The 44,633-nt window shown below is 45.0% G+C and carries 36 protein-coding genes and 1 tRNA gene; 21 read left to right on the top strand and 16 right to left on the bottom strand.

What is annotated here, in order from left to right:
- The first annotated feature begins 85 nt into the window (after positions 1 to 85).
- Complete coding sequence (locus QUA74_RS14255; protein ID WP_333329802.1) at positions 86 to 217, top strand: hypothetical protein; 132 nt, start codon at positions 86 to 88, stop codon at positions 215 to 217.
- 459 nt (positions 218 to 676) lie between these two features.
- A complete protein-coding gene (locus QUA74_RS14250; protein ID WP_333329800.1) occupies positions 677 to 1,123 on the top strand; it encodes a hypothetical protein in 447 nt (148 codons plus the stop codon).
- A gap of 225 nt (positions 1,124 to 1,348) precedes the next feature.
- On the opposite strand, the gene QUA74_RS14245 is transcribed toward QUA74_RS14250, so the two are convergent.
- Positions 1,349 to 1,903, bottom strand: a complete 555-nt coding sequence (locus QUA74_RS14245) for a cyclic nucleotide-binding domain-containing protein (protein WP_333329796.1) — start codon at positions 1,901 to 1,903, stop codon at positions 1,349 to 1,351.
- Between the two features lie 330 nt (positions 1,904 to 2,233).
- On the bottom strand, positions 2,234 to 3,217 hold the full coding sequence (locus QUA74_RS14240; protein WP_333329793.1) for a DUF1517 domain-containing protein: 984 nt from the start codon (positions 3,215 to 3,217) through the stop codon (positions 2,234 to 2,236).
- Between the two features lie 303 nt (positions 3,218 to 3,520).
- Between QUA74_RS14240 and hemB the strand changes: the two genes are divergently transcribed.
- Both hemB and QUA74_RS14230 read left to right on the top strand, forming a co-directional pair.
- Positions 3,521 to 4,504 (top strand): porphobilinogen synthase, encoded by a 984-nt coding sequence (gene hemB / locus QUA74_RS14235; protein ID WP_333324442.1) that lies wholly within the window; start codon positions 3,521 to 3,523, stop codon positions 4,502 to 4,504.
- 504 nt (positions 4,505 to 5,008) lie between these two features.
- Positions 5,009 to 5,497 (top strand): GNAT family N-acetyltransferase, encoded by a 489-nt coding sequence (locus QUA74_RS14230; RefSeq protein WP_333329790.1) that lies wholly within the window; start codon positions 5,009 to 5,011, stop codon positions 5,495 to 5,497.
- Positions 5,498 to 5,673: 176 nt separating this feature from the next.
- Here QUA74_RS14230 and QUA74_RS14225 read toward each other — a convergent pair whose 3' ends face one another.
- From QUA74_RS14225 to QUA74_RS14195, 7 genes are all read right to left on the bottom strand, one after another.
- On the bottom strand, positions 5,674 to 6,609 hold the full coding sequence (locus tag QUA74_RS14225; protein WP_333329787.1) for a HAMP domain-containing sensor histidine kinase: 936 nt from the start codon (positions 6,607 to 6,609) through the stop codon (positions 5,674 to 5,676).
- Between the two features lie 25 nt (positions 6,610 to 6,634).
- Positions 6,635 to 7,228, bottom strand: a complete 594-nt coding sequence (locus QUA74_RS14220; RefSeq protein ID WP_333329784.1) for an L-threonylcarbamoyladenylate synthase — start codon at positions 7,226 to 7,228, stop codon at positions 6,635 to 6,637.
- Positions 7,229 to 7,274: 46 nt separating this feature from the next.
- Complete coding sequence (gene prmC / locus QUA74_RS14215; protein ID WP_333329781.1) at positions 7,275 to 8,162, bottom strand: peptide chain release factor N(5)-glutamine methyltransferase; 888 nt, start codon at positions 8,160 to 8,162, stop codon at positions 7,275 to 7,277.
- A 140-nt stretch (positions 8,163 to 8,302) separates the two neighbouring features.
- Complete coding sequence (locus QUA74_RS14210) at positions 8,303 to 9,178, bottom strand: Tic22 family protein (RefSeq protein WP_333329778.1); 876 nt, start codon at positions 9,176 to 9,178, stop codon at positions 8,303 to 8,305.
- A gap of 152 nt (positions 9,179 to 9,330) precedes the next feature.
- Positions 9,331 to 9,404, bottom strand: a tRNA-Pro gene (locus QUA74_RS14205).
- A gap of 183 nt (positions 9,405 to 9,587) precedes the next feature.
- Entirely contained in the window at positions 9,588 to 9,773 is a 186-nt protein-coding gene (locus tag QUA74_RS14200; RefSeq protein ID WP_333329775.1) for a hypothetical protein, read from the bottom strand.
- Between the two features lie 125 nt (positions 9,774 to 9,898).
- Positions 9,899 to 10,450: a GNAT family N-acetyltransferase gene (locus QUA74_RS14195; protein WP_242725747.1), complete on the bottom strand. Its 552-nt coding sequence runs from the start codon at positions 10,448 to 10,450 to the stop codon at positions 9,899 to 9,901.
- A 254-nt stretch (positions 10,451 to 10,704) separates the two neighbouring features.
- Here QUA74_RS14195 and QUA74_RS14190 point away from each other — a divergent pair, with 254 nt between their 5' ends.
- The 9 genes from QUA74_RS14190 to QUA74_RS14150 all read left to right on the top strand — a co-directional run bounded on the left by QUA74_RS14190 (position 10,705) and on the right by QUA74_RS14150 (position 20,401).
- A complete protein-coding gene (locus QUA74_RS14190; protein WP_333329772.1) occupies positions 10,705 to 10,881 on the top strand; it encodes a hypothetical protein in 177 nt (58 codons plus the stop codon).
- 85 nt (positions 10,882 to 10,966) lie between these two features.
- The gene (locus tag QUA74_RS14185) at positions 10,967 to 11,692 is read left to right on the top strand and encodes a hypothetical protein (protein WP_006631881.1); all 726 of its coding nucleotides are present in this window, start codon (positions 10,967 to 10,969) and stop codon (positions 11,690 to 11,692) included.
- A 1,186-nt stretch (positions 11,693 to 12,878) separates the two neighbouring features.
- Entirely contained in the window at positions 12,879 to 13,745 is an 867-nt protein-coding gene (locus tag QUA74_RS14180; RefSeq protein WP_333329769.1) for an alpha/beta hydrolase, read from the top strand.
- A gap of 298 nt (positions 13,746 to 14,043) precedes the next feature.
- The gene (gene hrcA / locus QUA74_RS14175) at positions 14,044 to 15,186 is read left to right on the top strand and encodes a heat-inducible transcriptional repressor HrcA (protein ID WP_445251670.1); all 1,143 of its coding nucleotides are present in this window, start codon (positions 14,044 to 14,046) and stop codon (positions 15,184 to 15,186) included.
- A 370-nt stretch (positions 15,187 to 15,556) separates the two neighbouring features.
- Positions 15,557 to 15,682: a hypothetical protein gene (locus QUA74_RS14170; protein WP_333329762.1), complete on the top strand. Its 126-nt coding sequence runs from the start codon at positions 15,557 to 15,559 to the stop codon at positions 15,680 to 15,682.
- Positions 15,683 to 16,022: 340 nt separating this feature from the next.
- Positions 16,023 to 17,630 carry a methionine--tRNA ligase gene (metG, locus tag QUA74_RS14165; RefSeq protein ID WP_333329759.1) on the top strand — a complete coding sequence of 536 codons (1,608 nt, stop codon included), beginning with the start codon at positions 16,023 to 16,025 and terminating at the stop codon, positions 17,628 to 17,630.
- Positions 17,631 to 17,724: 94 nt separating this feature from the next.
- Positions 17,725 to 18,330, top strand: a complete 606-nt coding sequence (locus QUA74_RS14160) for a LabA-like NYN domain-containing protein (RefSeq protein WP_006631885.1) — start codon at positions 17,725 to 17,727, stop codon at positions 18,328 to 18,330.
- Positions 18,331 to 18,534: 204 nt separating this feature from the next.
- Positions 18,535 to 19,731, top strand: a complete 1,197-nt coding sequence (lptC, locus tag QUA74_RS14155; protein ID WP_333329756.1) for an LPS export ABC transporter periplasmic protein LptC — start codon at positions 18,535 to 18,537, stop codon at positions 19,729 to 19,731.
- Between the two features lie 85 nt (positions 19,732 to 19,816).
- Positions 19,817 to 20,401: a Uma2 family endonuclease gene (locus tag QUA74_RS14150; protein ID WP_333329753.1), complete on the top strand. Its 585-nt coding sequence runs from the start codon at positions 19,817 to 19,819 to the stop codon at positions 20,399 to 20,401.
- Between the two features lie 359 nt (positions 20,402 to 20,760).
- Here the strand turns inward: QUA74_RS14150 and QUA74_RS14145 are convergent, their stop codons facing one another.
- Positions 20,761 to 20,907: a hypothetical protein gene (locus QUA74_RS14145; RefSeq protein WP_333329751.1), complete on the bottom strand. Its 147-nt coding sequence runs from the start codon at positions 20,905 to 20,907 to the stop codon at positions 20,761 to 20,763.
- Positions 20,908 to 21,468: 561 nt separating this feature from the next.
- On the opposite strand from QUA74_RS14145, the gene QUA74_RS14140 reads away from it, so the two are divergent.
- Both QUA74_RS14140 and QUA74_RS14135 read left to right on the top strand, forming a co-directional pair.
- Positions 21,469 to 24,267 carry an ATP-binding protein gene (locus QUA74_RS14140; RefSeq protein WP_333329748.1) on the top strand — a complete coding sequence of 933 codons (2,799 nt, stop codon included), beginning with the start codon at positions 21,469 to 21,471 and terminating at the stop codon, positions 24,265 to 24,267.
- 1 nt (position 24,268) lies between these two features.
- The gene (locus tag QUA74_RS14135; RefSeq protein ID WP_333329746.1) at positions 24,269 to 26,173 is read left to right on the top strand and encodes an EAL domain-containing protein; all 1,905 of its coding nucleotides are present in this window, start codon (positions 24,269 to 24,271) and stop codon (positions 26,171 to 26,173) included.
- A 57-nt stretch (positions 26,174 to 26,230) separates the two neighbouring features.
- On the opposite strand, the gene QUA74_RS14130 is transcribed toward QUA74_RS14135, so the two are convergent.
- Positions 26,231 to 26,365 (bottom strand): hypothetical protein, encoded by a 135-nt coding sequence (locus QUA74_RS14130; RefSeq protein ID WP_333329743.1) that lies wholly within the window; start codon positions 26,363 to 26,365, stop codon positions 26,231 to 26,233.
- A 173-nt stretch (positions 26,366 to 26,538) separates the two neighbouring features.
- On the bottom strand, positions 26,539 to 27,987 hold the full coding sequence (gene ffh, locus QUA74_RS14125) for a signal recognition particle protein (protein ID WP_333329740.1): 1,449 nt from the start codon (positions 27,985 to 27,987) through the stop codon (positions 26,539 to 26,541).
- A gap of 447 nt (positions 27,988 to 28,434) precedes the next feature.
- Between ffh and QUA74_RS14115 the strand changes: the two genes are divergently transcribed.
- A complete protein-coding gene (locus tag QUA74_RS14115) occupies positions 28,435 to 28,662 on the top strand; it encodes a type II toxin-antitoxin system HicB family antitoxin (protein WP_333329738.1) in 228 nt (75 codons plus the stop codon).
- 93 nt (positions 28,663 to 28,755) lie between these two features.
- Here QUA74_RS14115 and QUA74_RS14110 read toward each other — a convergent pair whose 3' ends face one another.
- Complete coding sequence (locus QUA74_RS14110) at positions 28,756 to 30,144, bottom strand: NB-ARC domain-containing protein (protein WP_333329735.1); 1,389 nt, start codon at positions 30,142 to 30,144, stop codon at positions 28,756 to 28,758.
- Positions 30,145 to 30,298: 154 nt separating this feature from the next.
- Here QUA74_RS14110 and QUA74_RS14105 point away from each other — a divergent pair, with 154 nt between their 5' ends.
- Both QUA74_RS14105 and QUA74_RS14100 read left to right on the top strand, forming a co-directional pair.
- Positions 30,299 to 30,814 carry a hypothetical protein gene (locus tag QUA74_RS14105; protein WP_333329732.1) on the top strand — a complete coding sequence of 172 codons (516 nt, stop codon included), beginning with the start codon at positions 30,299 to 30,301 and terminating at the stop codon, positions 30,812 to 30,814.
- Between the two features lie 3 nt (positions 30,815 to 30,817).
- Positions 30,818 to 31,606: a Tat pathway signal protein gene (locus tag QUA74_RS14100; RefSeq protein ID WP_333329730.1), complete on the top strand. Its 789-nt coding sequence runs from the start codon at positions 30,818 to 30,820 to the stop codon at positions 31,604 to 31,606.
- 388 nt (positions 31,607 to 31,994) lie between these two features.
- On the opposite strand, the gene QUA74_RS14095 is transcribed toward QUA74_RS14100, so the two are convergent.
- The 3 genes from QUA74_RS14095 to QUA74_RS14085 form a co-directional block, all read right to left on the bottom strand.
- Positions 31,995 to 33,497 (bottom strand): tetratricopeptide repeat-containing serine protease family protein, encoded by a 1,503-nt coding sequence (locus QUA74_RS14095; RefSeq protein ID WP_333329727.1) that lies wholly within the window; start codon positions 33,495 to 33,497, stop codon positions 31,995 to 31,997.
- A 183-nt stretch (positions 33,498 to 33,680) separates the two neighbouring features.
- Positions 33,681 to 34,286, bottom strand: a complete 606-nt coding sequence (locus QUA74_RS14090) for a Uma2 family endonuclease (protein ID WP_333329723.1) — start codon at positions 34,284 to 34,286, stop codon at positions 33,681 to 33,683.
- A 158-nt stretch (positions 34,287 to 34,444) separates the two neighbouring features.
- Positions 34,445 to 35,227 carry a calcium-binding protein gene (locus QUA74_RS14085; protein ID WP_333329719.1) on the bottom strand — a complete coding sequence of 261 codons (783 nt, stop codon included), beginning with the start codon at positions 35,225 to 35,227 and terminating at the stop codon, positions 34,445 to 34,447.
- Positions 35,228 to 35,765: 538 nt separating this feature from the next.
- Here QUA74_RS14085 and QUA74_RS14080 point away from each other — a divergent pair.
- The 3 genes from QUA74_RS14080 to QUA74_RS14070 all read left to right on the top strand — a co-directional run bounded on the left by QUA74_RS14080 (position 35,766) and on the right by QUA74_RS14070 (position 44,549).
- On the top strand, positions 35,766 to 38,150 hold the full coding sequence (locus tag QUA74_RS14080) for a GAF domain-containing protein (protein WP_333329716.1): 2,385 nt from the start codon (positions 35,766 to 35,768) through the stop codon (positions 38,148 to 38,150).
- Between the two features lie 305 nt (positions 38,151 to 38,455).
- Entirely contained in the window at positions 38,456 to 43,909 is a 5,454-nt protein-coding gene (locus tag QUA74_RS14075; protein ID WP_333329712.1) for a protein kinase domain-containing protein, read from the top strand.
- 220 nt (positions 43,910 to 44,129) lie between these two features.
- Positions 44,130 to 44,549 carry a hypothetical protein gene (locus tag QUA74_RS14070; protein WP_333329710.1) on the top strand — a complete coding sequence of 140 codons (420 nt, stop codon included), beginning with the start codon at positions 44,130 to 44,132 and terminating at the stop codon, positions 44,547 to 44,549.
- The last annotated feature ends 84 nt before the right edge of the window (positions 44,550 to 44,633 follow it).

The raw sequence follows: 44,633 nt of genomic DNA, 5'->3' as shown, positions 1-44,633 counted from the left end.
GTGAATTATCTCAGTATACTCCAATTGTCTAACTTATGGCGGGAATGTCTAAGAAAATGTCGTCCTGGGAACTACTCTACAATCTTTGCAAGCGACAAATCAGGCAGAACACACTAAACTCAGAAGAGATGCAGAAAGTGCGATCGCCCAACTCACCGATGACGGACAATTTCTCAACCACGTCCGCGAAATCATCCGCTTCTATAAAGAAGCATAAAAGAAGTCATTAGTGATTAGTCATTAGTGATTAGCCATTAGTGATTAGCCATTAGTCATTAGTGATTAGTCATTAGTCCTTCTCCCCATTACCACTTCTCAACTTGCAATTTCCTATTATCTACCTTTAGATAGATGTCAAATCCTCGCCCCTCCTAAAATCCTTAAGGAAGAGGGAATTTTATCAGTCTTGAGGAAGACTCAATAAATGTATTTTTAATATAGTAAGCGCCCTGACGGTTAGGACGTTTTTAATGCTGAAACCCTTGCACAAGATTGCTTTTTCCTTCTCTCCTAGATAACTAAAACCTTATTCTTTCTTGCTTCTTCCTTCAATATCTGCTATAACCGCAACTTCTCGCAAACTATAACCAAAGATAGTTTGTTAATGAGTTAGCTTACACTTAATATTTAAACATAAGCCAAAGACCTTTTTGAAAAGATAACCCAGGAATAAATCATGACTAATCGCCAACCAATACCCCCCAAAGAAGAAGTTAGCAAATCAACACCGGCCGACGAACAAATCGAAGGCAATATGGAAGCCCCCCACTACGACAGGGGCATTACTCCTGCTGAGACAGCAGCGCGGCAAGACCGGGAAGGCGCTAATTTCATGCACACAACCACCGAAGGGAAGCAGAAAAGTGCAAAAACTGATGACCAAACCGATGACGAAAGCATTCACACTACAGATGGTTATACAGTAGACAAAGAAGGTCTGGTTAACAATTACGCGATCGAACCGGAAATGTACATCAACGAACCGGGCGATTTGAGAGCAAAAGAAGAAGCCGAAGCCCAAGAACGCGCTCGAATTCTCGCAGAAGTCAAAGATAAAAAAGGCGAGGAAGGAAAACTGACCACGGAAGCAGACACCCGTGGCAAAGGGCCGGGCATTATCTAGATTGTGTGGTTGGTAGTTGCGTTTCAGCGCGCGAAATTGCCACTGCGAAGCAAAGGGGCGGGTTTTTATAGTTCCGGCAGTTATCGATGGATATTTCCGGTAAAACTCGCCTCTATTTTTTTTTGCACCTCTGTTTTTTGAGTTGAGAGGTTACATTGTACATCTCTCAATTACCGTATCAATCGGCAAGTTTTCAGACCCAGCTCAAAAAAGCCTTAAAATTCCTCAAGCTTTAACATTTTCCCTCAGCCAATTAAACTTAGCCTCAGCTAGCGCCAAATTTTCCAGGACGTTAGGATTGATATCCTCTCGTTCAAATTCTGGTTGCTCTAATTCAATATTGCGACCGTATTCTATATGTCTGATCGTACCGCGCATCCTGTCTGCCAGACACAATGAAATTCCATAATAAAACCGCGAAGCAAAGCCCATATCTTGTTGAAGTTTGATTACTAACTGCCGCCTAGGAATTGCTAGCAAGTGAGTTTCTTCGATCGCCTTCACCGTTGCCAAAGGAGGACGAGCGTCAATGAAAGAGACTTCTCCCACCAATTCTCCAGTGGCTATTTTAGCGAGTTCTCTAGTCCGCTCAGCCTCGATCAAAACGCTCAAACTTCCATCTAAAACAATGTAGAGCGCATCTATCTGTCTCCCTTCATGGATCAAAATCCCGCCCGGATCTAGAACTTCCTTTTTGCCTTTTTGGACGATCCAGTTGATATCGTCATTATTTAACTGGCTCAAAATAAAAAGTGCTTTTTTTCTGCTGCTGTCGGCCATAAGTTTTAGCTCTTGATCGCTTCTTCTTTATATAAAATTCAGAGGGCGCGCGATCGCAACTTCTTCCGAAGCAGTCCTCGCTTAATACAGTTTTTTTTATCTTCCCTAACTTCTTGGCAAAACCCCTATCGGGCAGGCTTTGCCAATAGCAGATGAATCACGCTGAATCATGATCTCTCAATACTAGCATTTGTTAAACAATCTTTTTTAACTCGATCGACCTCAAAAAACTCGTGTAAAATTCGCGTCTCAAAAGCAATTGGGTTCACCCGCCCAGCTTTGCTGCGGGATGGGGCGCGGCAGACAATGCTCCGCGCCCAGTCTTGCTCACTAAATCGATCGTAAATCAGGATAGCCAGCCAACATATCGTCAGCAGTCAGAGTGTCCCCGTTCGCTTGAGGAGTCCACAGCACCTCAACCGCCAGCAACTGCTCGCTCGATACTCCCCCAATCTGACGCAAAGCTTGGCGCAAATCTTCAGAGTTTTTCACTGCTGGCAATTGCAATTTACCTTGAGTACCGACAATCACCGTCACCACAATAAATTCCCCGGGATCTGAATTCAAATCAGAAGCAACCAGCGCACCATCTTCCTGCAAACCTGGCAGGATATTGCTGCTGCCTGCTTGCCGGAGCTGATTGTTATAATTCGAGAGCGTTTCTTCAGTAAATTTACTGCGTTCTGCCAAAGAAAATTGGTTAAATTTAGCTTCGGCTGCTTCCAAGCGAGTTTGCACAGATTCAGCGCCCGCGTAAACCCAGTATTCAGGATGCCGCAGCAGCGCCAGAGTAGATTCTTGCACCACTTGAGCGCGACCGGCCGCTGTATCGGTATCCGCTTTGCGGGCTAGAGTGTCGAGTTCGGCTTGCAAACCGCGGGCCTCTGCTAGCAAACCAACTTGCAAGCGGCCGACAGATACGGTGGTAGTGGGGGCGCTGTTGCCGAGTTCGTCAGTTGATCCCCCGGCGCGGCGGAAGCTTTGGACAAGGAAATTAGCGATCGAAATAAAAATCAAAATCGAGAACAGGCCGCCAAACCCGCCCCCAAAGCCAAAAAACGGCAGCAAGAACGGGAAACCGAAGCCACCTCCGAAGCCACGGCCCGGATAGTAGCCCCCTCCCGACGGCGCGTAAGTGCGACTAGGAGACGAGTAACTGCGCGCCGGAGCTCTAAAAGAGCCGCCGCCGATGCGTCCTCCGCTGCGGGCCGCCAGAGCTCCGTCAGCGTTACCGAGGGCTAGCGTCAGTACCAGACCGATCGCAAATAGTGATTTCAAAAGCGGTTTCATCTTTGAAATTAGTTGCTTGTACATAAGACCGTTACTATTCGATACATTTATAATTTACAGTCTATCCTCGCTTCTGGGCAGCCTGGTTATAGGTATGAAGCCAGCGAGATATCCGTACCAACCGATCCCACAAGCAGCGTTAGGGCTGAGTCTGGGAACGGGAAAGGCTAGAAATGACTTGCATTCCTGACTACGAACCATGGACATCGCGGGTTTTACAGAAGTTTACTTAAGTCCAGGGCGATCGGCCAACAATAAGCTCTAGACTTTTAAAGAAGCGCCACGAGTCCTAGAAAACAGGGCTTTATCTACCGTAAAAAAAACATTATGTTTCCAACTCACCGCCCCCGCCGCCTCCGCAACCATCCCCAACTCCGCCGGATGGTACGCGAAAATATCTTGACAACCAGCGATTTAATTTACCCCCTATTTGCCGTACCGGGGGAAGCTTTTGCTAAAGAAGTCACATCGATGCCCGGAGTTTACCAGCTATCGGTAGACAAAATAGTAGAAGAAGCAAAAGAAGTCTACGACCTCGGCATTCCGGCTATTATTTTATTCGGCATTCCCGCAGATAAAGACACAGACGCTACAGGTGCTTGGCACGACTGCGGCATCGTCCAAAAAGCGACGGAAGCAGTTAAAAAAGCCGTACCAGATTTAATCGTCATGGTCGATACTTGTCTGTGCGAATATACCAGTCACGGTCACTGCGGCTATTTGGAAGTCGGAGATTTAAGCGGCCGCGTCTTGAACGATCCCACACTAGAATTGCTCAAGAAAACCGCCGTTGCTCAAGCTAAAGCAGGTGCAGATATTATCGCACCTTCGGGAATGATGGACGGTTTTGTCGGAGCAATTCGCGAAGGATTGGACAGTGCTGGATTTGAAGATATTCCCATCATGTCTTACGCGGCAAAATACGCCTCAGCTTATTATGGCCCGTTCCGAGATGCTGCAGATTCTGCTCCGCAATTTGGCGATCGGCGCACCTATCAAATGGACCCCGGAAACGGGCGCGAAGCTCTGAAAGAAATTGCTCTCGACATTGCCGAAGGCGCAGATATGCTCATGGTTAAACCCGCTTTAGCTTACATGGACATCATCTGGCGCGTGAAGGAAGCAACTAATCTGCCAGTCGCTGCTTACAACGTTTCTGGGGAATATGCGATGGTGAAAGCCGCCGCCCTCAACGGTTGGATAGACGAAGAAAGAGTAGTGATGGAAACTTTGACAGGATTCAAGCGTGCTGGTTGTGATTTGATTTTGACTTATCACGCCAAAGACGCCGCCCGCTGGCTGCAAAACTGATTCACTCGATTTGAGAGGTGAGATTTGACTCCACAGCAAAATCTTCGGGTGTTTTCGTGGAGTCAATACCTCTCTCGATAGGTGATTTTTGAGCAATTAGGCAAGACACTAGCTATAGCTTACGCTTACCGATAAACGACGCCTCGAAACCGGGTTTTTATAGTTTCGGTGGGCTGTAACGAAATAGACGTGAGAAAAAACCCGGTTTCTGTGTAGACAAACTCCAAACTCCAAAAAGATCAGTCATTCTCATCTAAAATCTCAAATCTCACATCTCAAATGGTATGAGTTATAAGTTGGTAATTTTGACTCAAAGACTTTTTTAAAAAAATTACCCCAAAAAGTATTAATAATCACCGAAATTAGTTAGAAAATATGTATAACTAAAAATAGTTTTGTAAATTGGGAATTAAATCATTGATTGTTCTCAAGCAAAATCAACTTTCACTCCTGTAAAACAGTAAAAGTAACACACTTTAGATACAACTTGAAGGCAGATTGAGCATGACATCAACGACTAGGGATTCCAGTCACATTCAATTTTGTATAGGTCGCGATCGCGCAGACATCGTACAGATCCAAGAACTATTTAAAGCCGCCGCCTTTTGGGCGAGGGCACGCAAGATAGAAGATTGGGAAATTGCGATCGCCAACAGCGAACCAGTTGTTACGGTTTGGGACGGCTCACGGGCGATCGGCTTTGCCAGAGCCACCTCAGATGGGATCTATCGAGCCACCATCTGGGATGTCGCCATTCACCCGGATTACCAAGGTGCAGGACTCGGCCGCAAATTAGTGCAAACCGTCTTGAGTCACCCTCGAATGTGCCGAGTAGAGCGAGTTTACCTGATGACAACTTACAAACAAAGCTTCTATGAGCGCATCGGTTTTCAGCAAAACGCTAGCACCACCATGGTACTTGAAAATCAGCTTCTCGAAGAGAATCTCGAATTAGAAATTAGCAACGGCGAATTGCTAACTGCTAATTGTTAAATAATCACCCGATTGGCATCAAAATCTATAATATGTAGGGTGCGGAAGGGCGCACCTTACTCCCTATAAATAATTTCCTTCTTTCATCTTCCATTTTCCCGACCTCCGTTAAATCCGTTGCCTTATTCCCGACCTGCGTTACATCCCGTAGATTGCTCGTGGCCGAACTTCCTTCATCACAAAGTTGCCAAAGGAATAGAACACTGAGTCCGGTTAAAATTGCACTCTTCGGACTCAGAAGGCACGGCCAGAACCTCCAACTTTCCGCTCATCAAACTTAAAAGAGTCTGATTCATCAATAACCTCATTCCAGAAGACACCTGAGAATTATCACTGTTCTTAGTAGCATCACACTCCAAATCGTGCTTCAGCAAATCCCAAGACTCGCTCCAAGCACTCACTGAACGCTGATCGTCCACCCAAATGTGAACGCATCCAGATTCCGGCGAAGCATGGGCAGAAACAGAAATACTTCCCTCTTCCATCTGAGCAACAGCAGTATCTACTAAATTGACTAAAACTTGCCTAAACCTCGGCAAATCGACCAATACATAAATTCCCGGATCTGGCGGCAATATCTCCAAACGAATGCCGCGATTAGCAGCTTGCAAGTAAGTTAAATCATCAACCTCGTCAAAAACCTTAGCTAACTGAATCGGCTCAATATCCATCCTGTCAGTGCCGTGTTCAGTTTTAGCAACCGAGATAATTTCATCTATTAATTTCACCAGCTTGAGTGCCGCGACGTGAGCTTGCTCGACAAACTCTCGTTCCTCAGCAGGATCGTCGCACAAATCCGAGAGAATTAATTGCAGCGTACCAATCATAGTGCTCAGGGGCGATCGCAACTCGTGAGAAGTTCGAGCCAAAAAACCCGCCTTAAATTGGCTCATCTCCGATGCCATCTGATAAGCCAATTGAGTTTGCTTAAGTTGGTCGGAAAGGGCATCAAACTTCTCTAAGTGAATTTCTTGAGGAGGAGGTGGCACTTTGGGTGCAGGTTCGGGCTGTTGCAAGCTTTTTTGCCGCCGACGCCAAATCAAACTGCTTCCCAAACCCAGCCCCAGTCCCATACCTAAATATATCAAGTCGCTCCAGCCGATCGGCGCCATATTGCTTTGCCTTGGAGTTTAGCTTTTAGCATTCTAACTCGATCGCGCCTTGTCGCAATATTTCCCAATCGCTGCCAGTCCATTTAGCCACAGTGGAAGGCAAACTCGAAGCTGTTGTCGCTGTTGCTAATTCAGAAGGCACTAATGTCAAGACTTCGGGAAACACAGCCTCAATTTCTGTCACAGACTCCAGAGGCGGCTGGCCGGATAAATTAGCACTGGTAGTAGCCAAAGGGCCTGTCTGCTCTAGAATCTTTAGGGCAAGGGGAAGGTTAGGCACTCGTACTCCGATTGTAGTTGGGTCGATGGGATTGAGAGCCGCCGGAACTTTTGGCGAAGCCGGCAGCACCAAAGTTAACGCCCCCGGCCAATAGGAGTCGGCTACTTGCTGCCACAATTTTAACTCTGCCGGACTTCCCTGCACGTAAGCCCACAAAGCCTGGGCCGATGCTGCCATCAAAATCAGCGGTTTGTCTTGACTGCGGCGTTTAGCTGCAAAAATCAGCTCGGAGCGATCGGGACGCGCAGCCAAAGCGGATACAGTATCTGTAGGAAAACTGACGATATGATTACCAGAAATGGCCCCTTGAACTAGGGCATCGATTGCAACTTGTGTCATGACATTTTAGATTTAAAATTTTAGAATTGCGGCATATTCTTGAAACCTAAAGACGGTAGGCTAAGGCAAAGCGATCGATTCCTGCTAAATCCGAAAATATCTGAACTTCACCGTAACTCCCGTGACTTTGCAGCATATCAGCTACCGCCGTTTCTTGTCCCGCCATCATCTCCACCAGCCAAACTCCCCCGGATTCTAAATAATCGGGAGCCGTTTCTACCAAATGCCGGATACACTCTAACCCGTCCCAACCGCCGTCTAAGGCCAGATGAGGTTCGTGCTTCAAAACTTCCGGTTCCAGAGTCAGCACCGTGCTGCTGGGAATGTAAGGGGGGTTAGACACCATGCCGCTGACTTGACCTTTGAGAAATTCTAGCGGTTCCAACCACGAACCTTGATAAAAATTAATTCGCGATTCAAAGCCCAAATTCTCAGCATTCATTCGAGCCACTGCCAAAGCTTCCGAACTGCAATCTACTGCATAAACCGTAGCATTTGTCAACGCAGAAGCCAAGCCGATCGCGATCACCCCGCTGCCCGTCCCCAAATCCACCCAATGCGATTGGGGATTAACTGAATAGCTTTTAACAGCTTCCACAGCCAAATCGATCAGCAATTCCGTTTCAGGACGCGGAATTAGCACCGCCGGCGTTACTTTGAGCGAAAATTGCCGCCAATGTGCAACTCCCGTTAAATACTGGACCGGCACCCGTTCTTGCAAGCGCCGCTGCCACAATTGAGCAAGTTCAGATAAAGACAACTTTAATTCTATTTTTGGCAAATCTTTAAACGACTCCAAACGCAGAGCCAACCTATCCAAACCAGCCAGCTCTTTCAGCAGCCAGTCGATTTCTGCTAGGGGAATGTCAGAGGATCTCGCCTCGGTTTTAGCTTGATTCGCCCATTCCCAAAGCTCTAAACCAGAAACAAACATAAGACTTTGTAATAATTGCTAATTGCTAATTGCTAATTGTTAATTGCTAATTGCTAATTCGTAAATAGTAGGTTGAGTCGAGAAACCCAACCTACTAATTAATGACTGATAACTGATGACTGATGACTGCTGGCTAACTATTAGCGAGCGGGTCGAGCTGGAGCCGGAGCTGGAGCCGGCCGAGCTGGAGCCGGAGCTGGAGCCGGAGAGGCAGGAGCCGGCCGAGTTTGATTCGGAGCAACCTGTGGATTTTGGCCCGCACCGGCAGGTTGGAGCGATCGCACAAATTCCAGCGACTCCCGCGACGGAATCAAAATCATTTGGGTCAAAAACGGGTCGTTCTCAGTACGCAAAGCTTCCAAAACGCTCTCCAAGTTCACCACCTCAATCTTAATTGTGGCAGTCACGTTCGGCTGCTGCTGCTTAAAACGATCGACCATTCCCTGCAAATCCTCCTTGTTAAAAAACAAGGGAATCACCTCTTGCTGACCCCGCTGAATCGTCAAATAACCATTTTCTGCGCCCCCTCTGGCCAAAAATAGAGGTACACCGTTGAACTCGTTAACTTGTTGACCAGTCTGCTGAAGTACAGTTTTAGCCGACTGCACCTGCTGCGGAGCCGGAACGAAAGCAAATTGCACTTCCTCCGGCTTGCCTTTATTTGCTTGAGTGAGCTGATAAATTTCGCCCAGGGATACTGGCATCACGCGCACCGAGGCTCCCAACTGAGGATTTCTGGTTTTCAGTTGATCGACAAAAGCTTGAGCATCTTTCTGGCTGATGAAAATTCCCGCCACGGAAGCATTACCAGTTTGACCCTCACCCTGCTTGGGAACAGAAGCGATCAGGGGCGCACCCTGAGCGTCTGTAATCGTAAATACTGGCACCGATCGCAATTTTTCCAAAATTTGCGGCTCCGGCAGTGCCAGTGCAGACATCTTGCCAATTGGGGAGGGGCCCAGCAGAGTGCTGCCGACAATTCCCAATATTGCGCCCAAACGAACTAATGATTTCATGTTTTTTCCATCAGGAGCGATCCTGAAACACATTAACGCAAAGACTGGCGACTTAACACGATCAGCAAAAACTGCCTCAATTTGTTTTCATTTTGACGAAATGTAAACATCAGAGACAGTTCTGCTTCAATCTATTATTTAACATTGTGCGATCGGGATGACAGGATTTGAACCTGCGACATCCTGCTCCCAAAGCAGGCGCGCTACCAAGCTGCGCTACATCCCGGTGTTATAGTTAGCTAACCTCTAACTATTAACGCACAAAACCGCTTGCTTGTCAAGCTTTATTAAATATTTAGCTCTCGATGCAGCTAAGGCGAAGTTTTTTTTCAGGTTGTGCGGTTTGACCCCACCCAAAAACGGATACAAGCCCTAGACTCCTGTCGTGATCGGCTTACAATTTTAGACCCTAGTTCAAGCTCCCAGATTCATCTGTGGAATAAATCTCAAATATCAAATAGTTCTTTCGACTGAGGGCGACTCGACTGAGGGCGACTTGACGGCTCGACTGAGTGCCGATCGTCTGAGCGATCGCCGAAGTCTCACGCCGCAGTCTCAAATCTCCAATTGACTGACAATACTTGCACGACTTCATAACGGCGCTGGTGCCGAGATACATCAAAGCCTAACTGACCACAGCGCACAGGTGCAGTTGGTGTTGTCAGCGTCAATATTGTATTGTATATCCTCAACAAATCAACGCCGACCTGCACCTCTGGGCTAATCTGGATACCAAAACATACCTTTAATCCCCTCTGGATCGGACATAAAGCCCAAATTGCGGTAAAAATCCACCACTTGAGGGTCAGCAAATAAGGTAATGTTGCTGATATCTTCACTGCGGAGTTTTTTAATGATGTATTTCATCAGCGCCTTGCCCATGCCTTTGCCCTGGTAGTCGGGATGAACTACCACATCCCAAAGCGTGGCATTAAAAGCATGGTCTGAAGTCGCTCTGGCGAAACCCACCAGCCGTCGCTGGCTGCCCCGCATCTCCCACATAGAGACGACTAGGAAGCTGTGCACAATAGCTTTTTTGACTTTACGCAGGGGACGGCGGGACCAACCCACTGCATTACAAAGTTCTTCGAGTTCGTAGAGGTCAATGTCCCGATCGCAACTGAAAAAGATGCGAGCGTTGCCGCTGGCGGGTTTGCGAAACGTTGGGGAAAGCGGATCGCCTAACCCAACAGCCACATCTTCCTCAAAATCCGCTGTTTGGGGTACAGAGGCAGACTCAGAACTACTAAATAAGTTTTTCCAAAAACCCATGCAGGCGCGGTTAAGGTAGTAGAAGTTGGACGACGAGAAAGAGAACCCGAAAGATAAATCCACTCCGATCGGCGTGGGATGAATTGCGGGTAGCCTCTTGAGGAACAGTTTACGGTACACTCATCTTACGCCGAAAACAGGGATTTGTCGTCCAACATTGAGTCTGCGCTTTTTTGATTCTTGATTCTCGTCAAGTTTCGTAGAACTGTTCTGCTAGCCAGTGCGCGGACAACCCGCTTTTAAGGTAAAATTTGTTGCCGAACCAGGACAGAGGCATTTTGGGAATTGCTTCTTTTGAGTGCCGCCGATCGCGCCGGAACTTATACCCTTGGTGGGAAATACCACTGGAATGGCGCAACGGTGACATTCTCGTGATAAGTTCTCAGACAGATTTGACTTTTGCTTTTAGTGAGAAGACGGGGACAATTTAAGTCGAATCGTCAAATCGAAAATCCCATTGCCATAAGGCATGGAAGAGTCAATACCTCGTATATCTCCCGCACCTTCTCCTCAATTATGGCTTCGGGTTTAAAACCATCTACACTAGAACTTCTCAAGCGCTTTAACCGAGCGTTTCCGCAGTTTTATGAGCAATTTGTCAGCAGCGAAATTCAGTTGCAAAACCTCAAATTAGCTTACCAGCTTTACAAAACTCGGCAAGCAGTCATCGAAATCAGAGCCGAAGGTAACAAAAGTGCCCTGCATTTTGCTTACCGGAACCAGTCTTTTCTATTGAGCGATATTTTTGGAGTCCTCGCAGCCTACGGACTGACGATTCACAGTCTGAGTCTGTACGGTCAAATTTACCCGCCGATGCTGGTATTTATCAAATTGGTCGTATCTCGCGGTGGCAAGGTATTGGCAGATAAAACAGCAGAAAACGTCTGTAGAGCCGTTCGAGAGGCATTGGCGGGACATTTTGAGGTTGAAGAGATGTTGGCGGTGGAATTTAATTTAGACGCGGGTTTGGAGGATGTGGCCACTGAATTCTACGTCGATCCAGTTTTCCACTTGCCAGCTTTGTTGATTGAAGCAGATAATCAACCTGGACTTTTTTACAAAGTTATGTATGCCATCTGGCAAGAGGATTTGTTGGTGGTAAATGCTAATTTGCTGGTTTGGCGGGGACGAACTCGCCTGATTCTCTACTTGTTGGGCCCCAATGAAAGTTTAATTCCCGAGTATCTGGGGCAGAAAATCGCTGAGGGGGTACGCCAAAGATTGCTGGGCGAGCGATTTTAGGGCAAGCGGCCGATCCCTAAATAACTAGATTTCTATAAGTAGACATTAGTTTGCAGAAGTTTTCCAGTGAGATAGGGTAAAAAAATCGGCAACATTAGACCTCTTGCAAAAATAGCTGGCACGGGCAAGATGCCCGTCCCACAAAAAGTTTTTTCTCTTGTGGGATGAGCATCTTGCCCGTCGGAAAATTTGATTAAAAGGACTTTTGCAAGAAGTCTATTGTTCGTACAAACGAGTCTAGATAGCGGTTCTCATAAATATTGGAGACGCAGAAACGATGTTGTCAAGCTTTTTAAGTTTGATGGCGTACTTTATCTACAAAATAACCGTCCTAAGAGAAAAGATGTGCCAGATAAATAGGGGAGTTTAACAAGCAATTTAGCAATCCTTGCAGGAGTCGTAAATTTTTTACCCCACCCCAACCCTCCCCGAACCCGCTCGATCGGGAGTAAGAAATTCACAAATGATGCGAGGATTGCTATATTTGTGACTATTTTTAGTTCGTAAAATAAGCTCGCGGAACTACACGCAAAAGTCGCAAATATTCGCAAAAACTTCCTCCATAAAGTACGTATTACCTCGCTTAAAGCGAGGTATAGCTAAGGCTAGCTAGCCCTAAAACTGAGAAATTAAAGCATTGTTTAATCCTTACAATTGTGCTGGTTCAATAGTTGAATGTGGAAGGTACAAATTTAATTTTTGACTCGACTACCAAAATATTTTTGATATAAATTGACACTAATATACCGAGGGTTTACGATTTATAAATCGGCTAAAACTGGGAAAATTCTTGCCGCAAGATGCTCTTAAAAAATCGCGCTGATGTATGTCCCCATTGCGCTCATACAGCAGACAGAAATTTGAATGCTGCAAAAAACATAGAACGTTGGTTTGAAGGAATATTTATTCTAGGGCGATCGGATAAAAGGGCACGCTATGCCAATATTGCCGGTGCAGTGGACAAAAATCTTGTAACGTCCGCTTAAGACCGCGCGTTGCAGCAGAAAGTAAGCGGTAAATCGATAAAGTTGAGTCTTTTTGACTTACTTATAGCGCTTCTTGGGTAGATGAGGTAAACAATTCAACTGAAAAAGCTTGAGAACACAGGGTTTCGGCTTACTGCATCTTTCTGAGAAAGGCTATACATAGGTTTACATAGGTCTTATGGAGCGGGTAGGATAAAAATATGGCAACAATCGACATCCTAGGGGTTCGGCACGCTTACGATTTGACGGCTCCGACTACAACTTCCCCGGTTCTGGTATTTGTCCACGGCTGGCTGTTAAGCCGCCACTACTGGCAACCTTTGACAGATCGCTTGACATCAAACTATCAGTGCCTTACCTACGATTTGCGGGGGTTTGGCGATTCTCAATCGGACGGCGGCTATACCGGTCGTTCCGAACCGCTAAATTCCTGCTACACTCCCGCAGCTTACGCTCGCGATTTGGAACTTTTACTCGAAAAACTCGATATATCTTCTGCTTGGCTGGTGGGACACTCTCTGGGCGGCACGATCGCTCTATGGGGAGCCAGCCAATTGTCCGATCGCATTAAAGGTGTCGTCTGTATCAATGCAGGCGGCGGCATCTATCTAAAGGAAGAATTCGAGCGGTTTCGAGCAGTCGGCAAGCAGCTAGTCAAAATGCGCCCCCGCTGGCTGTCTAACTTGCCGTTAGCAGATTTCGTGTTTGCCCGCGATTCTGTGGCCGGCTCGATCGGCCGCTCCTGGGGACGGCAGCGCTTGAGAGATTTCGTGGGAGCTCATCCAGAGGCAGCTTTGGGGGCTTTGTTGGACTCGACCACCGAAGCGGAGATTCACCTCTTGCCGCAAATAGTATCCCGACTCAAGCAGCCTGTTTATTTTATTGCCGGCACTAAAGACAAAATTATGGAACCCAAATACGTGCTGCATTTGGCTAGCTTTCACTGGATGTTCCAAGGTAGCGGCGAGAATGTCCTTCAGCTTCCAGATTGTGGCCATTTGGCAATGGTGGAACAGCCGGATGCAGTGGCTAATTACCTGCAAAATATTCTGAAAGAACACACTTAAAGGGAATTGGGCAAAGCAAAGCCGAGGAATGGGCCATTGGGCAGAGATACGATTGGGGGAAGCGAAGCTCCCAAATTGAAAGTTAAAAGTTAAAAGTTAAAACATTTTTCCTGTTCATTCCCTCAAAATCCATCCGTTAAATCACTTACACAATCCGTTAAATCCCTTGCACAATCAGTTCCCGAACTCACCGAAGCCTAAATCTGTTATGTTAAATAGATAACTCTGTCCGATCGCCCTTAGGGACAGAGCTTCTGACTCGATAGTGGCAAATTGTCTGAATACTAATTCTGCTTAAATATCTGTGCGCGTTAACCTCACCGATCGGCAACAATACATCCTTTGGGCAACGGTTCGCCACTATATAGCTACAGCGGAACCCGTTGGCTCAAAAGCTTTGGCTGACGAATTCAACCTCAGCGTCAGCCCAGCTACAATTCGCAATGCGATGGGGACTCTTGAAAAAGCTGGACTGCTTTATCAGCCCCACACTTCTGCCGGACGAGTCCCCTCTGACTCCGGCTACCGGATTTATGTAGACCAGTTGATTCAGCCGTCTGATACGCTGGCCCGCAAGGTGGAACAGGTACTAGACCAGCTCAATTGGTCGGACGGTCGCATGGACGCCGCACTCCGTGGCGCTGCTCAAATCCTGGCAACGATCAGCGGTTACATAGCCATGATCACCATACCGCAAACCAATATGGCTTGCTTGCGCCACTTGCAACTGGTGCAGCTAGAGGCGGGAAAGGTGATGCTGATCGTGGTGACGGATGCGTACGAAACTCAGTCGGTTTTGGTGCAGTTGCCAAGGGACGCAGAAGGTAACAGTCCTGATGTTGAAATCGTCGATCGCGAATTGCAGATTTTGTCAAATTTTTTGAACACCAAGTTGCGGGGACGATCGCTCTTGGAACTCTCGGCTGTAGACTGGAGCGAGTTAGATCGGGACTTTGAGCTGTACGCTGAGTGGATGGGAACCATGCTGACTGCTTTGAGCAGCCGCCAAAGAAATCCAACCTACACGCGGATTTTGATCGGCGGTTTGGCAGAAGCACTGCGCTTACCTGAGTTTTCGCAGTTGCAGCAAGTTCAAACTCTGGTGCAACTGCTCGAACAAGAGCAAGAACTGCTTTGGCCTTTGATTTTTGAATCGCCTGAGTTGGACACGCCAGGCAAGCGGGTAACGGTGCGTATTGGCTCGGAAAATTCCTTAGAACCAATTCGCGGCTGTACTCTGATTTCTTCGACTTACCGCCGGGGATCAGTTCCCGTGGGTAGTGTTGGGGTTTTGGGGCCGACGCGGATGGTTTACGAAAATGCGATCGCGGTAGTGGAAGCTGCGGCCGATTATTTGTCAGAAGCTATTGGCGGAAATCGAGTGAGTTTTCCTGATGGCGATCGAGGGCGATCGGATCATCCCTTGTTAGATGCGCCCTAATGTGATATCCCCAAGCTTAACGGGCTTGGGGTTTTATTGTTTGTGGACGTACTCGCAACCTTTATAAACCGGGTTTTGTGACAAAAAACCTAGGCTTTTATCCCACATTCCGCACCCTGGGGTGTCACACAGCATAATTACGCAGAAAACTATATCTTTAAAGTAATAAATTATGCCTTTAAAAAGTTTTTTATCCGTTAATCTACGGTATAATAGTAGAACTTATAGTTTTATTGCTGGATCAAAATAAGTAAAAACCGATAGTGACAGTTGAAGGTGCGGAATGTGGGTTTTATACTCTTTTTGGGGTAAGAAACTAAAGCTTCGCGCTGGACCAGAGAGTTTCGTAAACAACCCGCTTTCTGCGTCCATGAGCGGCTCGGAAAGTGGCAGGAGTTATGGGGAGCGACTTTCCAGCGAGTGGAAGAAAAAGATTGCGATGGCGAGCGATCGCGCATTTACAGAAAGTGGTCGCGGAGTGTTAGTCGAATGGTAGGTTTAGCAGCCCAACCGATGAGTTTTGTTGCAAATCGGGTAGGGCAATCGCCCGCTCTAGGGATAGCGGCTGCGACAAATAAATTGAGGAGGCGCGAACCCCGCGATCGTCGCTTCCCAAGGCAGCAGAAGGTCAAAATATTAAGACATTTTAGAGAGTTCGTCAAAAAGAACTAAAAAAGATTAGTGTTGATATGAAAGCAATATTTATTTTGGGAATAGCCCGGGTTAGACAATGGCAAATAACTTGCAGTGAATTTGGCTTGATAGCCACTACATAAAAAATTTAACCGCTGAGTTAAGATCGAAACGAAATTTAGGGAATTTTCTTTTAGCATTCAATGAAATCGACAGATAAAACTAAAAATACCTTTGCGATCACAACGCCTCTGTATTATGTGAACGATTTACCTCACGTGGGCAGCGCTTACACGACTATGGCTGCGGATGCCCTAGCCAGGTTTGAGCGGCTGCGGGGCAAATCAGTTTTGCTGGTGACGGGGACGGACGAACACGGGCAGAAAATTCAGCGGACAGCCGAGACTTTAGGACGATCGCCCCAAGCTCACTGCGATTCAGTGGTTCCGGCGTTTGAGGCGCTTTGGGAGCAACTCGACATCCAGTACGATCGCTTCATCCGCACAACTTCGCGGCGCCACGAGTACATTGTCAAAGAATTTTTCCAGCGCGTCTGGAACTCCGGCGACATCTACTTGAACCAGCAACAAGGCTGGTACTGCGTCTCCTGTGAAGAATTCAAGGATGAACGGGAATTGTTGCCGGGAAATCGGTGCTCCGTTCACACCAGCAAGGAAGTTGAGTGGCGCGACGAGGAAAATTACTTTTTCCGCCTGTCGCGGTATCAAGACCAACTGCTGGCTTTGTACGCAGAACGCCCCGACTTCATCGCGCCGGAAACCCGACGCAACGAAGTGCTCAGTTTCGTCAACTCTGGACTACAAGACTTTTCGATTTCTAGAGTGAATCTCGAATGGGGTCTGCCGATGCCAGTTGACCCCAGTCACAGCATCTACGTCTGGTTTGACGCTTTGCTGGGATACGTCACCGCCTTGCTAGATCCGGACAGCGACCCGATGTTGGAGAATGCTTTATCTAAATGGTGGCCGATTGACTTGCACTTGATCGGCAAAGATATTCTTCGCTTCCACGCAGTTTACTGGCCGGCAATGTTGATGTCAGCGAATCTGCCGGTGCCGGGTCGCGTCTTCGCACACGGGTTTTTGACCAAAGACGGCAAAAAAATGGGGAAAACGGAGGGTAATACTTTAAACCCTGTCGAATTGGTCAACAAATACGGCGCTGATGCAGTACGTTACTATTTCCTCAAAGAAATTGAGTTCGGAGAGGACGGCGATTTTAACGAAACTCGGTTTATCAATATATTGAATGCTGAGCTAGCAAACGATTTGGGAAATTTGCTTAATCGTACCCTAAACATGGCTCGCAAATATTGTGGTGGCTGCGTACCAAATGTGTTGGGAGAAAACATTGACGGTGACAACATTCTCAAGGCTATGAGCCGGGATTTGGGCGATCAAGTAGCGGGTTTTTACGAAGAGTTGGCTTTTAGCAAGGCTTGCGAAGTCGTGCTTGCATTAGTTCGAGCTGGGAACAAGTTTATTGATGTGCAAGCACCTTGGAGTTTGTACAAGCAGGGACAGCTCGAAAGTGTCGAACAAGTGCTATATTCTGTTCTGGAATCTGTTAGACTAGCATCTTACCTTTTATCGCCGATAATTCCCAATATCAGCAACGCTATCTATCAGCAGCTAGGTTTTTCAATTGACTTTAACGATCGAGTTACAGTTAACAGTTTAGCGAATTTTGCAGCTCATGCTGCCTGGGGCGCTTTACCGGCTAACCAAACTCTGGGGGAACCCCAACCTGTTTTTAAGCGGCTCGAACTGCTGGAAACAGTACCTTCATAGTTGGCAGCCAGCGCTCTGGGTGTTATGACAGACTACGAATTAGCAGTTATTTCCTTACCAATCAATCTTTCATAAAAATTGAGGCATAACAATCATGTTGAATAGAATAGAAAGCAACGACCTTTTTACGCCGGAACAGGTTCTAGAAAATCGGGGTAGAGTGGCAATTTTTATTGACGGGTCTAACCTTTTTTACGCGGCTTTGCAGTTAGGAATTGAGATTGATTACACTAAGCTGCTGTGCCGTTTAACTGCGGGTTCGCGGCTGCTGCGCTCTTTCTTCTACACGGGTGTCGATCGCACTAATGAGAAACAGCAGGGGTTTTTGCTGTGGATGCGCCGCAACGGCTACCGCGTGATTTCTAAGGATTTGGTACAGTTGCCTGACGGTTCTAAAAAGGCGAATTTAGATGTAGAAATCGCTGTGGATATGATGGCCTTAGTGGGGTCTTATGACACGGCGGTTCTGGTCAGCGGTGACGGCGACTTGGCTTATGCTGTAGACGCTGTGAGCTATCGCGGTGTGCGGGTTGAGGTGGTGAGTTTGCGATCGATGACGAGCGACAGTTTGATTAATGTAGCCGATCGCTATATCGATTTGGAAATGATTAAGGACGACATCCAAAAAACATCGCGCCCTAATTATGCTTACCGCCCTTTGTCGGGTCTGAGCTTGATGGAGGAACACGACGACAGATAGGGATTTGGTAATGGGTAATTGGTAAAGGGTAATGGGTGATGGTTAATGGGTTGAATCATTGAGAATTAGAAGTTAAAAATTTAGACAAAACCTGACACATTTTTAATTTTTGATTAAGTGTTTTTCAATACCCAATTATCAATTACCAATTCCCCATTCCCCATTCCTTATCCCCCATTACCGATTACACATTCCCAATTGCCAATGATTAATCTCAAATCCCAAATTCCCAATCTCAAATCCCCAAAATTGATGCTGCTATTTTTACCAGCACTGATTTTGGGGATTGCTGCTTGTGCGGCTCCCCAAGAGACTCAAAAGAACAAATTAGCTGAGGATATCAAAACTGCTCAACAGTCAAACAGCACTTTAACTTTGAACAAAGTAACTCTAGAACAAGCAAACGAAAAGGGCGAGACGTTCTGGAAAGTAAACTCCACAAATGCCGTTTACAGCAAAGACAAAAAGATAGTTAACGTTCAGAAACCTGTGGGCAAATTGTTTCAGGACGGCAAAGAAATTTACGATATTCAGGGAGAAACCGGGCAGGTATTTCAGGAAGGAAATCAGGTTTTTCTCAAAGGTAACATAGTCGCTAAAGACCTGAAAAATGGAGTGGTATTGCGGGGAAATGAGTTGGAGTGGCGGCCGAAGGAAGATGTTTTAGTTGTTCGCAATAATTTGACGGGAGAGAACAAACAGGTAACTGCTTCAGCGAAGGAAGCGCGGGTTTTCAGTAGGGCTAAGAGGATGGAGTTATTCGGATCTGTAGTGGCGAATGTTAAAGATCCGGTTTTACAATTGCGAACCGAGCACTTAGTGTGGTTTGTGGAGCAACAAAAGGTAAACAGCGACAAACCGACTCAAATTGACCGATACAAAGATAAAAAATTAACAGACAGCGGTTTTGCCGACAAGGTAGATGTAGACTTAAAAACCAAGATAGCAACGCTGACGCAAAACGCTCAGTTAATGCCATCAGACCCGCCGCTGCAAATAGAAAGCAGTTTGATGAGTTGGAATTTTCCAGCGCAATCTGTGGTATCGCCTGGGCCTGTGAAGGTCTTGCACCGCGTGGAAAAGGTGACGATGACTGGGGATACGGGGCGGGGAGATTTAGAGAAAAAAGTTTTTTATTTGACGGGAAATGTGGTAGGAATTGGTGAAAAACGTCAATCTCAATTAAATACCGATCGCGTAACGTGGTATTTAACTAACCAGACGTTTGACGCCGAAGGAAATGTGGTTTACAAGCAACTAAATCCGGTGTTTAATTTGACGGGTCCGAGGGCGGCGGGAGAGTTAAAAAATCAAACTGTGATTGTTAAAGGCGACGGTGGTGGCGGTCAAGTGGTTACGGAATTTGTACCGGACGAGTACAAGGAAAATTTGGGACAGTAGATGGGATTGCAACCGCTGATGTAGGCAGATGAGCGCTGATGAACGCAGATCTAATGAAGATTAGATTGAGTAAGGAGGGGTTGGGATGGCAACAACTTTAGAAACAACTTTAGAAAAGGTGGATGAACCTATCTTAATTGACGAGCTGAGTTGGAGAGAGTTTAAGGTGGTTGAACAACTTCTCTCACGCCCAGGGGTGAGATTATCGTTTTTAGATGGGGTATTGGAGATTAGACGTATGCCTGGAGAAAAACATGAAACGATTAAAGAACGAATTGGTTCTCTACTAGATCTTTATCTGCTTCAAATGGGAATTGATTATCAGCCTACTGGTTCGATGACGCTGGAAAGTCCATCGGGATTGGTGAAGCAAGAAGCGGATAAATCCTATAAATTGGGAGCTAACCGAGAATTTCCTGATTTGGCGGTGGAAGTGGTGGTGACTAGCGGCGGTATTAACAAGTCGGAAGCTTACAAACGCCTCGAAATTCCTGAAGTTTTGTTTTGGGAAAATGGTAGGCTGCGTTTGTATTCGTTGGGGGCTGATGGATATGCAGAGGTCGATCGCTCTCAAGTTCTGCCCGATTTAGATATTGTATTATTGGCGCGGTGTATCAATATTGAAAATCACCTTTACCCAATGCGGGAATTCAGGCAAGCTATTCAATAGAATTGGATTGTGCAATTAAGTTTGTAGTAATGATTTCTCCCTTTTCTTAAACCGTTTAGTTACTAAGGACTAAAGTTCCTTACTACAACCCAGTTTGATTGTGAATAATTAACCGACATTCCGCACCTCCCCACGGGCAGCATACACTGCAAGAGCGGATCGAAGCTGATCGTCCGAGACAGTAATAAGTTAAAATACTTGACGGGGTGACAACGCCTCTGGAACTTTGATGCTAAAAGCATTAAAGCCCCTGAACGTCAAAAAAGATACGGGATTATTGACAGGCTTATTGACTCATAAGATCGTCCAAGCTCGCCTTGAACCTGATTCAAGGGCTCTCGCCACTCTCTTTTATTGACTCACGCCCGCAAAAATATTTTCGCTTGGTCAATTAACTCAAAACCTTGACGCAGCTTTGCTTTTAACCTGCTTGTCACTGCCTCAAAGTTTTGAGTTGAGGGTTGATTGAGGCACTGTGGACGATCGACTATTAAGCTATTGTGCATCTAGGTTGCCATTTCCTCTATTTGAGAACCCTTGTGGGACGGGCCAGAGATCCCGTTGAAAAAAAAGCGCCATTTAGCGTAAGCTTAGGACTTACGCATAGAACCTCCAAAACCTCCTTCCAAGATGGCTTTCAAGTGCCCCCTTTTTTTCAGGGCATCACGGGAAAGCTGGGTTTCAGGCCCTATAGTTCGTAAGTCCTGACTATAATTGTATGCTTAGATCAATTAGTATTGAGGTCAAGACCTACAAGTGAATGAAGGTGTACTCAATATCCATGAAATGGGCAGGTAGGCTCACACTACAACCCCAAGCAAAATATAGCACATTTGACATTTATGGAGATTCCGTCTCAAATGGGGGAGCTGTTTTCTTTCATAAATTTGTAAACTGTATCAGTATTAGCCGCTCATTTCAGCCCGGTTATTCAACCATAAGATATCATTAAACCAATTGGCGTTCAAGAGAGACGGAATCAATAATTTTCCTAGAGCTGACTTTAAATGACCAAGGGTGAGCGACTGTTGTTATTGAAACAATCCAAATACTAAAATGACTCCGCCATGACACTAACCGCAAGTGAGAATGAACTGGCAAAAAGCTCTCAAAAAATCCCCCTGCGCCTCGTCTTAGTCGTACCATTTGTCCTGCAAATCTTTGCCGCTGTGGGACTGACAGGTTGGCTCTCGCTACGCAACGGCAAAACAGCCGTCAACAACGTTACGAGCCAATTACGAACGGAGGTAGTCGCCCGCATCAATCAACAATTAAACACTTACTTGGAAACGCCCCATTTGATCAATGCCATCAGCGTCGATGCCATTGGCCGCTTTGGATTATGGAATCCAGACAATATGGGTTCGATGAGAAGTTACTTCTTCTGGCAACTCAAGCAATTTTCCACCGTTAGTTACATCAGTTTTGGAGGGGAAAGAAAAGAATATGCGGGTGCTGGATATAAGGATGATGGCAGCGTTGTTATTGAAATAACTGATCGATCTACTAATTTTATTAATACGATCATCAGGGCAGATAGAGAGGGTAACTCGACTCAGTTTAAGGAAACCTACCCAGACTACGATCCCCGCATTCGACCCTGGTATAAAGCCGCAAAAGTTGCAGGGAAACCCCAATGGAATAAAATTTATCAATATTATATTCAACCTAGCCTAGGAATCTCCGCTAGCCAACCTGTTTACGATAAAAAGGGTACTTTTAGAGGAGTTGTAAGTACCGATCTGTTTCTCTCCAAAATCAGCGATTTTCTCCAAACTTTAAAAATTGGTAGATCGGGAAAGACTTTTCTCATAGAACGCTCTGGCTTGCTAGTAGCTTCATCCACCACCGAACAGCCATTTATTAAAACCAAAAATATCAAAAAAACGCAAAGATTACAAGCGATTGAAAGCAGCGTACCTTTGATCAAGGGTACAGCGCAACATTTAATAGAACGCTTTGGTAACTTCACCAAAATTGATAGCAACCAGCAACTAGACTTCATCCTAGATGGTCAGCGGGAATTCGTGCAAGTATCTCCATTCCAAGATGGTCGAGGTCTTGATTGGCTGATTGTTGTTGTCGTTCCAGAAGCCGACTTTATGGAGCAAATTAATGCCAATACCCGCAGCACTATCTTACTCTGCGTTTTAGCGCTCGTGCTAGCGACGTTGTTAGGAATCCTTGCTTCCCGGTGGATTACCCATCCGATTTTTCGGTTAAGTCAAGCGAGTAAAGCGATCGCTAGCGGTGAATTAGACCACAAAGTAGATGTCAATAGCATCGATGAACTGGGAAGTCTGGCTCAATCTTTTAACCAAATGGCACGGCAATTGCGCGAGTCTTTTGCGGCTTTAGAAAAGACCAACTTAGAGCTAGAAAATCGAGTAGAAGAACGGACAAGTGAGCTAAAAGAGGCAAAAGTTGCTGCTGATACGGCTAATCATGCCAAGAGCGAATTCCTCGCGAACATGAGCCATGAACTTCGCACCCCCCTGAACGGAATTCTAGGATACGCTCAAATTATGGAACGCGATAAAACTACCACTCCTAAACAAAAAGATGCTATCCAAATTATTCACCAATGTGGTTCGCACTTACTCACCCTGATTAACGATATTTTAGATATTTCTAAAATTGAAGCCAGTAAAATGGAACTTTACAGTTCAGCTTTTAATTTTCCTTTTTTTCTGATGGGAGTTGTGGAAATGTGTCGCATCCGAGCTGAACAAAAAGAAATAACCTTTAATTATCAAGTATTAAATCAACTTCCTAACGCTGTTAATGCTGATGAAAAACGACTGCGCCAAGTTTTGATTAACCTTTTGGGCAATGCTATTAAATTTACACAAAAAGGAGGTGTTATTTTCAAGGTAGGCGTAATAGGTAACGGGGAAGACTCTGACCAATCCTCACTTACTAAAATTCGTTTCCATATCCAAGATACTGGGGTGGGAATGGCACCCGAACAGTTAGAAAAAATATTTTTACCGTTTGAACAAGTTGGAAATAGCCAACAGAAGGCAGAAGGCACGGGGTTAGGATTAGCCATCGCACAGAAAATTGTTGAAATGATGGGAGGCGAAATAAAAGTCGAGAGTATACTAGGTCAAGGCAGCATTTTTTCTCTAGATTTAGAGTTGACTAAATCATCTGAATATATTGAGCCCACTTCGAGCAATTCTTCAATGAATTTAACTGGATTTAAAGGAAATAAAAATAAAATTCTGCTAGTAGACGATCGATTAGAAAATCGCTCTTTTCTGAGAAATATTTTAGAACCACTAGGTTTTCAAATCATGGAAGCTTGTAATGGAACAGAGGGTTTAGCTAAAGCTGCTGAGTTTAACCCCGATCTGATTATTACAGACTTAGTGATGCCAGTAATGGATGGATTTGAAATGTCGCGACGCTTGCGACAATCACCAGAGTTTAAAGATGTCATATTGATAGCATCCAGCGCCAGCGTGTTTAACTTCGATCGCCAAAATAGCCACGAAGCAGGTTGTAACGAGTTTCTGTCAAAGCCTATCGAAGTAGACGAATTGCTGGAATTATTAAAGATTTACTTGCAAATAGAATGGATTTACGAGCAACCTGCTGATTTAGAGAACGAACAGCGGGAAGGTTTCACTAATTTATTAAATGTTCAAAGTGGTGAGCTTACGATCCCGCCATCAACAGAGCTTGTAACGCTGTTTAATGCAGCTCGAATCGGCGATATTGAAGTGGTTGAGCAGGAAGCTAATAGACTCAAGCAAATAAACGGCAACTATCATCTGTTTGCTAATAAGTTGTTGCAATTTGCCAAAAATTTTGAAGAGAAAGAACTACTAGCCTTTGTAAAAACACATTTTGGAGAATAAAATGTTGAAATCAAACGATAATGTAATTTTGATTGTTGATGATAGCCCGAATAACCTAAAACTTCTGTTCGATTTTTTGAAGGAGTCAGGCTTCAAGGTTTTAGTGGCTAAGGATGGGGAAAGTGCTATTGATAAGTTACAAGAAGTTTCGCCAAATATCATATTGTTAGATGTGATGATGCCGGGGATAGATGGGTTTGAAACCTGCTACCGCTTAAAAGCATCGGTGGCAACAAAAGATATTCCTGTGATTTTTATGACAGCTCTTACCGATCGCGTGGATAAGGTTAAAGGTCTGTCAATGGGGGCAGTAGATTATATCACCAAACCCTTTCAGCAAGAGGAAGTCTTAGCCCGCGTGCAACTACACCTGAGACTGCGAAATTTGACCAAGACGCTGGAAGAGCAAAATGTGCTTCTGAAAGAAGAAATTGAAGCGCGAAGAGAGGCGGAAGCGGCTTTGCAGAAACTCACTTCTGAGTTAGAGCAACGGGTGGCTTCTCAAACGGCTGAACTTAGACAAGCCGTCAACGAGCTTCAAGAGGCTCAAGTTCAGTTGTTGCAAAGGGAAGAAAAATTAGGACATGATGCTTTTCACGATGCGCTAACGGCTTTGCCTAACCGCGCTTGGTTTATGAATCGGCTGCAACAGGCGATCGACTTTTCGTACAGACGTGAAGATTATCTATATGCGGTGCTATTTATTGACCTCGATCGCTTTAAAGTCGTCAATGATAGCCTGGGACATTTGGTTGGGGATCAATTACTAAAAAGCGTTGCTCGTCAACTGCAAGTTTGTTTACGTCATACAGATGCAGTTGCCCGGTTTGGAGGAGATGAATTTGTGATTTTGCTGGAAGATATTCAAGATATTGATGAACCAAACAGGGTGGCTGAACGCATCCAAAATCAATTAAGGCAGCCGTTTAATTTGAATGATTATGAAGTATTTACCGAGATCAGCATTGGAATTATCGTTAGCGCAATGGGTTACGATCGCCCAGAAGACGTGCTCAGAGATGCCGATATCGCCATGTATTATGCTAAAACTCAAGGCAGAGGTCGTTACGAAATTTTCGATCCAGCGATGCAAACTGTTGCGATGGCGCGCTTGCAGTTGGAAAACGACTTGAGAAGGGCGATCGCACTACAAGAATTTTGCGTTCACTACCAGCCCATTGTCTCCCTTTCTACGGGGCAACTGAATGGCTTTGAAGCTTTGGTGCGCTGGCATCACGCATCTGGCATTATCTACCCGCCTGCCGAGTTTATCCCTGTGGCTGAAGAAACTGGTTTGATCAATGAACTAGGGTGGTGGGTTTTGCAGGAAGCTTGTCACCAGATCAGTATTTGGCAGCAACAGTTTCCCCAAACACCTCCCTTGGCGATTAATGTCAATCTTTCCGGCGTGCAGCTCAAGCAAGTAAACCTACTCAATCGAATTGAGGACATTTTGCAGCAGACTGGCATTCCCAGTTACTGTCTAAAACTAGAGATTACTGAAAGTTGCATTTTAGAAACAGTATCCAGGGAAGAAAAGATGTTGAAGCAGCTAAAAGCTCTAGGCATTCAGTTGTGTATCGATGACTTTGGCACCGGTTACTCTTCTTTAAGCCGCTTACACGAGTTTCCCATTGATACCTTAAAGATTGACCGCTCTTTTGTCAGCCGCATTGGGGCAAACAACAGTGGCGTAGAAATTATCCAGACAATTGTGACGCTGGCTCGCAGCCGAGGTATGGATATCGTGGCAGAAGGCATAGAAACGCCAACACAGCTACAGAAACTGCGAGAGTTGGGGTGTGAGTTGGGGCAAGGATATTTATTTTCTCAGCCTGTAGACAGCTTCAAGGCAACCGAACTATTAGGCTTAAAAGTAGGGCTAGTAAGCTGGCCTCCCATCTAGTTGGGCGCGATAAATTTTATGAAACTCTTGTGGGAAAGGCCCAAAAGCCTACTCTCCTTATACATTTATCTCTAATCTCAAGTCGGGATTTGCCAATGCTAAAGCCTCGAATTGCTCGCTACTGACAAGAAGCGCGATCGCGTTTGGCAATTCTATAGATATGGTTTCTGGTTGAGTAAATGTTTGTACCATATTCAATTGCACGCTTTTTCAAATAGAAACTAGCAACAAGAAAAGAGTTAAAAACGGTATTGTGTATGGTGCGTCGCTGTGTGATTTTCAAGCTGATTAGCAGATTGTCGGTAGCGACGCACCCTACGGTATCTACAGGTTTTTGACGGAGGGTGCAATCTGTCAGATACTTTTTACAACTGTCCGAAACCTTTTTTTGGCTTATCTTTTTTCTTTTTCTTCTTCTGCTGGGCCCCCATATAGCCGCGGGAACCGGGCTGCATTCCGGGGCCGCCCATTCCGGGCATTCCGGGCATTCCCGGCAATCCTCCCATGCCGGCGAAGTTGCCTTGACTCATTTGCTGCATCATAGTACGCATTTTCTGGAAGTCGCTCACCAGCTTAGTTACGTCGTTTTCAGCGTAGCCGGCGCCTTTGCCGATGCGGCGGCGGCGGGAGGGAGAACTGGCTAAAAGTTCGGGATTGCGGCGTTCTTCAACTGTCATCGAATTAATCATGGCTTCGGTGCGTTTTAGCTGCACTTCTCCCTGCCGCATTTGTTCGTCTGAGAGTTTGTTCATCCCCGGAATCATTTTCATGATGCCGCCGAGGGAACCCATATTTTTTAAAAGTCTGGTTTGCTTGAGAAAGTCGGTAAAGTCAAACTTTGCCGTGAGCATTTTCTCTTGCATTTTCTCGGCGTCGGCGATGTCAAATTCTTCTTGCGCTCTTTCTACTAGCGTTAAGACATCGCCCATGCCGAGTATTCTCGATGCCATGCGATCGGGATAAAATGGTTGCAAGGCTTCCACTTTTTCGCCGACGCCGACAAATTTAATCGGCGCGCCGGATATTTGTCGCACGGATAAGGCTGCACCGCCGCGACTATCACCGTCTAATTTGGTTAAGATTGCGCCGGTAATGCCGATTTGTTCGTGAAAGGTGCGGGTTAAATTTGCTGCTTCTTGGCCGGTCATGGCATCAACAACTAACAGCGTTTCGTGGGGTTCTACTGTTTGTTTGATACGGGCCAATTCTGCCATCATGTCTTGGTCAATTTGCAGGCGGCCTGCTGTATCGACGATGATGGTATCAATGCCGATTTGTTTGCCGTGTTCGATGCCTTGGCGGGCAATTTCTACGGGGTCAATGTCTTTGCCTAATTCAAATACGGGTACGTCGATTTGTTTGCCGAGGGTCAGCAATTGGTCGATCGCGGCTGGTCGATAAATGTCGGTTGCGACTAGCAGTGCGGTACGATTTTGTTTGCGGAGGTGCAGCGCTAGTTTAGCGGTAGCTGTGGTTTTCCCGGTTCCTTGCAAACCGGCCATCAGGATAACTGTGGGCCCGGAGTCGGCGGTGGCGAGGGGTACGTTGGTTTCCCCCATGACGCGGACGAGTTCGTCGTGGACGATTTTGATGAATTGTTGGTCGGGACGGACGCCTGAGACGACTTCTGCGCCTTGTGCTTTTGCCGCTACCTCTCCGATGAAGTTTTTGACGACTTGGAGGTTGACATCGGCTTCCAGGAGGGCGCGGCGGACTTCTTTGAGGGCGTCTTGGATATTGGACTCGGAGATTTTATTCTGTCCGCGCAGTTTTTTCCAGGTGGATTCGAGTCGATCGGCGAGGGCTTCAAACATAGGGCATTGTTGGCTAGTCAGTATTTTTAATTTTAGGCTAAATTGGAGTTTTTGGATTGGGGTTTTGCTGAAAGTTGAATGTTTTTATTTTCTAACGGCTGATGAACGCGGATTGATGCTGAAACTAATTCAAATTCATGTAGTAGGGTCCGTTTGGACAAACCCTACTTTCTGGAATATGATTAAAGTATTTCCGTCACCTTGCCACAATTTTAATGTCTGCTTATGCCCAAAAAGATTCGAGAACTCAAAAGCCTGCTGCTAAAAGCTGGGTTTACTTATCGTTCGGCAAAAGGCAGCCCTACAAGATGGGTTCATCCTTTACTACTATCATGAACCAATTACCCTTGCTGGAAATGATGGCGATGATGCGAAACTGTATTTAGAGAGAGAAGTAAATCGAAAAATTGGAAGATTGAAAGCAATTGAAGAAGAGGAACCTGAATCATGAAATTACCTTATATAATTGTTATTCAATGGTCGGATGAAGATAACTGCTACCTCGTTCACTTACCTGATTTTCCATCTCAGCAGTTCCACACTCATGGAGATACCTACGAAGAAGCTTTGCAAAATGCAATAGAGGTATTAGAGCTTTTAGTTGAAGAATATCAGGTAGATGGTAAATCTATCCCAAAACCTAAAACTCTAGTAGAAAACTTGCTGTTTGCTTGAATATTGATTTAAAGCGAGATCACTTCCCCAAAAAACAGGCTATCACTCTTTTATGTAGAAGGGCGATAGTTTTTATAGTTGGAGGTTTTGAAGTTATTTGATGTTGGTTTTTATGTATTCTGCGATCGCTGGTTGGACTGTGAAGAGGGTGCGATCGCCCTTTTGGACTTTTTCGATTAATAACCTCCGTCTCAAGGATTCGACGGCTTTGAGGAATTCTGAAGGGGATAATTCCAGAAGGGCTGGTTTTTTGGATATTTCGACTGCTTTGATTTGATTTGCCAACCAGGACATTACTTGTTTTTCGGAGTCTGACAAGCGCTGAAAATGTTGGTGCAATAAATATTCTAAGTCTCCTAAAACTAGGCTATCATAGGATAAAAATTCAGAAATATTGCCGCTAAATAAGTCTTGAATAGCAGCAGCTACTGTATTCAACCACAAGGGATTGCCTCGGTAAAGGTCTATCAATTCTGACCATTTTTCAGATTCGGCTAGACCTTTTTCTGTGAATATTTCTCGCGCTGGTTCGCCTAAACCATTGAGTTGCAATGTTTGACAATTTTTCGGGTGGCTTTCTAATGCTGCAATTTCTCTGGGTTTTTCCCAACTAATCAAAACTATGCAACTGTTGTGACATGATTCTGCTATTTGCTTGAAGAAAGTGCCGTAATTTTCATATCCTGGTTGATAGTTTCCTGCTAGTTGTTGGCTGCTGAAAATTGTTTGCACATCATCGAGGACGATCAGACAGCGGTGCGATCGCAAATATTCTAGGGGCAATCCCCCCGTGGTTGCCCTTTCTTCGGGGGCGGGCACGGGGGCACCGCCCCTACAGAATTGAATTAAGTCGGTTTGGAGTGTTTGGAGGGGTGGCGCGTTGCGGAGGCTTCGCCAGATTATACAGTCAAATTCATATTGAATGTGTTGGATTAGTTGCAGGGCGATCGCACTTTTGCCGCTTCCGCTTAATCCTAAGATGCTGATGAGACGGGTGCGATCGCCCAAAATCCATTGTTTGAGGGTGGAAAGTTCGGATGTGCGATCGAAAAATGTCGAGATTTCTGGTGCGTCGTCTAAGTCGATGCGGGGCTGTTTAGCTGTTGGTTCGGGGTTTTGAGGTGTTTTGGGCGATCGGGCTTTTTCACGACAAACATTAAGGTTTTTATTAACTGTTATATTCTCACCTGTTATATTTTCAACAATACTTGATTGATAATTATAAACTATACCCTTTTCTAATACAGCCCTAAAATTTGTTTTAGTAATATTTTTTCCTAATTCTTTAGAAAGTATTTTCCAAAGTTGCGATCCGACATTTCTAACATGACTTGGACTTGAGTAAACTTCTTGAGCAATTTGCGTGTAAGTTGTGTCTTGTAACGTTCCCCGCAAAATAGCTTCTTGCACGTAATCTAAATGCTTTCCCGTCTTAGCAAAAATTAGCTCATCTGCCAGTGTCAAAACTTCGGCAATATCCATAGATTAGGGAGAAGCTGGAGTTTACGCCATTCATTATACCTGACATTTCGTACAATTGTGACATTTTTGATGTTGTCATCTATCTAAAGTCAGGACTTTTCCTACACAGCTCATCCTTTATATTAATTGATTAAGGTATTAGCAGGATATTTATATGAAGCGAGTTCGGTGGCTCAGCGGTTTGTTGTCTGCTGGGGTGTTGTCTTTTACTTTAGCGACAGTTGGCGCACAAGTGGCTCAGGCCCAGCGCCCGATCTTTTTGCTCGAACTCAACTGTGTTCATAGAGGGTTTCCCAATTATCAAGAACAAGCTCGGGATGTTTCCATAGGTAGAGAAATATACACCAGTCGTTTGTTGATATGGGCGAGTAACGGTGCTGGTTGGACTTGTCAACTTCCTGGTGGTCCCGCCTCTCTCCGAATAGAGTATGGAGTTGCGGATGGGGATGGTCTACCCCCTGCGAAAATAGATGTTTATGTAGATGGAAATCAAGTAGCTTCCCAAGTAGGAAAAGATGGAAGGGTCAATACAATGCTGGTCGATGTTAGTAACGGAAAAAGTGTGGCTGTTGATATCTATTGCTCTAGGGCAACAAATTGTAGCAATAAATGGTACTACTTCTTCTGGCTCGCTATTATACCAGGGGCAGGCTCTCCAGGGAGTAGATAAATTATGAGTATTAGCCGCCGTCAATTTAACCGGATCGTCATATGGGGTGGGGCTTCTTTTACTGCTTCCGCAACATCCGGCATCTTTTTCCCCAAACCGGCCGAGGCTTATTCCCTAGAATTTCCGATTAGTGCCTTATCAGCCGAGCGCGTTTTTAACGGTATTCAAAAATATTGTGGAGCACAGCCCATCCCCGGCGTTCTATCACCAATCTTACAAGGAAATACTAATGTTAGCAGTCAAATAAAACCAGCGGCAGCAAACGCTATTCGCAGGGCAGATAAAGAATTTGTCGATCGCAATTTTACTAGCAAAAGAACTGAATTAGGTCAGGTAGGCAAGAGCGAGGAGGATAATACTCTATCTGTAAGTCGGCTGTGGGGCCGGCAAAGACAGGAGCAAGTCGGCCCAAATGTTGGCTTTGGCTTTGTGCAAATGTGGCAAAATCAATATAGCGATACCAAAATTTCTGGGCCGACAATGTGCGCTATTCATAATGCTCAACAAGTCTTAGCGGATCAAAGACTCACGCCTCCACAAATTGCAGCATCACTATTGCCAAGTAGATCGCGAGTGGATGATGATGATTGGGGTGTTTGGGGAGGAGATGCGGATGCGTCTGCTGGGAGGAATCCTGGTGCTGTTTTTGCTCAATACGATACAGCCGCCGGTACGGTGACATCTCGCTATGATTTAGTTGAACCGGGGCCCAGAGGTTTTGGGCGTGTTGAGTTTACTGTTGAAGCGGAAGATCAGCCTCGGCGGGTGATTTTGCTGACGGTGCGGTTTTAGGGGAAGAGTAATATTAATTCTCGCGTTTGTTATCGGGTCCCACGGGGGTTTAAACCCCCGTCTCATAGCGAAAGTCCTTTGAAAAGGACTGAAATGCCGAGCGACGGATCGTAATACAGATATTTGGTAGGGACACAGCACTGCTGTGTGCTCTTTCTGTATTTATTTCGATAGTTTCCCTACGGCGGATACGGACACGGCAGTGCCGTTTCCCTACAAATATTCTGTGCAATTAATCGGATTTGATATTAGTCCTATTTAGAGGACTTCAGCTTTGAGGCAGGGGTTTAAACCCCTGCCGGACTGTCGGAGTATTGCGAATGCCGGACTGGCGAAATATTTCTAATTTTGGAGTACCGGAATATTGCGACAGGTACACAAGATCAAATCAATTTGACTTTTGCAATTGACCAATCAAATCTAATGCTTTTTGAGCATCTGCATTCATTCCTTGAGCCCTAAATAAACGAGCCGCTTGCTGCAAATCTGCGATCGCCCCTTGTCTGTCTCCCATTCTCACCAACGTAATTCCTCGGTTAGCAAAAGCCTTAGCATAATTGGGATTGAGTTGAATTGCTTGAGTGTAATCAGCTAAGGCAGAGCGATCGTTATTGATGCGAAACAGCGCTAATCCTCTGTTAAAATAAGTGTTGGCGCGACCGGGATTAATTTGCAGGGCTTGATTGAAATCGTCGATCGCTCCTTTTTGATCGCCCAAGTCCGAAAGTGCTAATCCTCGGTTGTTGTAAGCCGCTGCAAAGTTTCTATCCAAGCGGATGACTTGAGTATAATCGGCGATCGCCCCCGGTTTATCTCCCATTGCTGACAAAACCAGCCCCCGATTGTAGTAAGCGTCAACATAAACGGCATTTAGGGCGATCGCCTTGCTATAATCAGCGATACTCTTGGGCATTTGTCTCAAATCGGAATAAGCGAGGGCTCGATAGAAATAAGCTTCAGAATAATCGGATTGAGTTTGAATTGCTTGGTTAAAATCGGCAACAGCCCCTGACAAATCTCCCTTGTCAAACCGACTTAAACCGCGAACGTAATAAGTCTTAGCATCTTGGGGATTGTTCAGTTTCAGAGGTGCGTTAGTGGCGGTGGAAGTATTCACCAAAATAGCAGAACGATTTAAACCTGCATCCGACAATTTAGCTATAAAAGTGTTAATAGGAATCGCAGAATTAAACCCGGTTTTAGTAAACGCTAAACCTGTCATAACTTTTCCGTCAGTGACTCTTGTATCGTCATCGCGATCGCCCTCTCCGTGAATCCCAACTACACGCCCTTCTCCATCAAATACAGGCCCTCCACTCATGCCCCCTTTCGTGACAGCATTGTAGCGCAAAGTATAGCCGTCTGAATGAGTCGGGAGACGGCTGGTAACATAGCCGGGTGAAAACTCAAAATTGCGATCGGGTTGGTCTTTTCTGCTAGCGGGAAGACTTGGATAACCAAACACAAAAATTTCTGTTCCAACTGTCGCTTGTTCGGAATCGCCTAAAGTTACAACTGGATAAGATTCTGTACTGTTAAATGTTACGACTGCTAAATCGGGAGCATTCTGGCCTTTCTGTAATAATACACTACGGGTTACTGGATAGTCTTTTCCCCTATGACTGCGAATCGTATAGGTAGCTTTGGTATCATCTACCACATGGTTAGCTGTCAGGACAGTGTAGGTTGTACCTTGTTTAGCAATAATAAATCCTGTACCTAGACCAGTGGTTCCATTAATTTGAACGGTGGCAGAAATCGCTAATTTGGCAATTTCTTGAGGAGTTTTTGCGATAACGGGTGCTGCTGCAAAAACAACTATTCCTGCTACCGTTACTGTTCCTGCTAGGATGCTGGTGAAGGAATCAAAGCGCGAATAACCCCTATTCATAGGTGATTGCTGAAGAGTAAGATTTTTTATACTCCGAATAGTATAGATTAAAATGAAATTTATGAAAACCAGAAACGCTGGATGTTTTCAGATGATTGCGATTTTTATGACATTTCGTACATTTCGTATATTTCCGCGATTGCTGGCATTACTATGCAATATTTTATTTGTATATCTTCTAGGTTAACCAGCTCGAACTGCATCCCGAAACACTTTCAAAGCTTCTTTTTCTTCAGACATTTGCAGGCATCTACCCAGCAATTCTAGATCCAAATCCGGCAACAGCATACTCCGAGAAACGCGATCGTAACCCTCCGAGTTCAGTTGGTAAATCGAAAATACTCCGTCTTCCCAAAACCAAACTTCCGCTACGTTAAATCTGCGGTAGTATTCCAGCTTGTGGATAGTTCCGCTAGTAAAAACAAGTTCGATCGCCAAATCGGGTGTTTCTCGCTGCCGTCGGTCTTCGCCAAAATAGTAAGATAAATCTGGTTCCTTGCTGCTGCCTTTTGCTTCCCCTTGGAGTGTAGCGCTACCCGTCGGTCTAAAACTAATATCTTTTTCTACGAAAAAGGTCATTAACCTTCCTGCCAGCAGGTATTTAATGGTTTCATGTTCCGGCGAAAGTGTCATAATTTCCACATATCCGTCGAGGTAAGACAAGCGAACACTGCGAGTGTACTCTAGCAATGAATCCAAAGCTTTGAACTGTTCCCAAGTCATTGATAGCGGCAAAATCAACCGCTGTTCGGGGAGTGCAGTTAATTTGGGGTGAGTGGCAATGGTCATATATACTTTCCCAGAGTTTGAATTTCTACTTTTAGATTAGCCTAACAAATATTTAAAGGGAGAACTGTTTTAATATCACTTCGGCAAAGTACGGTTGCGTATAGATTGATTGCCCGCTATCTGTAGGGACACGGCAGTGCCGTGTCCCCTACCTGGCACTAAGCCAAAAACTGGAATTGAGAACCGTTAACTGCCAATGCAAACGGGCTCGCTTGTTCAAATGCACCGACAAGTTCAAAGTTGTTGGTATTTAAAACTAACCCCACAATCTGTCCGGTAATGATGTTTTCAATCACCATGTCGTTGATAATTCCGTCGTTATCGTAAGCAATCAAATTGTCGTCTTCAAAGAAAAGGTCTAGTTCTGTTAAACCGTCCGTCAAACCGATGCGATCGCCCTCGTCAAAGTTAAAATCGGTAACGACATCTGCTCCATTTATACCAAAGGCTTCATCGTTACTTCTGATCACAAATATGTCACTACCGGGGCCTCCCGTGAGCACGTCAACTCCCCGATCGCCCACCAAGAAATCGTTGCCGTCATTGCCCTCTAAATCGTCGTCTCCTTGCCCTCCCCGCAGGATATCGTTCCCGAACCCTCCGAAGATAAGGTCATTTCCGGCGTCGCCCCTAACTACGTCGTTGCCATCATTTCCATCCAGGAGATCGTTATCTTTCCCGCCGTAAATTATGTCATTTCCGCCCCCACCGCCGATAATATCATTGCCGTTATTTCCTAACAGCCGTTCGTTGGAATCCGATGAACCTCCTATAGTATCGTTGCCATCGAGTCCCCAAACTCCCCAAGGAAAAGACGACAAATTTCCATCCGCTACGTCAATCTCATCTGGTGTAGCGAATGCCAAAAGACGTGGACCGCCCCCAGCAAATACAGGAAATCCCGTCACATCGACGATGAGGTTGTTAATCGTTATAGCCATAACTATGTCTTTTCCAAAATGCTGTTAGCTGTATTATACATTTTAATTATTTGCTTGTTCAATAGCAAGTATGTTTGGATTTTTGCCACAACTTTTATTTCCTAAATTAAGGACAAGCAGCGTGCTGGCTGATAGCCAATTACCAATTACCAATACTTGGGCTACGCGAGCGTATAAGTTACCAATTCCCAATTCCCAATTCCCAATTACCAGGGCTGTGCTTCATTCAACTCAAACCTGCTATAGATCTCGCCTCTGAGTCAAATAGCATTAGTTGCTGACACTATCCGCTACTGTCTACCGCTTATAATGGGTGTTACCCCCCAGGCGGTAACACGTTAATATCACCTATAACGTCGAGACTGAGAGGTTGTTTGTGAATAAAAGTAAAAGTCCCTGGGCCCATCGTCCGAGAAAACACCCAGTTTCCGATACCCATACACAAACTTTACAAACAGGATCTAAGCTCTTTACAAAGCCATAATCGCCGATCGCTGACATTCTTTGGCAAAATCCACTGCTTTCAGGTGTTTTACTCATGTCTACTCCTAAATCGTCTTCCCATCAAAACAACAACTCCGTAAAATCACAGCCAGCGACAGATATCGTCCCAACAAAGCAAGACAGTAACAATCTGCCCAGCGAACCAAGTATAGAACAGCTACTGGAAGCTTTGGCCGGCCAAGTACCTAGTCAATCTGCTGAAATGGAACCCTTGAAAACGTGGAAACAAGATTTAAAGCGACTGTTTCAATTTCTTGGCGATCGCCGCGTTTTAATCGCAGTAGTGGAACCGGGAACTTTTGCCCTGCGTTATGCTAACGCGGCATTTTGTCGCTTGGCCGATTGGGAGGAAACGTCTTTGGCAACTCAATCTACCAACGGTTGGTTTGCCGAAACCCACCTCACTCTGCTGGAACTGTTCGAGGATTGGGGCGGCAAAACAGCAGAACAATTGTACCGTCGCCACCTTTTGCACTGGGTATTTAAGCAATATTATCAAATTGACATCGACGGTTTGCGGGTGCTAGACGAACCTGTCACGGCGAGTGTAAAAAACCCCAAACACCGAGAACCCAGATTTATTGAATTTTGGATCGGTTCGGAACAGTTAAAAATTACTCGGATTGACTCAAAAATAGATGAATTTGCGGATGTTCCTTTAAAATTAATGCCTGTTGCGGAACGGGAAGCTTGGCTGATGCAGCCGAATCAACTGGAAAAGTTAGCCGATCGATTGCAGTTGGATAATTACCGCGTAGAAGGTTTGCTGCTGCTAGAAGGTTTTGATGTCACCGTGCAGGAGCAAATTCGCCGTCTGACTCAGTTATTGATCGATCAAGATTCGATGCTGCGACCTGACAAATTTGAGAGAATCGATCTGTGTTTGCGATCGCTATTCAATACTGACGGCACTTTGTTGCTGCGGCCAGACGGCGATCAGGTACAGCTATTAGTTGCAAAAGATGGCCAACATTTGCAGCCGATTCTTTATTCAATGCACTCCCTAGAAGCTTCTCATTTGTTGAAGGCCACAGCAGCAAATCAAGTTTGGAACGTGCCAGACTTGCGTAGGGAGTGCGAAACCGAGTGCGATCGAACTTTGCGGAGAATGGGAACTCGATCGATGCTGCTGGTGCCACTGGTAGTCAAATCCGTCACCCGTGAGGGGTGCGGGCAGCGGATTTTGGGTGTCGTGGGGCTGTTGTGCGATCGGCCCAACCACTTCAACGGCATTGACGCTCAACACGCCCAAGAACTCATTCCCGCCTTCATTGCAGCCCTCCGGCAAGCCATCCAGGAGCGGTTTACCCACATTCACAACATCCACCCCGCAGTCGAGTGGCGGTTCGCCCAAGAAGCAGAAAGGCGAAGTTGGGGACTGCCTCCAGAAACAATCGTATTTGCTGACGTTCATCCGCTGTACGGAATTTCGGACATTCGCGGTTCAAGCGACGAAAGAAACCGAGCCATTCAAACTGATTTGCTCGAACAATTCCGCTTAGGTTTAGTCATAGCTGATGCCGTTTGCCAAACACAAACTACCCACCTCGGCGAGCAACTGCGGCTCGACTTGCTCGACTACATCCAGCATTTAAAACAAAAAGTAACAGTCGATATGGAGGTGCGAGCAGCCGAGTATTTAAACGAGCATTTAGAAGTGTATTTTGACTATTTTGTGCAGTGCCACCCCAGGGTTCAGGCAGCCGTTGAAGCTTACCGAGCAGCCTGTGAAAACGAACACAACTGCGTTTATAGCGATCGCACTCGCTACGACCAAATGCTGCACCTAATCGGCATGAAACTCCAAGAAACCTGGGCTCGCTGGCAAGAAAAAATGCAGCAAATCCTCCCCCACTACTGCGACATTGAATGCACTGACGGCATGGATCACATGATTTATGTAGGAAAGTCGATCGACCCCAAATTCAGCCAGTTTCACCTGCACAGTTTGCGGTACGAACAACTGCGAGCAATTTGCGACTGCGGCCGCACAGTTTTTCGCCTCAAAGCCGAGTCTCAAATTAATATGGAACTCGCACATTTAGTCTTAGTGCAGAATACCACGATCGACATTTTTCACAACGAAAACACCGAAAAAATGTTTGACGTAAAAGGCACTCGCGACATCCGCTACGAACTAGTCAAAAAGCGGATCGAAAAAGCCGTGGACAAAGACGTACAAGAGCGAATTACCCAGCCAGGAATGTTAACGGTAGTTTATTCAGCCGAAGACGAATGGGAAGAGTACCAACAATACTTGCGCTATTTGTCTCGCGAAGGTTGGGTAGAGCCAAAAATTCAGACTGGCATAGTGGAATCACTGCAAGGAGTCAGTGGTTTAAAATTTGCCCGCGTGCGTATTTTGCCGGAACCCACATCAATTTCTACTATCTGTGAAGTTACCGTGGTCAGCGATTGAAAACCCCTGCCCCAAATCCCGTTAAAAAGCGGGAGTGCGTCCGCTCCAATCCTCCTGCGTAAGGCGGAGTGCGTCCGCTCCAACCCCCCCATTTTTTAGGAGGGAGCGCAAGCATTGGGGACTCACAAACAAGACCGAGATTACATTTAAGATGTTTGTTGACACCCACGATCGCTGCCACGTTTTCCCTTAGTGTATGTTCCGTGTTATTGGAGATCGCAAAATACACGCTCTGAATCACATCAACTCCAGATAAAGTAGTGTTAAGATAATGATAATTATATCTCCTAAGTTTAAGTTAAGTTATGTTAACCTTATCAAAATACCAAATTGATTTTACTCTGCACGAAGGCGTCGAAACAATAATCTATCGCGGACAAGCACCGACAGACGGACTCGCAGCAATTCTGAAAGTCCTCAAAGCCGAATATCCCACACTCCAAGCCATTACCAGACTCAAACACGAATATCAAATCCGCAAAAATTTAGACAGCGAACAAATCGTCAAAGCCATCAGTCTCGAAACATTTGACCACCGATTAGGACTGGTTTTAGAAGACTTTGGTGGCGAATCCCTCGCAAAACTGCTCGAAAGAGAGACATTGAGCCCGCGAGCAAATTTAAATATCGCCATCCAAATAGTCAAAGCCTTACACTACCTGCATTTTCAGCACATTATCCACAAAGACATCAAACCCAGCAACATCATAATTAACTCGCAAACAAAAAAAGTAAAACTCACCGACTTCGGCATTGCCACAAAACTGAACAAAGAAAACCCGCAATTTAACAATCCCAACTCAGTCGAAGGCACATTAGCCTATATGTCACCCGAACAAACCGGGAGAATGAATCGCACCCTCGACTACCGCACCGACTTTTATTCCCTCGGAATTACCTTGTATGAAATGCTGACAGGTAAACTGCCTTTTCAAAGCAGCGATCCCTTAGAAATAGTTTACAGCCACATCGCAGTTCAACCAATATATCCCCATCAAATCAATTCAGAAATACCGGACGCCATCTCAGAGATAGTGATGAAATTGATGGCAAAAAATGCCGAAGATAGATATCAAAGTGCAGCCGGATTGTTAGCAGACTTAGAAATTTGTGTGTATCAGTTAGAAACAACCGGAAAAATTGCCAACTTCATCCCCGGACGCTTAGATATTCTCAGCCAATTGTTAATCCCCCAAAAATTGTACGGTCGGGAAAATCAGGTTAATGAATTGCTAGCAGCATTTGAACGTGTTGGGGCGGGTTTAGCCAAGAATGTCTTAGAAAAACCAACAACCTTAGAACAAAACCCGCCCCCCTCAGCAACCAGCGAATTAATGCTAGTATCAGGCTACTCAGGCATCGGTAAATCAGCCGTAGTCAACGAAGTTAGCAAACCCATTACCCGGTCAAAAGGTTACTTCATTAGCGGTAAATTTGACCAATTCAAACGCAACATTCCTTATGCCTCATTAATCCAAGCATTTAACTCCTTGCTGCAGCAATTGCTAACAGAAAGTTCCGCTTCATTAGAAATATGGCGGACTCAAATATTAACAGCATTGGGAACAGACGGCAAAGTAATTGCCGACGTAATTCCAGAAGTTGAATTAATCATCGGCAAACAGCCAGAAGTGCCGGAAGTCAGCCCGACAGAAGCACAAAATCGCTTCAATCGGGTATTCAAAGAATTTATTCGCGTTTTCGCGCGAAAAGAACACCCCCTAGTTATCTTTTTAGACGATTTGCAGTGGGCTGATTCAGCAACATTAAAGTTGATGCAAATACTGATAAGTGACCCTGACCAGCAATATTTGTTGCTAATCGGTGCTTATCGAGACAATGAAGTTAGTCCGACTCATCCGTTAATTCAGATTGTAGAAGAGATTGAAAAAACTGGTACAATTGTCAACAATATCGTGCTGCAACCGCTGGATTTAGCAAATGTGACTGAATTAGTCGCTGAAACACTCAACAGTTGCACAGAAAAAGTAACAAATTTAGCAGAGTTAATCTGGAATAAAACGGGGGGCAATCCTTTTTTCTTGACGCAATTACTCCAAGCACTTTATCAAGACTATCTTTTAAAATTTGACTTTAATCCCCTTACAAATGAGGTAAGTAAAGGCGAGTGGTATTGGAGTATCGATGAAATCCAAGCCATTGGGATTACCGATAAAAGTGTGGTGGAACTGGTAGCCAGTCGCATTGAAAAGCTGCCCGCCGCTACGCAAAAAGTGTTGAAGCTAGCAGCTTGTGTGGGAGATAAATTTGCTCTAGATGTGCTGTCACTTGTCAGCGAAGAGTCAGCTAATACTACAGCCACTGAACTTTATTCAGCTTTGCAAGCAGGGTTAATTCTGCCATTGAGTGATGCTTATCGTATTCCTTTACTATTTACGCAAGGAGAAGCGGTTAATCTAACTTTTGACACGTCACGGGTGGGATACAAATTTTTGCACGATCGCGTCCAGCAAGCCGCATATTCGTTAATTCCTGAAAACCAAAAGCAATCCACCCATTTGAAAATCGGTCAATTACTGTTACAGAATACTCCACCTGACCAGCTAGAAGAAAACATCTTTGATATCGTCAATCAATTGAATGTGGGAATTGACACGATTAGCCAACCAGCAGAAAAGACGCAGTTAGCCCAATTAAATTTAACTGCTGGACGCAAGGCCAAAGCGGCGGCGGCTTATGAAGGTGCTGTTAGGTATTTGCGGGTTGCTATGGAATTATTGCCACCGGATTGTTGGCAAATTCAATATGACTTAACGTTAGCAATTTACGAGTCAACAGCAGAAGCTGAATACTTAAACGTCAACTATGAAAATTCAAAAAACCTAGTTGATATTGTACTGCAACAATCTAAAAACTTACTGGAAAAAGTGAATGTTTATGAACTACAAATCCAGTCTTACAATGCTCAAAATAGACTTGTAGAATCACTAAATACAGGACTGGAAGTGCTGAAACTGTTAGGCATTTCTTTTCCTCAAAACCCCAACGCGCTAAATATTGTGGCGGGACTGATTAATACAAAACTGAGCTTGCGATTGAAACGAATTGAGGATTTAGCTAACTTGCCAGAAATGATTGAGCCCGACAAACAAGCAGCCATGCGGATTTTATCAGGGATTCTCAGCACTGCTATTCAGGCTAAGCCCCGACTGGTACCGCTGCTGGCATTTCGGATGGTCAAGCTGTGCATTAAATATGGTAATTCGCCTTACGCGAGTATTGCCTACGTTTTTTATGGCGTAGTTATGTACAAGGTAGGGGACATTAGTTTGGCATACCAATTCGGTCAACTGGCAGTTAGGATGTTAGACAAATTTCCATCCCGTTCAATCAAAAGTAGAGTTTATGCAGTCTTTGGTTCTTTTATTCAACAATGGAAAACCGATCTTAACTCAGGATTAGGCGATATCAAGGAAGGTTTTCAAACCGGCATGGAAACGGGAGAGTTGGAATATGCAGCTTATTCTATTAATATATATTGTACTTATAAGCTGTGGATGGGAGAGCCTCTCGCTCAGGTTGAAGAGGAGACAGGTAAGTATCTGAAACTAATGCAGCAATCTCAACTAGAAATGGCTGTACAGTATATAAGTGTAGAGAGACAGACCGCCCTCAATTTGTGTGGCAAAACTGTCGAACCATGCTATTTAGTCGGCGAGAGCTTCAATGAATTAAAAACGCTCCCCGCTTTAATAGAAGCTAAAAGCTTTATGGTAGTTTGTTTGGTTTATAATGCCAAAGCTATGCTTAATTTTCTCTTCCGAAACTACTTACAAGCGTTAGAAAATTCAAGACTTTTTGAAAAATATGAAGAAGCCGCAGCCGGACTTTATGTAGTTTCCGTGAATAATTTTTACTACTCTCTCAGTCTCCTCGCTTTGTATGCCACAACTGGCAAAGGAGAGCAAAAGCAATATCTAAAAAAAGTGGTACATTTCCAAAAAAAGATGAAAAAATGGGCAGTTCATGCTCCGATGAATTATCAACACAAATACGACTTGGTAGCAGCAGAAAAAGCGCGAGTGTTGGGGCAAAATAGCCAAGCAATGGATTTGTACGATCGCGCAATTGATGGAGCAGCCAATAACGGTTACATTCAAGAGGAAGCATTAGCCTATGAATTAGCAGGAGAATTCTATCAAGCTTTGGGTAAAGAGATAGTTTCTCAAGCATATCTGACTAAAGCTTATTACGGCTACATCTGTTGGGGAGCTGTCGCAAAAGTTAAAGACTTAGAGTCAACACATCCTTTCTTAGCAGCACAGACGCGCACAATTCAAACCCCAACCCTCCATCTCACTCCCACTACCACTGGAAGCACTACCAGTAGTAGTTTAGGCGATTTCTTAGACTTGGCTAGTTTTATTAAGTCGGCGCAAGCGATTAACAGTGAAATTGTTCTAGAAAAATTGTTGACAAAATTAATCAAAATTATTTTAGAAAATGCCGCGGCTCAAAAAGTCGTGCTGCTGCTTCTGAAAGACGATCGACTTTGCATCGAAGCTGTAGGAAATTCTACATATAGCACGGCGACTGTTTTACAATCTATGCCATTTGAAAACAGTCAAGAGTTGCCTGTTTCTGTCATTAACTATGTTTGCCGTAGCCAAAAACCTCTGGTATTGCAGGATGCGACTTTTGCCGAACTTTTTAAGGCAGATGCGTACATTAGAGAATTTCAAATTAAATCAATACTGTGCTTGCCAATTATTTATCAATCCAATCTGCAAGGGATTATTTACTTGGAAAATAAGTTGGCAGCCGGAGCTTTTACCACAGACAGGGTAGAAGTTTTAAAAGTATTAGTTTCCCAAGTTGCTATTGCGATAGAGAATGCTCGTTTGTACGCACGCGAGCAAGAAAAATCTCAACAGTTAGAAAAATCTTTTTCCGAACTGCAACAAGCGCAACTCCAACTAATTCAAGGTGAAAAAATGTCTTCCCTGGGCAATTTAGTTGCAGGTGTCGCTCATGAAATTAACAATCCAGTCGGTTTTATTGCGGGGAATATTAACGAAGCTACGGCTGCTGTTGCTGATTTAATTAGTCATTTGCAATTGTATCAGGAAGAAGTGCTCGCTCCTAGCTCAAAAATCGAACAGGATGCTGAGGATATCGATTTAGAGTATCTTATACAAGATTTACCAAAAATGCTGTCGTCGATGAAAGTTGGGTGCGATCGCATTCGTAACATTAGCACATCTCTCCGCACTTTTTCTCGTGCCGATACCAGCCACAAAGTGTCTGCAAATATCCATGAAGGAATTGACAGCACTTTAATGATTTTACAGCATCGATTGAAAGGAAATCAAGAGCGTCCCGCAATTAAAGTAGTTAAGAACTATGGAAATATCCCCAAAGTAAAGTGTTATTTGGGACAGTTGAATCAGGTTTTTATGAATGTTTTGGCGAATGCGATCGACTGTTTTGATGAATCAAATAAAGGTCGGAGTTTTGCACAGATTGAACTCGATCCTAATACGATCACTATCAAAACTGAGATTGATGATGAAAATCAAACTGTTGTAATTAAGATGAGAGATAATGGCACGGGAATTCGGGAAGAAGTTATATCGCGAATATTTGACAATTTATTTACTACAAAAGGAGTCGGCAAAGGTACGGGGTTAGGTTTATCTATCAGTCGGCAAATTGTGGCAGAAACTCACGGAGGCTGTTTAAGTTGTGAGTCTGTGGTGGGAGAAGGGACGGAATTTGCGATCGCCCTGCCGCTTTGATAAAATTTATTCACCACCCTTACCGAATCAGTCATTGCCAATTGTTTAATCTAAAATCTAAAATCTCAAATGGTATGACTTGTGCTTAACACAGACTTGGAAATTTGTCAATTCCTAAGTATCTATCAAATAGTCCACAGTTCACTGTTTAAAGCAGGCAGTATGCAGTTACATTGTTAGCTAAATCCTGTAATAACTGTATTTGATAGGAGTTTTTCGCGTGAACGCTGCCGAACAAGCCAAAAATATAGAAGTTGCCAGCAAAATTGCTGCGGTTGTTAATTTATTCAAGTCCGAATTCCCGGATACAAAAGTCGATTTGAAACCTTGGATGAATGACCAGGATACCAGAGAACTTGTAGATCCAGATTCGATCGACATTGGCTTCCATTTTCCCGGTAGAAGTCGCTTGCTGCAAAGCCGCAGCATTTTGATTCAAATCCGATTTTACCAAGATCCGGTGGAAGGATATCGGCGGGCGATCGGGGTTGAGGCGGCTGGTTACGATCATACTGGTCAGCAGTGGCACTTTTCTACCGTTGACAATTGGGGTTTTGTCGGTGCAACCGAACCCGCTCCGGAGTCTGCCGAAAAGCTCAAACACTTTTGCCGCGAGATATTCGGTTTGTTTAATAGTTAAGTTCCAGGGATTGTAGCAGGGATTTGACCCCACATCCTAAGTATATTGATATCAATGATCTGGCACCATTTCTAATAATCCCTT

It is taken from the genome of Microcoleus sp. LAD1_D3 (assembly GCF_036702135.1).
In the GTDB taxonomy this organism is placed as follows: Bacteria; Cyanobacteriota; Cyanobacteriia; order Cyanobacteriales; family Microcoleaceae; genus Microcoleus.
The sequence above is the reverse complement of the archived record's forward strand: the minus strand, read 5'-3'. Positions and strand labels throughout refer to the sequence as shown.

Bases quoted from the DNA above. Each gene is read 5' to 3' on its own strand.
- prmC (WP_333329781.1), bottom strand. From the start codon at position 8,162: ATGTTTGTTTCTGGTTTAGAGCTTTGGGAATGGGCGAATCAAGCTAAA.
- QUA74_RS14100 (WP_333329730.1), top strand. From the start codon at position 30,818: ATGAGTATTAGCCGCCGTCAATTTAACCGGATCGTCATATGGGGTGGG.
- lptC (WP_333329756.1), top strand. From the start codon at position 18,535: ATGATTAATCTCAAATCCCAAATTCCCAATCTCAAATCCCCAAAATTG.
- QUA74_RS14245 (WP_333329796.1), bottom strand. From the start codon at position 1,903: ATGGCCGACAGCAGCAGAAAAAAAGCACTTTTTATTTTGAGCCAGTTA.
- QUA74_RS14090 (WP_333329723.1), bottom strand. From the start codon at position 34,286: ATGACCATTGCCACTCACCCCAAATTAACTGCACTCCCCGAACAGCGG.
- QUA74_RS14185 (WP_006631881.1), top strand. From the start codon at position 10,967: ATGGCTTCGGGTTTAAAACCATCTACACTAGAACTTCTCAAGCGCTTT.
- QUA74_RS14145 (WP_333329751.1), bottom strand. From the start codon at position 20,907: ATGCACAATAGCTTAATAGTCGATCGTCCACAGTGCCTCAATCAACCC.
- QUA74_RS14140 (WP_333329748.1), top strand. From the start codon at position 21,469: ATGACACTAACCGCAAGTGAGAATGAACTGGCAAAAAGCTCTCAAAAA.
- QUA74_RS14225 (WP_333329787.1), bottom strand. From the start codon at position 6,609: ATGGCGCCGATCGGCTGGAGCGACTTGATATATTTAGGTATGGGACTG.
- QUA74_RS14150 (WP_333329753.1), top strand. From the start codon at position 19,817: ATGGCAACAACTTTAGAAACAACTTTAGAAAAGGTGGATGAACCTATC.
- hemB (WP_333324442.1), top strand. From the start codon at position 3,521: ATGTTTCCAACTCACCGCCCCCGCCGCCTCCGCAACCATCCCCAACTC.
- QUA74_RS14135 (WP_333329746.1), top strand. From the start codon at position 24,269: ATGTTGAAATCAAACGATAATGTAATTTTGATTGTTGATGATAGCCCG.
- ffh (WP_333329740.1), bottom strand. From the start codon at position 27,987: ATGTTTGAAGCCCTCGCCGATCGACTCGAATCCACCTGGAAAAAACTG.
- QUA74_RS14110 (WP_333329735.1), bottom strand. From the start codon at position 30,144: ATGGATATTGCCGAAGTTTTGACACTGGCAGATGAGCTAATTTTTGCT.
- QUA74_RS14195 (WP_242725747.1), bottom strand. From the start codon at position 10,450: ATGGGTTTTTGGAAAAACTTATTTAGTAGTTCTGAGTCTGCCTCTGTA.
- QUA74_RS14130 (WP_333329743.1), bottom strand. From the start codon at position 26,365: ATGGTACAAACATTTACTCAACCAGAAACCATATCTATAGAATTGCCA.
- QUA74_RS14115 (WP_333329738.1), top strand. From the start codon at position 28,435: ATGAAATTACCTTATATAATTGTTATTCAATGGTCGGATGAAGATAAC.
- metG (WP_333329759.1), top strand. From the start codon at position 16,023: ATGAAATCGACAGATAAAACTAAAAATACCTTTGCGATCACAACGCCT.
- QUA74_RS14210 (WP_333329778.1), bottom strand. From the start codon at position 9,178: ATGAAATCATTAGTTCGTTTGGGCGCAATATTGGGAATTGTCGGCAGC.
- QUA74_RS14075 (WP_333329712.1), top strand. From the start codon at position 38,456: ATGTTAACCTTATCAAAATACCAAATTGATTTTACTCTGCACGAAGGC.
- QUA74_RS14180 (WP_333329769.1), top strand. From the start codon at position 12,879: ATGGCAACAATCGACATCCTAGGGGTTCGGCACGCTTACGATTTGACG.
- QUA74_RS14085 (WP_333329719.1), bottom strand. From the start codon at position 35,227: ATGGCTATAACGATTAACAACCTCATCGTCGATGTGACGGGATTTCCT.
- QUA74_RS14220 (WP_333329784.1), bottom strand. From the start codon at position 7,228: ATGACACAAGTTGCAATCGATGCCCTAGTTCAAGGGGCCATTTCTGGT.
- QUA74_RS14200 (WP_333329775.1), bottom strand. From the start codon at position 9,773: ATGAAGTCGTGCAAGTATTGTCAGTCAATTGGAGATTTGAGACTGCGG.
- QUA74_RS14095 (WP_333329727.1), bottom strand. From the start codon at position 33,497: ATGAATAGGGGTTATTCGCGCTTTGATTCCTTCACCAGCATCCTAGCA.
- QUA74_RS14240 (WP_333329793.1), bottom strand. From the start codon at position 3,217: ATGTACAAGCAACTAATTTCAAAGATGAAACCGCTTTTGAAATCACTA.
- QUA74_RS14105 (WP_333329732.1), top strand. From the start codon at position 30,299: ATGAAGCGAGTTCGGTGGCTCAGCGGTTTGTTGTCTGCTGGGGTGTTG.
- QUA74_RS14080 (WP_333329716.1), top strand. From the start codon at position 35,766: ATGTCTACTCCTAAATCGTCTTCCCATCAAAACAACAACTCCGTAAAA.
- QUA74_RS14250 (WP_333329800.1), top strand. From the start codon at position 677: ATGACTAATCGCCAACCAATACCCCCCAAAGAAGAAGTTAGCAAATCA.
- QUA74_RS14230 (WP_333329790.1), top strand. From the start codon at position 5,009: ATGACATCAACGACTAGGGATTCCAGTCACATTCAATTTTGTATAGGT.
- QUA74_RS14170 (WP_333329762.1), top strand. From the start codon at position 15,557: ATGAGCGGCTCGGAAAGTGGCAGGAGTTATGGGGAGCGACTTTCCAGC.
- QUA74_RS14160 (WP_006631885.1), top strand. From the start codon at position 17,725: ATGTTGAATAGAATAGAAAGCAACGACCTTTTTACGCCGGAACAGGTT.